45 protein-coding genes and 3 pseudogenes (1 of these 48 running past the window's edge) are annotated in these 57,671 nt (G+C 41.7%); 22 read left to right on the top strand and 26 right to left on the bottom strand.

Features of this window, described 5'->3' with window-relative positions:
- The 5 genes from H6F92_RS08260 to cobW form a co-directional block, all read right to left on the bottom strand.
- Window positions 1-839 carry the 5' portion of a sensor histidine kinase gene (locus tag H6F92_RS08260; protein WP_190357483.1) on the bottom strand. It extends 1,462 nt beyond the left edge of the window, so 839 of the gene's 2,301 nt are visible here — the first part of the coding sequence; its start codon is at window positions 837-839; its stop codon lies beyond the left edge, outside the window.
- A gap of 345 nt (window positions 840-1,184) precedes the next feature.
- Window positions 1,185-1,508, bottom strand: a complete 324-nt coding sequence (locus H6F92_RS08255; protein WP_242030056.1) for a hypothetical protein — start codon at window positions 1,506-1,508, stop codon at window positions 1,185-1,187.
- Window positions 1,509-1,589: 81 nt separating this feature from the next.
- Window positions 1,590-2,141, bottom strand: a complete 552-nt coding sequence (locus H6F92_RS08250; protein ID WP_242030055.1) for a hypothetical protein — start codon at window positions 2,139-2,141, stop codon at window positions 1,590-1,592.
- A gap of 450 nt (window positions 2,142-2,591) precedes the next feature.
- Window positions 2,592-4,643 (bottom strand): M3 family metallopeptidase, encoded by a 2,052-nt coding sequence (locus tag H6F92_RS08245; RefSeq protein WP_190357482.1) that lies wholly within the window; start codon window positions 4,641-4,643, stop codon window positions 2,592-2,594.
- A gap of 633 nt (window positions 4,644-5,276) precedes the next feature.
- Window positions 5,277-6,311: a cobalamin biosynthesis protein CobW gene (cobW, locus tag H6F92_RS08240; protein WP_190357481.1), complete on the bottom strand. Its 1,035-nt coding sequence runs from the start codon at window positions 6,309-6,311 to the stop codon at window positions 5,277-5,279.
- A 203-nt stretch (window positions 6,312-6,514) separates the two neighbouring features.
- On the opposite strand from cobW, the gene H6F92_RS08235 reads away from it, so the two are divergent.
- Window positions 6,515-6,703 carry a hypothetical protein gene (locus H6F92_RS08235; protein ID WP_190357480.1) on the top strand — a complete coding sequence of 63 codons (189 nt, stop codon included), beginning with the start codon at window positions 6,515-6,517 and terminating at the stop codon, window positions 6,701-6,703.
- Between the two features lie 333 nt (window positions 6,704-7,036).
- On the opposite strand, the gene H6F92_RS08230 is transcribed toward H6F92_RS08235, so the two are convergent.
- A complete protein-coding gene (locus tag H6F92_RS08230; protein WP_190357479.1) occupies window positions 7,037-8,941 on the bottom strand; it encodes a polysaccharide biosynthesis protein in 1,905 nt (634 codons plus the stop codon).
- A gap of 795 nt (window positions 8,942-9,736) precedes the next feature.
- On the opposite strand from H6F92_RS08230, the gene H6F92_RS08225 reads away from it, so the two are divergent.
- On the top strand, window positions 9,737-10,897 hold the full coding sequence (locus H6F92_RS08225; protein WP_190357478.1) for a 2,3-diketo-5-methylthiopentyl-1-phosphate enolase: 1,161 nt from the start codon (window positions 9,737-9,739) through the stop codon (window positions 10,895-10,897).
- 296 nt (window positions 10,898-11,193) lie between these two features.
- Here H6F92_RS08225 and serS read toward each other — a convergent pair whose 3' ends face one another.
- Entirely contained in the window at window positions 11,194-12,477 is a 1,284-nt protein-coding gene (gene serS / locus H6F92_RS08220; RefSeq protein WP_190357477.1) for a serine--tRNA ligase, read from the bottom strand.
- A 195-nt stretch (window positions 12,478-12,672) separates the two neighbouring features.
- On the opposite strand from serS, the gene H6F92_RS08215 reads away from it, so the two are divergent.
- Entirely contained in the window at window positions 12,673-13,275 is a 603-nt protein-coding gene (locus H6F92_RS08215; protein ID WP_002738195.1) for a M23 family metallopeptidase, read from the top strand.
- A 243-nt stretch (window positions 13,276-13,518) separates the two neighbouring features.
- Entirely contained in the window at window positions 13,519-14,481 is a 963-nt protein-coding gene (locus H6F92_RS08210; RefSeq protein WP_190357476.1) for a glycosyltransferase family 9 protein, read from the top strand.
- A gap of 60 nt (window positions 14,482-14,541) precedes the next feature.
- On the opposite strand, the gene H6F92_RS08205 is transcribed toward H6F92_RS08210, so the two are convergent.
- Window positions 14,542-15,051, bottom strand: a complete 510-nt coding sequence (locus H6F92_RS08205; protein WP_002795530.1) for a YceD family protein — start codon at window positions 15,049-15,051, stop codon at window positions 14,542-14,544.
- A gap of 290 nt (window positions 15,052-15,341) precedes the next feature.
- On the opposite strand from H6F92_RS08205, the gene H6F92_RS08200 reads away from it, so the two are divergent.
- The gene (locus H6F92_RS08200) at window positions 15,342-16,295 is read left to right on the top strand and encodes a tetratricopeptide repeat protein (RefSeq protein ID WP_190357475.1); all 954 of its coding nucleotides are present in this window, start codon (window positions 15,342-15,344) and stop codon (window positions 16,293-16,295) included.
- Between the two features lie 14 nt (window positions 16,296-16,309).
- Here H6F92_RS08200 and H6F92_RS08195 read toward each other — a convergent pair whose 3' ends face one another.
- On the bottom strand, window positions 16,310-19,237 hold the full coding sequence (locus tag H6F92_RS08195; protein WP_190357474.1) for a DEAD/DEAH box helicase: 2,928 nt from the start codon (window positions 19,235-19,237) through the stop codon (window positions 16,310-16,312).
- Between the two features lie 335 nt (window positions 19,238-19,572).
- On the opposite strand from H6F92_RS08195, the gene H6F92_RS08190 reads away from it, so the two are divergent.
- From H6F92_RS08190 to H6F92_RS08180, 3 genes are all read left to right on the top strand, one after another.
- Window positions 19,573-20,505, top strand: coding sequence for a GGDEF domain-containing response regulator (locus H6F92_RS08190; RefSeq protein ID WP_190357473.1), 933 nt, complete (start codon window positions 19,573-19,575; stop codon window positions 20,503-20,505).
- A complete protein-coding gene (locus H6F92_RS08185) occupies window positions 20,502-21,284 on the top strand; it encodes a transporter substrate-binding domain-containing protein (RefSeq protein WP_190357472.1) in 783 nt (260 codons plus the stop codon). The genes H6F92_RS08190 and H6F92_RS08185 overlap by 4 nt, the downstream gene beginning before the upstream one ends.
- A gap of 188 nt (window positions 21,285-21,472) precedes the next feature.
- Window positions 21,473-22,009 carry a tetratricopeptide repeat protein gene (locus tag H6F92_RS08180; RefSeq protein ID WP_190357471.1) on the top strand — a complete coding sequence of 179 codons (537 nt, stop codon included), beginning with the start codon at window positions 21,473-21,475 and terminating at the stop codon, window positions 22,007-22,009.
- A 55-nt stretch (window positions 22,010-22,064) separates the two neighbouring features.
- Here H6F92_RS08180 and H6F92_RS08175 read toward each other — a convergent pair whose 3' ends face one another.
- Window positions 22,065-23,864, bottom strand: coding sequence for an SLC13 family permease (locus H6F92_RS08175; protein WP_190357470.1), 1,800 nt, complete (start codon window positions 23,862-23,864; stop codon window positions 22,065-22,067).
- A gap of 4 nt (window positions 23,865-23,868) precedes the next feature.
- The gene (locus H6F92_RS08170) at window positions 23,869-26,649 is read right to left on the bottom strand and encodes a cation-translocating P-type ATPase (protein WP_190357469.1); all 2,781 of its coding nucleotides are present in this window, start codon (window positions 26,647-26,649) and stop codon (window positions 23,869-23,871) included.
- 498 nt (window positions 26,650-27,147) lie between these two features.
- Here H6F92_RS08170 and pds point away from each other — a divergent pair, with 498 nt between their 5' ends.
- Together pds and crtB are read left to right on the top strand one after the other, a co-directional pair.
- Window positions 27,148-28,578 carry a 15-cis-phytoene desaturase gene (gene pds, locus H6F92_RS08165; protein WP_190357468.1) on the top strand — a complete coding sequence of 477 codons (1,431 nt, stop codon included), beginning with the start codon at window positions 27,148-27,150 and terminating at the stop codon, window positions 28,576-28,578.
- Between the two features lie 105 nt (window positions 28,579-28,683).
- The gene (crtB, locus tag H6F92_RS08160) at window positions 28,684-29,616 is read left to right on the top strand and encodes a 15-cis-phytoene synthase CrtB (protein WP_190357467.1); all 933 of its coding nucleotides are present in this window, start codon (window positions 28,684-28,686) and stop codon (window positions 29,614-29,616) included.
- Between the two features lie 336 nt (window positions 29,617-29,952).
- Here crtB and H6F92_RS08155 read toward each other — a convergent pair whose 3' ends face one another.
- The gene (locus tag H6F92_RS08155; protein WP_190357536.1) at window positions 29,953-30,429 is read right to left on the bottom strand and encodes a hypothetical protein; all 477 of its coding nucleotides are present in this window, start codon (window positions 30,427-30,429) and stop codon (window positions 29,953-29,955) included.
- Window positions 30,430-30,686: 257 nt separating this feature from the next.
- On the opposite strand from H6F92_RS08155, the gene H6F92_RS08150 reads away from it, so the two are divergent.
- On the top strand, window positions 30,687-30,929 hold the full coding sequence (locus H6F92_RS08150) for a hypothetical protein (RefSeq protein ID WP_190357466.1): 243 nt from the start codon (window positions 30,687-30,689) through the stop codon (window positions 30,927-30,929).
- A gap of 60 nt (window positions 30,930-30,989) precedes the next feature.
- Here the strand turns inward: H6F92_RS08150 and H6F92_RS08145 are convergent, their stop codons facing one another.
- Window positions 30,990-31,682 carry a pirin family protein gene (locus H6F92_RS08145; RefSeq protein WP_190357465.1) on the bottom strand — a complete coding sequence of 231 codons (693 nt, stop codon included), beginning with the start codon at window positions 31,680-31,682 and terminating at the stop codon, window positions 30,990-30,992.
- Window positions 31,683-32,141: 459 nt separating this feature from the next.
- Here H6F92_RS08145 and H6F92_RS08140 point away from each other — a divergent pair, with 459 nt between their 5' ends.
- Entirely contained in the window at window positions 32,142-32,993 is an 852-nt protein-coding gene (locus H6F92_RS08140) for a hypothetical protein (RefSeq protein ID WP_190357464.1), read from the top strand.
- 216 nt (window positions 32,994-33,209) lie between these two features.
- Here H6F92_RS08140 and H6F92_RS08135 read toward each other — a convergent pair.
- Window positions 33,210-33,853: pseudogene (locus H6F92_RS08135) on the bottom strand (Uma2 family endonuclease).
- On the opposite strand from H6F92_RS08135, the gene H6F92_RS08130 reads away from it, so the two are divergent.
- The 3 genes from H6F92_RS08130 (at window position 33,852) to H6F92_RS08120 (ending at window position 41,451) form a co-directional block, all read left to right on the top strand.
- A complete protein-coding gene (locus tag H6F92_RS08130) occupies window positions 33,852-34,811 on the top strand; it encodes an enediyne biosynthesis protein UnbU (protein ID WP_190357463.1) in 960 nt (319 codons plus the stop codon). The pseudogene H6F92_RS08135 and the gene H6F92_RS08130 sit on opposite strands and share 2 nt — an antisense overlap.
- A gap of 84 nt (window positions 34,812-34,895) precedes the next feature.
- Window positions 34,896-40,835, top strand: coding sequence for a type I polyketide synthase (locus H6F92_RS08125; RefSeq protein ID WP_190357462.1), 5,940 nt, complete (start codon window positions 34,896-34,898; stop codon window positions 40,833-40,835).
- Window positions 40,836-40,884: 49 nt separating this feature from the next.
- On the top strand, window positions 40,885-41,451 hold the full coding sequence (locus tag H6F92_RS08120) for a hypothetical protein (RefSeq protein ID WP_002762574.1): 567 nt from the start codon (window positions 40,885-40,887) through the stop codon (window positions 41,449-41,451).
- A gap of 130 nt (window positions 41,452-41,581) precedes the next feature.
- On the opposite strand, the gene H6F92_RS08115 is transcribed toward H6F92_RS08120, so the two are convergent.
- Entirely contained in the window at window positions 41,582-41,827 is a 246-nt protein-coding gene (locus H6F92_RS08115; protein WP_190357461.1) for a hypothetical protein, read from the bottom strand.
- A gap of 23 nt (window positions 41,828-41,850) precedes the next feature.
- Window positions 41,851-42,792, bottom strand: coding sequence for an RpnC/YadD family protein (locus H6F92_RS08110; RefSeq protein WP_190357460.1), 942 nt, complete (start codon window positions 42,790-42,792; stop codon window positions 41,851-41,853).
- 54 nt (window positions 42,793-42,846) lie between these two features.
- On the opposite strand from H6F92_RS08110, the gene H6F92_RS08105 reads away from it, so the two are divergent.
- Entirely contained in the window at window positions 42,847-43,059 is a 213-nt protein-coding gene (locus H6F92_RS08105; protein WP_002762577.1) for a hypothetical protein, read from the top strand.
- On the top strand, window positions 43,056-43,469 hold the full coding sequence (locus tag H6F92_RS08100) for a type II toxin-antitoxin system VapC family toxin (RefSeq protein ID WP_002762578.1): 414 nt from the start codon (window positions 43,056-43,058) through the stop codon (window positions 43,467-43,469). Before H6F92_RS08105 ends, H6F92_RS08100 begins: the two co-directional genes overlap by 4 nt.
- Before the next feature lie 12 nt (window positions 43,470-43,481).
- Here H6F92_RS08100 and H6F92_RS08095 read toward each other — a convergent pair whose 3' ends face one another.
- Window positions 43,482-43,865 carry a hypothetical protein gene (locus tag H6F92_RS08095; protein ID WP_002762579.1) on the bottom strand — a complete coding sequence of 128 codons (384 nt, stop codon included), beginning with the start codon at window positions 43,863-43,865 and terminating at the stop codon, window positions 43,482-43,484.
- Between the two features lie 303 nt (window positions 43,866-44,168).
- Here H6F92_RS08095 and H6F92_RS08090 point away from each other — a divergent pair, with 303 nt between their 5' ends.
- Window positions 44,169-44,600, top strand: a complete 432-nt coding sequence (locus H6F92_RS08090; RefSeq protein WP_190357459.1) for an acyl-CoA thioesterase — start codon at window positions 44,169-44,171, stop codon at window positions 44,598-44,600.
- A gap of 194 nt (window positions 44,601-44,794) precedes the next feature.
- Here H6F92_RS08090 and devC read toward each other — a convergent pair whose 3' ends face one another.
- Both devC and H6F92_RS08080 read right to left on the bottom strand, forming a co-directional pair.
- On the bottom strand, window positions 44,795-45,958 hold the full coding sequence (gene devC, locus H6F92_RS08085) for an ABC transporter permease DevC (RefSeq protein ID WP_190357458.1): 1,164 nt from the start codon (window positions 45,956-45,958) through the stop codon (window positions 44,795-44,797).
- Between the two features lie 16 nt (window positions 45,959-45,974).
- Window positions 45,975-47,342, bottom strand: a complete 1,368-nt coding sequence (locus tag H6F92_RS08080) for an ABC exporter membrane fusion protein (protein WP_190357457.1) — start codon at window positions 47,340-47,342, stop codon at window positions 45,975-45,977.
- A 59-nt stretch (window positions 47,343-47,401) separates the two neighbouring features.
- Here H6F92_RS08080 and H6F92_RS08075 point away from each other — a divergent pair, with 59 nt between their 5' ends.
- On the top strand, window positions 47,402-48,454 hold the full coding sequence (locus H6F92_RS08075; protein ID WP_190357456.1) for a DUF1702 family protein: 1,053 nt from the start codon (window positions 47,402-47,404) through the stop codon (window positions 48,452-48,454).
- Window positions 48,455-48,505: 51 nt separating this feature from the next.
- Window positions 48,506-50,404, top strand: coding sequence for a CRTAC1 family protein (locus tag H6F92_RS08070; protein ID WP_190357455.1), 1,899 nt, complete (start codon window positions 48,506-48,508; stop codon window positions 50,402-50,404).
- Window positions 50,405-50,482: 78 nt separating this feature from the next.
- On the opposite strand, the pseudogene H6F92_RS08065 reads toward H6F92_RS08070, so the two are convergent.
- The 4 genes and pseudogenes from H6F92_RS08065 to H6F92_RS08050 all read right to left on the bottom strand — a co-directional run.
- Window positions 50,483-50,596: pseudogene (locus tag H6F92_RS08065) on the bottom strand (pirin family protein); the annotation flags it as partial.
- A gap of 260 nt (window positions 50,597-50,856) precedes the next feature.
- Window positions 50,857-51,099, bottom strand: a pseudogene (locus H6F92_RS08060) (phenylalanine--tRNA ligase subunit beta-related protein); the annotation flags it as partial.
- A 494-nt stretch (window positions 51,100-51,593) separates the two neighbouring features.
- Complete coding sequence (locus H6F92_RS08055; protein ID WP_190357454.1) at window positions 51,594-51,833, bottom strand: type II toxin-antitoxin system HicA family toxin; 240 nt, start codon at window positions 51,831-51,833, stop codon at window positions 51,594-51,596.
- A complete protein-coding gene (locus H6F92_RS08050; RefSeq protein WP_002747310.1) occupies window positions 51,830-52,039 on the bottom strand; it encodes a hypothetical protein in 210 nt (69 codons plus the stop codon). The genes H6F92_RS08055 and H6F92_RS08050 overlap by 4 nt, the downstream gene beginning before the upstream one ends.
- A gap of 919 nt (window positions 52,040-52,958) precedes the next feature.
- Between H6F92_RS08050 and H6F92_RS08045 the strand changes: the two genes are divergently transcribed.
- Both H6F92_RS08045 and H6F92_RS08040 read left to right on the top strand, forming a co-directional pair.
- Entirely contained in the window at window positions 52,959-54,242 is a 1,284-nt protein-coding gene (locus tag H6F92_RS08045) for an O-antigen ligase family protein (RefSeq protein ID WP_158200216.1), read from the top strand.
- A gap of 23 nt (window positions 54,243-54,265) precedes the next feature.
- Window positions 54,266-55,219 (top strand): glycosyltransferase family 2 protein, encoded by a 954-nt coding sequence (locus H6F92_RS08040; protein ID WP_233271379.1) that lies wholly within the window; start codon window positions 54,266-54,268, stop codon window positions 55,217-55,219.
- Between the two features lie 60 nt (window positions 55,220-55,279).
- On the opposite strand, the gene H6F92_RS08035 is transcribed toward H6F92_RS08040, so the two are convergent.
- The 3 genes from H6F92_RS08035 to H6F92_RS08025 all read right to left on the bottom strand — a co-directional run bounded on the left by H6F92_RS08035 (window position 55,280) and on the right by H6F92_RS08025 (window position 57,322).
- Window positions 55,280-55,852: a hypothetical protein gene (locus tag H6F92_RS08035; protein WP_190357453.1), complete on the bottom strand. Its 573-nt coding sequence runs from the start codon at window positions 55,850-55,852 to the stop codon at window positions 55,280-55,282.
- Entirely contained in the window at window positions 55,853-56,995 is a 1,143-nt protein-coding gene (locus H6F92_RS08030; protein ID WP_158200219.1) for an AAA family ATPase, read from the bottom strand.
- Between the two features lie 87 nt (window positions 56,996-57,082).
- On the bottom strand, window positions 57,083-57,322 hold the full coding sequence (locus H6F92_RS08025; protein ID WP_158200220.1) for a hypothetical protein: 240 nt from the start codon (window positions 57,320-57,322) through the stop codon (window positions 57,083-57,085).
- Between the last annotated feature and the right edge of the window lie 349 nt (window positions 57,323-57,671).

Below are 57,671 nucleotides of genomic sequence, written 5' to 3'. Positions count from 1 at the left end.
CGTTTATTTTCAATCAGAGAAATGCTTAGAGATGCTCCCACTCCCATGTTATGCAGATATTCTAAATGACAGGGAGAAGCACTTCTAAGACTGGACAGGGTTAAATTTAAGGGTTGTTGGGTTTCGGGATGAAGACTAGGCACTAGATCGACGGGTTCAGAGGTAGCATCGGGAATCTGTCGAATCCAATTAGCACTTAATAAATTTCGTGCTGGGAGAGGGATATCGGAAGCGGGATAACGTAAACCGAGATAGGGTTCTAGTTGCTCTATTTTGTCTTCTGCTATCACATCACCGTTATCTTCTTCGTCGAATTTGTATAACATAACTCGATCGAATCCTGTCATTTTTCGCACTTCTTTAACGATGATATTACAGAAATCTTTCAGGTTACGGGTGGCTTCAAGTTTATCGATCGAAGTTTTGGCTAGGTGATAGAATCTCAGGAAAGGAATGTTTTCATAGGAAATAGCTGGTTCTAACTCTAAAATCAGCATTTGTTCGGCGTTACGGTGGAAAATAGCATCAAAGACGGCAAAATCATCCCCTTTAACCCGCGCCCAAATTTTGGAGGGATTGATAGCATCAAAATCGTTATTTTCTATGGCTGATTTGAGAGGATCGATCTGAAAGGGATCGAAGATTTCCTCTAGGGTTTTACCGATAATTTCTCCCGGAGAAATTCCCAATAAACTGCGGCTATTACTGCTAGTTTGGCTGACTTTTAGCTCCGGTTCGCTGAGAACTAAAAGCACCCCGTGCGATTGAATTCGGTTATAGAGATGGATCGGTTCCCGTTCGATCGAAGTTGGGTTAATTGTCTCGGTTAGAACTTCCATGTGTATTGCCCCCAGAGGATTTTTGCCAAGTTGAAAACTCTTTGTTTATTAAAACTATTTCTTCTCACTTTCGGGGGGCGATCAAGAATAAATTTACTTCTCTTAATCCCAGGCCATCAAAAGTAATAAAACTTTAATCAATCAGTTATCTATCGATCGAGCAGTTCTGTTCAGTTCCCTTTATTATAATCAGTTTTTCTCTGAGAATCTAGGGTAATTTGTTAAGAATTAAGAGTTAATGTTACAAGGGACAGATAATTCTTCATAAAAATATATAGTAGGGGGTGTTAGCGAAGCGTAACACACCAAAATCTAAGATTTAAATATGATAGCAACCCTTTTTGGTTAATTACCTGGAGGCAAAACATTGAACATTTCTCCAAGCTTATAAACATTGACAGGGAGACTAATTAACGGATTAATCTTTTGTGCTTTTTCTGGAAATATTTTTGTTAAAAATTCCCATAACTTTTGGGATATATTGTTCTTAGTTTCCTTATCTTCACCTTCGACTTGATTAATTCCCACCTCGGTGAGGGTAGCCAAAATTTCCTTGCGAAGACCATTATAGCCAACGATGTAAAATTTGTTAAGAGCTTCTAGGACTTCATTTAATTTAATCAGCAGAAATTGTTTAAACTCTTGCGTAATTTTGCTATCTTCAATCATTTGAGGCTCTTCGTTACTTGTTATGGTTCGATAGGGGGGCATAAATCGACTAAATCCTTATCTGGCAAGAGACTTAATTGATTAGTTCGCTCTAGATAAAAAACAATTGACAAAAATCGCTAAATGCCTTTCTATATAAGGGTTCCATCCCTTATAATCCCCGTCCATTGCATAACACAAACCGAAGAGCCTCATTTGAATTAAACCTAAGATTTCTTCCCTTAACCTGTTCAAATCCTCTTTGCTTAAATATATTTCCTCAAAATCTTCTACACAAGAAGGAAGCCAATGTAGAGCTTGCCAGTCAGGAGAGATTTGTGGTTCTTCTGAACTTAACCAACTCCATTCAAGCTTGCGTAATAAACTAATTAATTTATCCCTAATTTCTTCCATAAGTCTTTTATAGGAAGACTGTTTTCTTGAAGGAAAATATTGTAGTTGATCTTCTATGTGATAAATAAGCTGTGGTAATTGAATCAACCCTTTCTGAACAGAATCAGGGTCATTTTTCACTTCCATGGCTCTTGATAAAACTGTTTGAACTGATTCGTTAGTTTCGTCTTGAGAACATCTTTGTAGGATAATTAATAAACGTTCGGCTGGATTATGAATCGGTAGAGTAGATGATTCCATAAATTTTATCAAAGGCTAGATTGGTGATGTATAGAACAATAGTATTGTAACTTATCATTTCTATTTTTACAGCAAGTTTGAGAGCCTATTTATGAAAAAATGTTAAGTAGTTAAGTAGGGTGCGTTAGGCAATCCCTTGTTTTTAGGGAAAAAATCAAGAGCTAAATATTGTCGTAACGCACCACAAAGAAAGGTTTCAGCAGTCAAGTAGGGTGCGTTAGGCAATCCCTTGTTTTCAGGGAAAAAATCAAGAGCTAAATATCGCCGTAACGCACCACAAAGAAAAGTTTTTGGCTACTTTTATAAGCTGATATGTTATCACAATATATTCAAGTAGGGTGCGTTAGGCAATCCCTTGTTTTCAGGGAAAAAATCAAGAGCTAAATATCGCCGTAACGCACCACAAAGAAAAGTTTTTGGTGCGTTACGCTACGCTAACACACCCTACTTTTATAAGCCGCTATGACGGAGGAGAGGCTCGGTACTAGGTTCGCGACCGCGGAAAGCTTTAAAAACATTCATAGGATGAGAACTTCCCCCCATAGCTAAAACAGTATCGCGAAAACGGCGACCGATCGCTTTCACTGCTTCTTCGTTATCTAATCCCACTTCCTCGAAAGCGGCAAAAGCATCGGCGCTGAGGACTTCTGCCCATTTATAACTATAGTAACCCGCCGCATAACCGCCGGCGAAAATATGCCCAAAAGAACACAAGAAAGCATCTTCCGGTAGGGGAGGAATTATCGTCGTCGTCGCCGCTAAACGCTGTCTAACTTGTTTAGGAGTTTCGCCGCCATTGGGTTGATAACGATGGTGTAATTCCAAATCTACTAAAGACAAATGTAGCTGACGCAGCATGGCCGAACCGCTCATATAGTTCTTAGCTAGAAGCAGTTTTTGGTAGTAATGTTCGGGGAGAGTTGCGCCGGTTTGGTAGTGTTTAGCCATACTCATTAAAGTAGGGCGATCATAACACCAATTTTCCATAAATTGACTGGGCAATTCCACCGCGTCCCACTCAACGTTATTAATACCCGCCGCGCCGGAATAGTCCACAGTGGTTAACATATGCTGTAAACCGTGGCCAAATTCGTGAAATAGGGTAGTTACCTCCTCAAAGGTCATTAAACTGGGGTTTCCGTCCACTGGAGGCGTTTGATTGCAGATTAAATAAGCCACAGGTAAACGCACCTCGGCACCGGTTTTGGCGCGACCGATACAGACATCCATCCAAGCGCCGCCGCGTTTTTCGGCGGGACGACTGTAGGCATCGAGGTAGAAATAGGCGATTTTTTCGCCCTTTTCGTCGTTAATCTGGAAATAACGCACATCAGGATGCCAGATAGGTGCTTTACCGTCGGCGGCGATAATTTCTACCCCAAAAATCCGTTTAGCGAGGCTAAATATGCCTTCTAAAACCCGTGGTAGGGGGAAATAGGGGCGTAATTCCTCGGCACTAAAGTTAAACTTGGCCTGACGCTGTTTTTCTGACCAATAGGCTATATCCCAATGCTTGAGATCGTCGGTTCCCGCAAAAGTTTTTAAGGCCTCTAAATCCTGTTTTGCCGCTTCATAGCTTACTTGGCGCAAATTGTCAAGCAATTTCTCGATTTCATCCACAGAATTGGCCATTTTCCTGGCAAGACTGACCTCGGCGTAGGTACTATAACCTAGAAGATGGGCCTGTTCCTGACGAAGTTGCAAAATGCGATCGATTAAGGGATTATTATCCAATTCTCCCAGATCGGCCCGACTAACGTAGGCTTTATAGAGTTTTTCTCGCAATTCCCGATTATCGCTGTACTTCATAAAGGGGAAATAACTGGGAAAATCGAGGGTAATCACCCAGGGGCCAGTTTCGGTGGTGGCGTTAGTTTCCCCTTGGGTGCGGGCGGTTTGGGCGGCTAAACTAAGGAGACTAGCGGGTAAACCGGCGATATCTTCTGGGGTTGTTAGTTTCAGTTGAAAAGCTTTGGTGGCATCGAGGATGTTATTAGAAAATTTCGTGGTTATTTCCGCTAATTCCAGTTGAATCGCGTTAAATCTGTCTTTTTTCTCCCCTACCAATCCCACCCCAGCCAACTGGGCATCCCGCAGGGAAGCTTCGACAATGCGCTGTTGTGCCTCGTCTAATTGCCCCCAGCTTTCCCCTTGGCGCAGGGACAAAAATGCTTCATAAATGGGTTTACTTTGGCTTAAACGGCTAATAAACTCGACTACCTGTGGTTGTACGGTTTCGTAAGCTTGACGCAATTCTGGGCTATTTTTTACCCCCATCAGATGACCGATAATCCCCCAACTCCAGCTTAAACGTTCTTCAATCCGGGTGAGGGGTTCGACTAATTTTTCCCAGGTGGGGGTAATCTGCGCTTCTAGTTCGGTTAATTCTCTGGCCAGTTCCTGCAAAAGTTGCGTCATCCCAGGGACAATCAGGCCGGGTTGGATTTGGTCAAAGGCCGGTAATCCTTGACCGGCAAGCAGCGGGTTACTGGTGTTCGTCATAATTGTTGGTCTGGAAGGGTGGGTAATCTGTATCTTTTACTACCCTAACCTAAATCCCCGACCATCTATCCGGGCGATCGAGCGCCGGAGCTTTTTCAGTGGGGTGTGGGGTGTGGGGTGTGGGGTGTAGGGTGTGGGGAAAGAAACCTCTTTCATCTGTGGGGGTGAAAATTTTTTCATTGGGACTGCCTCTGTTGATCAAAGATAAGCAAAAATTATTTATTGACTGCAAAAACTTGAGAATATTTAAATTAACATTCCGCAATATTTACAAATTCTTAAGAATTAATTGAGAAAGATTTTTATTTAACAACGATGTTACAAGGGTTACAGCGATTTGATAGAATTTCATAATGGGTTATTTTGTGCTTTTTTGGGCAGCAATAGTTGAAACCCTTGCCACACCTAGAAAGTGATCCTAATTAAGACGGTCAAATCAGTCAATTTCACCCATAACGATGATCTTTTTTTTGTGTAGTTTTATTGCAAAAAAAAAGTTTTTTTGACAAAAAGCACAAAGTATGATATTACCCAACGTATTTCTGGCTGCGAGTAATTATTGTAGAGGGGGAGAAGGGAGAATAAATAAAAATAATCTCCCTACCCCACACCCTAACCCCAGGAAAAACTTCTTCAGCAAACCCTAGTTAAGGCCTGCTCGATTCTCTGACTATCGAGGGAGCGGCCGATAAAGACCAAGCGAGTTTGCCGCGTTTCCGTGGATTGCCAGGGTCGATCAAAGAAAGAATCAAAGCGATCGCCGACTCCCTGTAACACCATACGCATCGGTTTATTGGCCACATTAACAAATCCCTTGACCCGATAGATTTCTTCTCGGGCCACCAATTCTTTGAGCCGTTGGGTCAAAATTCGGGCATCTACGGGAGAATCGAGGCAAAACTGCACAGAATTGATATCCTCATCGTGATCGTGTTCTTCCTCGTGATCATGATGACTAGGACGACTAGCTAAATTATCCTCGACGGCGGCATTAAATCCCAATAGCACATCGGGGCTAATTTGTCCATCAGCACAAGTAACTATTTTTACCGTCGATCGCAGTTGTGTTTTCAGCCAATTAATAATTTTTTCTAATTCAATTTCGCTGATTAAATCGGTTTTAGTTAAGAGTACCAGGTCAGCACAGGCTAACTGATCCTCAAATAACTCCTCAATAGGCGTTTCGTGTTCTAAATTGGGGTCTGCTTGCCTTTGTGCTGTTAAAGCGTCCAAATCCGCCACCAGACGACCCCTAGCGACAGCAAAACCATCCACCACCGTGATTACTCCGTCCACCGTCGCACCGTTGCGGATTTCCGGCCAGCGAAAAGCTTGAACCAGAGGTTTAGGTAAAGCCAATCCCGAAGTTTCGATCAGCATACAATCCAACTGTTGCCGTCGCTCTAGCAATTTCTGCATGGTGGGGAGAAATTCTTCTTGTACTGTGCAGCACAGACAACCGTTGGTCAATTCCACAATATTATCGTTAGGGTTGTCGTCGCAGGTCTGACAACTTTTCAACAAATCACCATCAATTCCCACTTCTCCGAATTCATTGACCATAACGGCCACCCGGCGGCCTTGATTATTTTGCAGTAGATGACGGATGAGGGTAGTTTTTCCCGCACCCAGAAAACCCGTGATCACAGTAACTGGAATTTTGTGCATAGATAGAGCGATCGATCATGTTCCTAGATCAATGTATCAGAGTTCCGGTCTAGGGTTGAGGGTTTCAACGCTAATTCTTTAGGATTGTCCCACCAATTGCCGGACTGTCACAAACTAGCTGAAATTTTTCTAGTTAGTCGTTATTCTGTTAGAAGTTTCAGCCGGCTAAAATAATCGCTGAAGAACTTTTGTGGGAGTGGATCATGTTACAACGTCTTTTTTTAGCCTTTACCCTCGCTTTTCCTCTTTATTTAAGCATTGCTATTCAACAAACTTCTCCTCTAGCTGATAGAGTAAATCGGCCTTCTTCTCGCGGAATCGATAAAATCGAGCAGACGGTAAAAACCATTCAAAAGCAATTAAAACAAGAGCATTCGGTTCAATTAGATTAATAAATTTTGTCAAAAAGAGGAGAGCTAAAACGGGTGCATCTCATTTTTGTAAATCTACTAATTTGGGATTTTTAAGGGGAAACTTTCTCCTAAAATTGGGCGTTACTTTCGGTTTTATCACTCAACCCTAGGGTTGAGTGATAGTAGGGTTGATTCATGAATCAACCCTACCCAAACCCCCCGTTGGGGCCCAAACCCCGGAGCGCATTAGTTTTTCGGTGGGATGCTTACACGCGATTGTTCATATTTTTGTACTAATTTAAGAGTCACTGATAATTGCTAATTGTCGGTATTTCTGCAAATGTGGGATGCACTCGCTAAAACTCCTTTCTTTCACTTTTTACTTGACAAACTACTGGCTATTTGCTGGGGAGGCCGGTATTCAGGAACTAAATCTTGTAGGGACTTAACTAAGCCCTGACGGTCATTAACTTGAATAGAATTAAGCAATTGCTGTAATTTGATTTGTAATTTTTCCCAAGCAAGAAAGTGTTCATTAGCGCAAAAAATCTTTGGGTGAGCGGTGGGACGAGCTTTATCGGTATCGATTAATAATTCTTCGTAGAGTTTTTCCCCCGGTCTTAATCCTGTGATTTCAATATCGATATCTTGCCCTAATTCCAAGCCACTTAAACGAATCATCTGTAGGGCTAAATCGTAAATTCTTACTGGTTCACCCATATCTAACAGGAATACCTCACCCCCCTTAGCCATAGCTCCTGCTTGTATAACCAAACGCACCGCCTCTGGAATAGACATAAAATAGCGAATAATATCGCGATGGGTGAGGGTAATATTCTTACGTTGGGCGATTTGTTCCCGGAAACGCGGCACCACGGAACCGCTACTATCGAGAACATTGCCAAAGCGGACGATAGCGCAACAGGTGGAAGTGTCGGGTAAAGCGGCCAAAGCTTGCACAACTAACTCAGCACAGCGTTTACTGGCCCCCATAATGTTAGTCGGTCTGACGGCCTTATCGGTGGAAATAAGAACTAAATTACTAACTGAATTCTCGATCGCAGTCTGAGCGACATTTAAACTTCCCCAAACATTAGTGTAAACCCCCTGACTAGCATTGGCTTCCACCAGGGGAACGTGCTTATAGGCGGCCGTGTGATAAATTGTCTCAATCTGGTGTTGTTGGATGACTCGGGCCAGATGATTGCGGTCAAGAACATTGCCTAGATAGGCATACCTGCGTAAATCAGTATAATTTTCGCCCAAATCGAGATCGATTTTGTAGAGGGAAAACTCGTTTAATTCGTAGATTACCAGGCATTTTGGCTTGAGGAAGGCGATTTGTCGGCATAATTCCGAACCGATGGAACCACCACCCCCAGTGACTAACACCGCTTTACCCGTGACATTTTTTCCCAAAAGTTCGGGATGAGGTAGAATTTCTTCCCGTCCTAATAATTCCGAGACATCGACACTGCGAATCTGATTGATGGTCGCTTCTCCCGATAAAATTTTTGAGAGGGGAGGGACGGTTTTGATGACGATGGGTAAAGTTTCTAGACTTTCGATGATTTGCCGCTTTCTGGCCTTGTCTAGGTTCGGAATAGCGAGAACAACCCAGTCAAAGGCCCGTTTTTGGTGCAGTATTGTCAATTGAGAAGGGGGATAAACCCTAATGCCTTGGATCACTCGCTGCTGCAAATCGGGATTATCATCAACAAAGGCCAATAAACGATAGTGGGGGTCATTTTGTAGGGAACGTGCTAATTGACAACCCACAACCCCCGCACCGTAGATAACAATTGTCGGTTCCCTATCGACACTACTGACGTAAATATTCAGACGGTGAAAGACAGAACGAATCAACAATCTCATCCCAATAACCAATACTAGGGTTAACAATGCGTCGATAATCAGGACTGAACGCGGCAAAAAGGCATCCCTTTGAAAGTAGGCCAGACTGATTAAAACCCCTGAACTATAGAGAACCGCTTGCAGTACGGAGGAAAGAAACTCTAATCCTGTATAACGTACTACGGGACGGTAAATACCTTTGAGATAGAAAACTAGAATTTTAATAGCAATTAAGCTGAGTATTTCCCCGAAAAAAGGTCTAATTTGCTGATATTCGAGGTTAAGATTAAACCTGAGAGAGAAGGCTAGATAGATGGTCAGACAAAAAATAAGGCAATCGGTGACAATTAGAAGAGATCGCTTCGATGATCTAGATAGGCAATTAGCTAATTTAAGGATTTTGTTCGCCAGTTTTCTATACATTATCCAATTGATTAATTAATCTTAAGGTAAATTACTTGGCTCCTCTCGACTTTGTCTGGTAATCAGTGCTTATTATTCGGACGAGTTTTGCTAGGCAAGGCTTTGAAGAATATATTTCTGGAAAATTACCCCTATTCTTCTCCCTTCCATACAGAAACAAGAAGAGCCGAGCCAATATTCTTTATAACAGTAGCGCTGCCTGTCTTTCCGCAAGATGATATCACCCAAATCCAATTAGGGCTGGCTGAATAATGGTAAAACCCTTTGAAAATAAGGCTTTTGACCTGTTAAAATCCGATGTTCATGCTGCGAAAATAGGATTGAGACCTTCAAAAACCTTGCATTATCCTTCTTTTAGTACATAATTGGTACAAAAAAAGGAGGGCAACAAAGCCTGAAACTCCTGCCTCCTGCCCGCTGCCGACCGCCTGACCCCACCAACAAACTTTTTCAGCCAACCCCAATTATATCAAGCGGCGCGATTTGTCAAGACTTTTGGCTCTTCTAGAGTAGTTATGATATATTAGCAGAAAATAATCCACGCAAGCCTTGCCAAAAGGCTCACCAGAATTAAAAAAAGCAATTTTAATCAAAAAAGCTTTTGGCTTTGTTGGATTCCAGGCTATTTAAGGGGTTAGGCTCATTTAAACTACTAATTTGCTATAACCAGTCTAGGAGAGCCGACACAATTAACTCCTTGGTTAGGATAAGCAAGAGGCAGCTTTTTCTGCCTATCTCCCCACCTCCCAATTCATAATTCATAATTCATAATTCCCACTCCCTTTTTTATCTTTTATGACTATCATTGTCGATTATCGCTTTCCTCCCGCTATTAATGCCGAAAAACAGGCAAAAACGATCGCTATCGGTCAAACCGCCGGCACTTGGAGCGATCGCCACAGTCATCGTCAAGAGCAGCTGCAACAACACCTAGGGGAAGTGGTGGGGATCAGGGAGGAAGCCGACGGTTATAAGGTGGCTAGGGTGCGTTTTCCCCAGATAAACGTTGAAAATGACATCGCCAGTCTTTTAACCATGATTTTCGGCAAATATTCCATGGCTGGAGCCGGAAAAGTGGTGGGGGTGTATCTCCCCGAAAGCTACGGCACAAAAGCCAAGGTGGGAATCACCGGAATTAGGCAACGTTTGGGGGTTTATGATCGACCTCTAGTCATGGCAATTTTTAAACCCGCTTTAGGACTATCGGCGCAAGATCACGCCGATATCCTGCGAGAAGTGGCTTTTGCTGGCTTAGACGTGATTAAAGATGATGAAATCATGGCGGATCTTCCCGTGGCTCCCACCCACGAGCGCCTAGATTGTTGTCGCCGGGTTTTGGAGGAAGTGCGGCAGCAAACCGGTAGAAATGTTCTCTATGCGGTCAATGTCACTGGAAAAGCGGACGAATTGCAGAGAAAAGCCCGTTTATTAGTGAAACATGGGGCTAATGCCCTGTTATTAAACGTTCTTACCTACGGGTTTTCCGTTTTAGAAGCTTTAGCCAGTGATCCAGCGATCGATGTTCCTATTTTCGCCCATCCTGCCTTTGCTGGAGCGCTCTGTGCCGGTAGCGATACGGGATTAGCCTATTCTGTGGTTTTGGGGACGATGATGGCCCACGCAGGAGCCGATGCGGTGCTATATCCCGCCGCTTATGGTAGTTTACCCTTCGATCCCCAGGAGGAGGGCAAAATTCGCGATATTTTGCGCGATAGAAACGTTTTTCCGGTTCCCTCGGCCGGCATTCGTCCAGGTATTGTTCCCCAGGTCCTTCGGGATTACGGACGTAATGTTATCCTCAATGCGGGAACCGGAATTATGGACCACCCATCGGGACCGGCCAGTGGTGTGAGGGCTTTTTTTGAAGCTTTAGCCAGAATAGAAGCGGGTGATTCTTTTGATCCCGCCAATTTGCCAGAAGGAGCCTTAAAACAGGCAATTCTAGAGTGGGGTTAAGCTCAATTCTTTCAATGCACTATATAGGGTTTGCGGCAAAAAGTTTTTCTTGGGGGCAGGGTGTGGCCCCCCCAACCCCCCCGACATCGGGGGGGCAGGTCGGGTGTAGGGTTTTACCGATTTTCAGGTGGTCAACTACCTAATTTTCAGGGAAAAAGTACCTGAATTTTCCCCCTGATCACTCCCATATCCGGTACTTTTTGATTGACAAAAGGTCTAAAAGTCTTACCCAACAAGGTTTTTAGATTTATTCAGCAAACCCTATATAGACATTTTGTCAAGCATTTTTAGAAAAATTAACAAATAACTTGCCGTTTTAGATAGGGTTGCAGCACTTCCGGCACTTTTACCGTCCCGTCCGGCTGTTGATAATTTTCTAGGACAGCGGCCATAGTACGACCGATCGCTAATCCCGAACCGTTGAGGGTGTGGACAAAATTAGTGCCTTTTTGCCCTTTTTCTTTAAAGCGAATATTTGCCCGTCGTGCCTGGAAGTCTCTAAAATTAGAACAACTGGAAATTTCCCGATAGGTATTAGCCGAAGGTAGCCACACTTCTAAGTCATAACATTTGGCCGCCGCAAAACCCAAGTCACCGGTACACAATTCAATCACCCGATAGGGCAACTGTAAAGCTTGCAGGATTGCCTCTGCATTAGCGACTAAACTTTCATGTTCCTGAGCAGAAGCGTCAGGATGGACGATTTTGACCATTTCCACCTTATTAAATTGATGCAAACGGATCAAGCCCCTCGTATCCTTGCCATAGCTGCCCGCTTCTCGACGAAAACAAGGGGTATAGGCACAGTGTTTGATCGGTAATTGCTCCGATGAGAGGATTTCATCGCGATAGAGGTTAGTTACAGGTACTTCTGCCGTTGGTGCTAACCAAAGCTCATCATCTCGACATTTAAAGCTTTCTTCCGCGAATTTTGGCAGTTGTCCCGTCCCGCGCAGGGAGTCACTATTAATCAGAATTGGCGGTAAAACTTCTGTATAACCGGCGACAATATGGCGATCGAGCATAAAATTAATTAAAGCTCTTTCTAGGGCTGCCCCAACAGCGATAAGATTAACAAAACGACTCTGGGCGATCTTTACTGCCCGTTCAAAGTCTAAAATGCCCAATTTTTCCCCAATTTCCCAGTGAGGCAAAATATTCGGGTTGGTGGGTTTATATTCTTCTCCCCAGCGTCTGACTTCGACATTTTCCCGTTCATCCTTACCGATGGGAGTGGTTTCACTGGGTAAATTGGGTAAATCTAAGATTTTTTGGTCAATGGCCGCTTTAATCTCTTTTTCCTGCGGTTCTAATTGAGCTAGTTTACTTTTAATCTCGTTTCCTTCTGTTTTCATTGCCAAAATTTCGGGACTGTTGACATCGCTGCCACTTTTCACTTTTTGTCCCACCAGTTTACCGATTTCGTTACCCCGGGCCTGTAAACTGCTGCGTTCCAACTCTAAAGCCTTCTGTTGTTGATTTAACTGGAGAATAGGGGCAATATCATAACTACCTCCCCGACTATCTAAGCGTTTCTGTACTTCCTCTGGATTTTCTCTAATTTGCTTTAGGTCTAACATGGTACGAGTCAGTAAAAAGTAAAAATTAAGTGGGGGAGTCGGAGAATCGGCAGCCCGAGGGGAAATGTTGTCAATCCCTAACCAATGCTCAATAATAACTCAAAACTTAACTAAAATATCGGTTAAAAGCCGCCGGTAAAATTAGCAACAGCAGAAACTGGGGTATATTTAATTGTGGTGTCTGGAGTAAGTCTCATGCTCAAATATCTGCCTGTTAAATTCCTGCGTTTTTTAGCGATTAGCTGTCTTGTCACGTTAATTTCTCTAGGATTTGACCGTTTACACCCCGTTAAAGCTAATCCCACCCTCATAGCTCAAAATGCTTGGGCCGGGGCCTCCTTCCCCGTGGAAAACTTTCAAACCTACACCTCCGGTTTCGGTTATCGTTTCTCTCCCATGGATGGCAGTCAACAATTTCATGCCGGGTTAGATCTGGCCGCACCCTTGGGCAGTTATATTCGCAATTGGTGGACCGGCAGAATCGTCGAATTATCCGATCATACAGGCTGTGGCACCATGATTAAGATGCAATCCGGTCAATGGACGCATATTTATTGTCATCTCATGGGTTCGGTTCAATCCGATAGCCGTGGTACTTTTTTGATTGATAGGTCAGGGGGAATCGTCCTTACTCTCGGTCAGGATATACCGGCAGGGGCCCGCATGGCTAGAGTGGGAATGACCGGACGCACCACCGGACCACACCTGCACTGGGGACTGATGTACGGCAATCAATACGTTGACCCCGCTTTGGTTTTAAATGCTATGTACGGTTCTAATCCTTCAGGTAATAGTTAATATCTCCTGCAAAAATCAAAAATCTTCCCTGAGTGAGGAGACTCCGAGGCGGTCGAGGAGACAGAGGAGTAGAAAAAAGACAATAGACAAGTATTATATCAATAAAGCCCACAATTCTGACTACTGGCTACTGGCTACTGACTCCTAACTCTCAGGACAATTTGTGATTTTCACAAGAGGTCCAATGAATAACGAGGGACACTGCTAAAATTAAGCTGATCGATTCAGGTATATCCAGATAAAATGCGAATATTAACCCTTGTACCGGGAGGAATTAGCAATCAACTGCTGTTTTTTCCCACTCTAGAAACCCTCCGGCAAACTTACCTCCAAGGTACCATCGATGTTTTGGTCGAACCTAGGGCAAAGGCTGCCTATCGTCTCTGTCCCCAGGTTAGGGAAGTGCTTTTATTTGACTATCGAGATCAGTACGGATTAGCGGATTATTTAAATATTTTGGGAGTAATTCGAGACCGGGAGTACGAAATCGCCATTAGTCTCACCAATCGTCCTGCTATCAATCTTTTACTCTGGTTAAATGGTGTTCCCAACCGTATAGGCTATGAAAATAATGGCAGCTGGTTCTTATCGCAACAAGTACCCCAGCCAACGGAAGGCTATCTAGCGGATAATTATCACGCACTGGTCAAAGGGTTAAAGATTGCCGCACCCTGTCCACCTTTAAAACTAACCTTGAATCGCGATGATATCGATTGGGCCCAAATGGAGCAGCAACGCCTCAATATCAAGGATAGCGGCTATATTCTCCTCTACGCCGGCGGTAGCGATCTGAGCATCAGCCAAGGACTGGAAACGCTTTATCCCCTGGAGAGTTGGCTAGAAATTATCCAAGGCATTCGCCATCAACAACCGGATTTACCAATTGTCGCGATCCAGGGAGAATTGGATGAAGCTTGGGTTTTAGCCCTCAAAGCCATGGATAATAACTTAAAAGTGTCCAGAACGGGCGATATCGGTAAAATGGCGGCTATGATCGCTGGGGCCAATTTATTGTTAGCTACCGAAAGTGTCCCTTTACAGTTAGCCGTGGCCGTGGGAACCTATACCCTCTCTCTGCTGGTTCCTTCGTTGTCTAAGAGAGTTTTACCGAGTGGGGGAGAGCTACATCGATATATTGAGGCTAATACGGGAAAAGTCGCCGATATTACCCCCGAAACTGTCCTGAAAAAGATTTGGGGCCAGTAAAAAATCGGGTTTCGATCGCTTTTCTCGTGGCTCGAAACCCTAAAAAATCGGCATCAAAGCTCAATTTTGCGATTGAGATAACTGACTTTTCAACGATTCTAGGGAGGCCCAACGACCATCGATGGCAGTATTTTCTGGAAGAAAAAAATCGGGTGGTTGACAATTGGCTCCGCAGAGTTGACGGGGAGGTAAAGTTAGACATAACTGCTCGTATAACCACATTTGCGGGTCAAAATCCCCGTTAGGATCGAGGGTTTCCGAGAGGTCTTCGTAGGCTATTTCTCGCTCTAGAGGATAGGAGTGATCGTAGTCTTTATTTTTGTCTAGCCAGATTAATTCGGAAGTGTTTAATTGCAGACGATGATTATATTGTTGTAAACAGCGATCGCAGGTTAAGGTGACGATGGTTTCTGCTTTCACCGATACTTCCAAAAAATTGCCCCCATGTCTAACCAGCAAGGTTCCCCGCACCGGTGTCAAGGTTTCTAGACCGGGGATAAAATTATCGATGATGATCACTCTTTGTCGATCAGGAGATTTGAGGAGGTGGGGGATAAAAATAGTTTCCATGGATAACTCCTGTATCATTTATCGGGTGTCAACTGCGTTAGCGAGTAACGCCACCATAATTGCTCGGTGACAATCTTTCCTTTATCAGCTTATCGCAGCCCCGACCTCTACAGACATAGACCGGTTCTAGGTTGTGGGAAGTGAGGTGTATTTTCAGTGAACAGTGAACAGTAAACAGTAATCAGTGAACTGAAAACTCACATCTGATAACTGATAACTGATAACTGATAACTGCATTTGACAGGCTGTCTGTTGATCGATCGAGAAAGTTTCCTCAGAATTGGGAGTATATGCACAAAGGTACTCCTATGTCAACGGTTTTGAAAAATTTTCTTCCTCGCCTCGGTGGATTGGTTATTGTTGCACTGCTCTGCTCGCTTGTGCTGGGGGGATGGCCTCGGCTGGGAAAAGCGGCTCAATCAGTACATTTATCCTACTGGTTGCGATCGGGAATTGAACAACTAGAGGCGGGTAATTATCAGCAAGCTTTGCAGGATTTCAATCAGTCGCTGGAACAGGAAAATAACTTGGCCCTAGCCTACAGTAATCGCTGTTTAACTGAGATTTATTTACAGGATTATCTGCACGCTTGGCAGGACTGCACGCGCTCTTTACAACAGCAATCTGATAATTATCTAGCCTATTTCCATCGGGGTTTAGCTTTTTATCGTTTGGGAGATTATCCACAGGCGCTGACCGATTATAACCAGACTATCCGGTTAAAACCCACCTATTATCAAGCCTACTATAATCGGGGGTTAGTTCAGGCAGCCATGAAAAATTATCCCCTTGCCCTAGCAGATTTTAATCAATCCTTGCGTCAAATTACTAACTGGCAACCCGACACTTTAGCCACTATTTATAATGATCGAGGTTTATCTCATTTAGCCCTCCACAATTTTACCTCAGCCAAAGCGGATTTTAATCAAGCTCTCCGGTTAAATAAAAATAACGCCTCAGCCTACTATAATCTAGCTTGTACCGCTCACCAATTAGGTGAATACGAACGCTCGATCGCCCATTTAAATCGAGCGATTGCCATTGATCCTTTTTATGCCGATGCTTATATTAGAAGGGGATTACTGCGGCATCAATTGGGTTATTATCAATCAGCTTTAGCGGATTTAAATCAAGGAGCAAATCACCTCTATCATCAGGGATTGCACCACAATTATCAGCAAATTTTAGCCCTAATCGAGCAGATCCACCAACAGTTACTTTCCCTACCATCTCCCATTGTTTAAAAGAGCGATCAATATTACAAAGGAAAGCGCTTCATGGCTGTGACGGCGAGACGGGCATTATCTTTAAGGACTTGAGAAACCCGGGGAATTTGGGGAATTTGCCAGAGAACATCGACGGTGCGCCGTAATAATCGCACTAGATCTCCCTCATCAAGGCTAGTGTTTTCGCACAATTCTGGCCAGGATGTCCCCTGGGCCCAACGGGAGGCAATCCCCATCAGTTGGGTTTCTAACCAGACAGGAATAGTGATATCGTAGCGAGATTGAGCTTGATAGAGTAAACGGCGAACTTCTCGCAAACCGGGGGAATTTCCCTCTCCTTGTCGCAAAATATCGATAACTTCTGGCACAGGCGGGTAATTGCACCAAGTATCGGGGCGAGGGGGTTCCGTAATCATAGCGCTGATGGCGGCGGCTAGTTGGCTAGGAGTCAATCGGTCCAAATCTCCGGACATCATCGCTAATCCTAACCAGAGTTCATTTTCCCCGCGAATAGTGGCCGCCGCTTCTCCGAGGGGAGTGGGCAAATAACCTTCTAATGCTTGGAATTCCCGCAAAATCTCGATTAGATTCAGAAATTCTTCCCAGTAGTAGGATTTACGCGATTGTTGTTTTTGGTATTTAATCTGGGTCTTGTGTAACTTATCGCGAGCAATTTCTCGATCGTAGTATAGTTTCATCAATCGCCCCGGATTTTTGCGTTTTTGCAGGGGATGAGCGGCAATTTGACTATTGACAATTTCAATTTTTTGTGATTGTGTTGCCAGTTCCGCCACCGGTGGGATGCCCTGCACTTGTTGGGGGATTAAATCAGCGATCGCCTGAGTATTTTCCTCACCCTTGCGCCACCCTCCTAGGGAGACTGCTTCTAGGGAAGGGGGTATCAGTTCGCCTAATGCCGCAGGAGGGAGAAAACCGCGATCGATCTCGCTAATATCGGCATAGGCGGCTAAATACCAGCGATTATCACTGCCTAAACAAACAAGGGTTCGCACTTGACCGGCTCCGTGCAGGGTATTGACAAAGATAGCGGGGACGGGGACGGGAACCTTAATATGTTTGCCCTTGAGATGGAGGATGGTTCCGACGGGAATATTAGGCAATTTTAGATGTATTTCCTGTCTTTTCTGTGCCTCTGACTGACTAGCGAGGATTTTATACAGTCTTTCTTCTTCCCGCAGTCTTTCCCGGAGCTTTTCGTAACTGAAGACCTGCTCCCGTTCGATCCCGGCTAATTCCATATCCAACTTAGCTAATTCGGTGGTTAAGGCGGTAATCTGTTGTCGTTCGGGGCTTAACTTTAAACGAGCAAGATATTCGGCGAAACTGCGCTCTAAGAGGTCTTTTGTCTCCTCTAGACTGTGTTTTTGCAGGAGATTTAAGACCATGCCGTAACTGGGCGCAAAACAGCTTTGCAGGGGTTCCGGTTGAGCGATGGCCAGAAAAGCCGCTTCTTTTGCCCCTTCAAAGGGCGTTTGTACTGTCACCACATGGCCCACCGCGTCCATTCCCCGGCGACCGGCCCGGCCGGCAATCTGGACAAATTCCGAGGGAGTCAGCATACTGTGGCCATCATCGGTGCGTTTGGAGAGGGCCGAGATAACGGTGGTGCGAGCGGGCATATTAATCCCGGCTGAGAGGGTAGCGGTGGCAAAAACCACCTTAATTAAACCGGCTTCAAAGAGTTGTTCGACTAATTCTTTCCAGAGGGGTAAAATCCCGGCATGGTGAACACCACAGCCCCGGATGAGGGGTTCCACCTGGTCGGCGCGCACCAATTGGGAAGCACTGGCCAGGAATTCAAACAGTTGGTTTTTCGTCTCGGGGTCGGCGGTTAAGAGGCTGAGGAGTTGATCTTCAGACTGGGGGTTATTAGCGAAAAAAGCCAGTAATTTCTGGTGTAGAGGCGGATTTTCGACGGCAAAGAAGGAAAGGGCGAGTTCTTGCAGATTGGGATTATCTTCCAGAAAGAAAATGAGTAAACGGTAGTAAATGGCTCTAGCTTCTTCTGGATTAACGAGATTGAGGTTTTTTAGCTCTCGAATCGCCTGATCGCAACCTTTACGGCTGAAAATGACGTAAATAGCGGGGAGCATATCCTTGTCCCGCAGCGTGGTGACAATCGAGGCGATGGTGGGACAATCTTCTCGCTTTAAGCGTCGGGGTTTGCCGTGGCCGACTTTTGAGTGTAGTTTCGGGTTAACTTTGCTCTGTTTTGGGTCGAGCAGCGGGAATAATCCCTCTTTATTGGCGAAATAAAAGCGCAGGGGGACGGGGCGAAAATCGGAGTTAATTAGCTCGCAGCTGGAAGTCTGTTTATTGTCGCCGGATTGACGCAATTGCCGCACCCAGTTAATCCAGTCGGTCAGTTCCCCGGGGTTGCCGATGGTGGCGGAGAGGGCGACTAATTGGATACTAGGGGGACAGTAGATAATTGATTCTTCCCAAACGGTGCCGCGACCTCGATCGCTGATATAGTGACATTCATCGAGAACTAGGGTTTCCACGTTTTCTAGGGAAGTGCCTACCTCACCGATTGGGGTTTGGTAGAGCATATTGCGAAAAATTTCTGTAGTCATGACTACAATTAATGCGGAGGGATTGATCACCACATCGCCGGTAATTAATCCCACTTCCGCAAACAGCAGCGGGGAATCCTCATCGCCATCGGTGGGGGTGCGACCGAATTTTTCTTGAAAATCCCGGAATTTTTGGTTAGAAAGAGCTTTCAGGGGAGTGGTGTAGAAAACTCGTTTGCCCCTTTCGAGGGCGCGATAGATAGCGTATTCTCCGATTAAGGTTTTGCCGGAACCGGTGGGAGCGCAGACAACCACTGATTTACCGGCAGCGAGGGCAGCGATCGCCGATTGCTGGAAGTCGTCGAGTTTAAAGGGAAAAATGGTTTTGAAATCCAAAGAAGTGGGGTTGAGGGACTCTTTCACGTCAAGTCTAAGAGGAGAAATTTTTTAAATTGTGGCTATTCTGGCTGGCTTTTTTTATTCTAGTCGAAAAAAGCGGACTTCTAGAAACTATGGATAAACTTAAGTAGGTAGGTGGAATTAAATATAAGATGAACGTAGGTTGGGTTGAAGCATGAAACCCAACCCCCGCATGGGTTACGCTACCGCTAACCCATCCTACAAATAATTGTGCCTCCCTACTTAACCTTTGGGGGCGATGCCCAATCCCATCATACTTCATCTGTATAAGAAATGCTGTATCACTAATAATTGTATCTCTATTTTGTCCTTAGCTTGATTAATTATACCTACTGATCATGATTAAATTTCGTCCTGAAGACTGTTTAGTTTTAGTGGTTGATGATGTCAGTAAAAATCTCCAATTAGCTGTGAAGATTCTTGATTCTGCTGGTTATGCCACTATTTGTGCTAGTAGTGTTAAACAGGCAATAGAACGAGTAAAAACTGCTAATCCTGACCTAATTCTTCTTGACTTAATGATGCCAGAGATGGGGGGAATAGAACTTTGTCTAAGACTCAAAAGTGATACTTTGTACGCTCATATACCGATTACTTTTGTAACAGATAGTAAGGAAAAAGAAGATATTATCAATGCTTTTAATTCTGGGGCTGTGGACTATGTAAATAAACCCTTTCATAATTGGGAACTGTTAGCCAGAGTTAAAATTCATTTAGAACTGAAAAAAACGCAAGAAGAACTGAAAAATATCAATTCTCAACTAGAAAAGCTAGTCATAACTGATAGCCTAACTGGGGTAAATAATCGTCGAGAGATTCTCGCCTTGGGCGAGAAAGAATTGCAACGATGTCGTCGTTATCATCGTTATTTTTCGGTTCTAGTCATCGATATCGACCATTTTAAACATATTAACGATACCTTTGGTCATATACTAGGAGATAAAACTTTAATTACTGTCGCTGGGGCAATTAAAAACTGTCTGCGTCAAGTGGATAGTTTTGGGCGCTTCGGGGGCGAGGAATTTGTCGCTATTCTCCCAGAAACTAATCTTCAAGATGCTACTACCACAGCCCAGCGCATTTGTCAAGTAACTAACGAGCTAAATATTGAAATTGATCGACAAAAAGTGCGAGGTACTGCTAGTATTGGTTTCGCAACATTTAGCCCTGAAGATAATAATCTAGAAGCGGTGATCGAGCGGGCTGATCATGCCATGTTCGCCGCTAAAAATCAAGGTAGGAATCGAGTTAGTTTAGGTAAAACAGTATGAAAAATTTGTTATTGATTCTTGGTTTTTTGCTCTTAGGTGTAGCCCCAAGTTTGAGCGCCGATCTCGATACAATTATACGCCGGGGAAAATTAATTGTCGCTGTCAAAAATAATCTCCCTCCCCTCGCTTTCCTTGATTCTCAGGGTAATCTGCAAGGATTGGAAATCGACATCGCTAAACGTCTAGCGTCAGAAATTCTCGGTTCTGACAGTGCTATTATTCTCAAACCCGTTAGTAATCAAGAGCGTTTACAGGTGGTTATTGATGATCGGGTGGATTTGGCGATCGCTCGTGTGGCGATTACTCCCGCACGTCAGCGTCTCGTGGATTTTAGCCCCTTTTATTACCTCGATAGCAGCGGTTTTGTGACAAAAAACCCGCAATTGCAGCGTTTAGAAGACTTAGCTAACTCCAGAATCGCCGTACTCAACGGATCGACGACAATCGCCCTTGTGCGTTCCCATTTACCTAACGCTACCCTGCGCGGGGTTGCTTCCTATCAAGAAGCTTTTAATTTACTGGAAACGGGGGAAATAGACGCTTTTGCGGCTGATAATAGCCTTTTAACCGGTTGGGTGCAGCAATTCCCCAATTATCGTCAATTACCGATCGAGTTAGGGGCGATCGCTCTAGGAGTCGTTCTCCCTAAAGGTTTACAGTACCAAAGTCTCCGAGAACGCGTCAACCAAGCGATCGAGCGGCTAGAATCCACCGGCTGGTTAGCAGAACGGGTGAACTATTGGGGTTTACCCCTGAGAATTCGGGAAATGGGGAGATAGGGAGAGGGGTGTGGGGTGTGGGGAGATGGGAGTTTTTTGCTGTGAGCAATGAACAGTAATCAGTGAACTGAAAACTCAAATCTGATCACTGATAACTGATCACTGATAACTGATCACTGATCACTGACTAAATCCTGCTATAATTTGAGGGAATAAGTATAAAAATATTAATTGCTCGATCGCTAATTATGGAAGATACCCTGCCGCTTATTTACGTTTCTGGATTGCTAATTTTCGTGATTGGTTTAGGAATTTTTGTCATCGTGCAAATCTTTAAAACCCGTCGAGTGGAAGGAACCTTTAACAAGCTACAAAAGAAATTGCAAAAAGAAAAAGGTACAGCTAAAGAATACTATGAATTAGGGAGTCTGTATCTCGATAAAAAACTCTATGTTCAAGCTTTGAGTTTACTACAAAAGGCTTTAAAAATCTCTGAAGAAGAAAGCATCGAATCAGAAAATCAAGCCCTAATCTACAATGCGATCGGTTTTTCCTATTTTGCCCAAGAACAATTAGAATTAGCGATTCGTAACTACAAAGAGGCAATTAAACTTTATCCTCAATACTCGATCGCTCTTAATAATCTTGGCAATGTTTACGAAAAGAAACAAATGGCAAAAAAAGCTCTCGAAACCTACGAAGAAACTCTCAAATTTGATCCTAATAATACCGTGGCGAAAAAGCGCACCGAATCCCTGCGTAAACGCTTTGCTGAATCGAAATAGTTTTGACTACTGATCAAATTCTTTTTAGAGATCGAAGAATCTTCGATCTCTTTGTTTATTTCAAGCCATAAAACAAGACAATTAAACTAGGGGTTAAAATCGTCAAAATTAAATTTAGGGGCGCACCCAAACGGGTAAAATCGAGGAATTTATAGCCCCCCGGTGCATAAACCATGGTGTTAGTTTGATAGCCAATCGGTGTTAGATAACTATTAGAAGCAGCAAAGGTGACAGCATACATAAAAGCCAAAGGATTTAAACCCAAAGTTTTCGCCACTGCCACGGCGACGGGAATCATTAACACCACGGCAGCATTATTAGAGAGGATTTCAGTTAAAACTGAGGTAATTAGATAGAAGAAAACTAAGATCCAAAACCCCGAAAGATGTCCGCCGATAGCCACTAAATTATCTGCTAACCATTTAGTCGTTCCTGAGTTATCCATGGCAGTACCTAGAGGAATTAAACCCGCTAATAAAAAGATAATATCCCAACGAATGGAACCATAGACTTCCCCCGGTTTTAGACAGCCAGTAATTACCATTAAAACCACCCCGACTAAACTGGTGACGAGAATCGGTTGAATATCAAAAGCGGCAATAATAATCACTAACAAAGTAATCATTAAAGCAATAATGCCTTTATCCTGTCGCAATGATTCAATCTCTTTTTCTTCTAAAACTAATAATTCTCTTGTCGTTTGTAACCCCACAAAACTCTGTTTTGGTCCTTGAACCAAGAGCAAATCGCCAAACTTTAAAGGAATTTTTCCTAATCTTCCTTGCAGTAATTCCGAACCACGGCGAATCGCTAGAACCGTTGCGTTATAACGCTGACGGAATTTCAAATCTTTTAAAGTTGTCCCAATTAAACGGGAATTAGAGAGAATCAAAACCTCAGCTAATTTTTCCTCACCTGTAGTAATTACCGATTCAATATCTCCTTGGTGAAATTTGACATCGGCAAAGATTTCTAAGCCTCTTTCATCTTTAATTTTTAATAGTTCTTCCCGACTACTGTGAACGATTAAAATATCGCCAGCATTGAGAACTTTATCGGCCAAAGGTTGAGGTAAATGTACCTTATTTCTGATTAATTCCAACACATCAAAATCAAACTTTCTTTGTAGTCCACTTTGGGATAAAGTTTGACCAATAAGATTAGAACGAGGGCTAATAATTACCTCACTCAGATATACTTTAGAACCATAATCATCCTCTAAAAATTCCCCGGTGGAAGATTTGCGATCGGGTAGTAATTTCGGAGCAAAAATTGTTAAATAAATCAAACCTGCTAAAAAAGTTACTACTCCTAAAGCAGTGAACTGAAATAAGCTAAATTCCCCATAACCCAGCTTGGCAGAAATACCACTAGCGAGAATGTTAGTAGAAGTTCCCACCACGGTAATCATCCCCGCTAAAACCGTAGCGTAGGAAAGGGGAATTAATAACTTAGAAGGAGAAATTTTTTGTTTTTTACACCAATCTTCAACGATGGGTAAAAAGATCGCCACTACTGCCGTGTTATTAATAAAAGCACTAATTGGCCCCACTAATGCCCCTAAGACAAATACCTGTTGGTGGGGATTTTTGCCCCCCCAAACCAGCAAGCGATCGCGAATTACTTGAATCACTCCCGTGCGGGTAATTCCGGCACTAAGCACAAACATCGCCATCACTGTCACCGTGGCAGAATTACTAAATCCGGCGATACCTTCTTCGGGAGTAACTAAACCCAAAAGAATCAGGACAATCGCCACGCATAAAGCGGTTAAATCTACCGGTAGCCATTCCGCCACGAAAGCGACTAAAGCAACGACTAAAACCGTTAAAGTCAGAATAATTGGTGTTGGCATTGATTTATTTTTTCGTCATGAACCAGCGAATAAATAACTTCTCCAACTCAATCCAAACAAACATTAAGGCACTAAATCCAAAACAGATTAATAATTCTGTGCCACTAATCCATTGAGTACCGAAGAAGCTTTGTAGGGGAGGAGCATAAATTAACAACAATTGTAGGATCGTTGTCAAGCCCACGGCAGCAATAATGTAAGGATTAGAGAAGGGATTCATTTGCACAGCTAACTGGGTATGGGAACGCACCGCCAAAGCATGACCCATTTGTGCTAAACAGAGGGTAGTAAATACCATGGTTTTCCAACGTCCGGGATCTCCGATTTCGGGGGTTGCTTGAGTATATCGGTAAGCCCAGTACATCATAATAATGGTGAGAATGGCAAAGACGATGCCGATGCGAATCATATACCAACCCAAACCGCGAGCGAAAATGCTTTCCCGGGGGCTAAAAGGTGGACGTTTCATCACATTAGGTTCGGCGGGTTCCATTGCCAGAGCCAGAGCCGGTAAACCGTCGGTGACAAGGTTCATCCAGAGGATTTGCAAGGGAGAAAGGGGTACACCGCCTAAACCGAGCAGCGGAGCCGCCGCAATCGTTAAAACCTCGCCAATATTACTGCCGAGAATGTATTTAATAAAGCGCCGAATGTTGCTGTAAACCACGCGCCCTTCTTCGGTGGCGGCGACGATGGTGGCAAAATTATCATCCAGCAAAATCATATCACTGGCTTCTTTGCTGACATCGGTTCCCGTAATCCCCATGGCGATGCCGATATCCGCTTGTTTTAGTGCCGGAGCATCATTGACTCCATCCCCCGTCATGGCGACGAATTTGCCCCGTTTTTGCAAAGCTTGGACGATTCTCAGCTTATGTTCGGGAGAAACACGAGCATAGACGCTAACACCATCTACCTCTCCCTCTAGGTCATTCTGAGACATTTTTTCTAATTCTTTCCCCGTGATTACTCGCTCCCCGGGGGCAGCAATGCCCAATTCAATGGCGATCGCCTTGGCCGTTAATTGGTGATCTCCGGTAATCATAATCGGACGAATTCCCGCTTGACGACAGAGGGCAACCGCTTCTTTAACTTCTTTGCGGGGTGCATCGAGCATTCCCACCAATCCCAACCAAACCAGGGATTGTTCCTCACTATCTTCTCTTTCCGCTTCTGGCACTTCTGTCATCGGTTTATAGGAAAAACCTAAAACTCGTAGGCCATTACCCGCCATTTCGTCATTTTGTGCCAAAATACGGCTTCTTTGTTCAGGTGTTAAGGGTTGACTTTCCGCCCCAACTTGGATCAGAGAACAACGTTCGAGAATTAATTCCGGCGAGCCTTTGGTAAACATTAAATAGGCAGAATCCCCCAAACCTAACTGGGCATTCTCACAGATTACTGACATTCTCTTTCTTTCGGAAGAAAAGGGAAATTCCCCTAAACGAGGGCTTTTGGGTGCTAATGCTTCCCGATATAGTCCTCCTTTACCCGCTAACGTCAGTAAAGCTCCCTCGGTGGGATCGCCTAAAATTAACCATTCTTGAGCTTGATTCTGCAAAAGTGCATCATTACACAGCACACAAGCCGTTAAAATTGCCTGTAGTTCGGGATCACTTTCACTAGCACCACTAAACTCACCGATGGGCGCGTAACCTTCCCCCGTGACAGTAATTGTCTGCTCGGAAGTATTAACTTTCTGCACCACCATTTTATTTTGAGTTAAAGTTCCGGTTTTATCGGAGCAAATCGTCGTTACCGAGCCTAAAGTTTCCACTGCCGGCAATTTACGGATTAAAGCTTGTCTTCTCACCATTCTTTGGGTTCCAATTGCCAAAGTCACCGTTACCACTGCCGGTAAACCTTCGGGAACAACGGCCACAGCCATACTGAGGGAAGTTTCGAGGAATGATTCAAAAAACTGCCAACCAAAGCGAATTACACCCCCAAGCACGACTACAGCCACTAAAGCCAGGGAACTACTCACTAAAACGTTACCTAACTGCGACATTCGCTGCTGTAGGGGAGTTGGTTCACTTTCTACTCCTTGCAATAAAGCGGCGATTTTACCGATTTCCGTATCCATTCCCGTCTTGGTAATCGCCACTTTCCCCCGCCCTTGTACTACTTCCGTACCCTGATAGACGAGGTTAATGCGATCGCCTAAAGAGGCATCTTCCGGTAAAACCTTCTGTGCTTGTTTATTCACCGATTCCGCTTCCCCCGTCAGGGCAGCTTCGCGGATTTGCAGGTTTTGTGCTTCTAATAATCTGCCATCGGCGGCAATTTGTACCCCCGCTTCTAGTAACATGATATCCCCGGGGACAAGTTCCTTGGCTGTCACTTCAAAGGTGCTACCATTACGAATAACTCTAACTTTGGGCGAGGATAACTGCTTAAGGGCTGCTAATGCCTTTTCTGCCCGACTTTCCTGTAAATATCCTAAAATACCGTTTAAAATAACAATTGTAAAAATAGCGATCGCGTCTTTGGGAAATTCCCCTTTTTTCAGGTCCAAAACTGCTGAAACCACCGCCACGGCAATCAGCATCACTAACATAATGTTAGTAAACTGTTCCCAGAGAATCATTAACGGGCTACGTCCCCCCGTTTCTTTTAGTTCATTTAAACCGAAAATATCCTTTCTTTTAACAATTTCCGCCTCGATTAAGCCAGTTTCCCCATTGGTTCTCAGTATTTCTAGGGTTTGTTCGCCAGTTAAATTATGCCAAGCACGATTATTCTCTATCTCAGAGAATTGAGGTGACGTAGTGGGAAAAGTCATAGCGATCGATTGAAGAGGGTGTACGCGTGAACTAAAAAGGTAAGCGAATTAAGCTAATTACATATCACAATATCAGTTATCAGTTATCAGTGACCAGTAATCAGTTATCAGTGACCAGTAATCAGTTATCAGTGACCAGTAAGCAGTTATCAGTGACCAGTAAGCAGTTATCAGTGACCAGTAATCAGTTATCAGTGACCAGTAATCAGTTATCAGTGACCAGTAATCAGTTATCAGTGACCAGTAATCAGTTATCAGTGACCAGTAATCAGTTATCAGTGACCAGTAATCAGTTATCAGTGACCAGTAATCAGTTATCAGTGACCAGTAATCAGTTATCAGTGACCAGTAATCAGTTATCAAGGAAGTGCGGTGTGGGGAGAACAAAGCAGCCCCCTGCCGACCGCCTTGTCGATAATCTGAAAAAAAATGTAACGAAATGTGAAGTATAATAGCGAATGTGATAAAGACAAGACATTAGAGAGTAGATAAGAAACGATGCGAGTTGCGATCGCTGGTGCGGGACTAGCCGGATTATCTTGTGCGAAATACCTTGTCGATGCGGGACATACGCCCATCGTACTGGAACGTCGCGATGTATTAGGGGGAAAAATTGCCGCTTGGAAAGATGCCGATGGGGACTGGTACGAAACCGGTTTACATATCTTCTTTGGCGCTTATCCCAATATGCTGCAATTATTCCAAGAATTAGGCATAGAAGATCGTTTACAGTGGAAAGAACACTCGATGATCTTCAATCAGCCGGAAAAACCAGGGACTTATTCGCGGTTTGACTTCCCGGATATTCCCGCCCCAATTAACGGTATTGTTGCCATTCTCCGCAATAATGATATGTTAACTTGGGAGGAAAAAATTAAATTTGGACTCGGTTTACTCCCTGCCATTGTTAAAGGCCAAAGTTACGTCGAGGAGATGGATAAATATTCTTGGTCGGAATGGTTAGAGAAACAAAACATCCCCCCTAGGGTAGAAAAAGAAGTGTTTATCGCTATGTCGAAAGCACTAAACTTTATCGATCCTAACGAGATTTCCGCCACGATTCTACTAACAGCATTAAACCGCTTTTTACAGGAGAAAAACGGCTCAAAAATGGCCTTTCTCGACGGTTCACCCACGGAAAGACTTTGCCAACCTTTAGTCGATTACATCACCGCCAGAGGTGGCGAAGTGTGCTTAAATGCCCCCTTAAAAGAGATTCTCTTAAATGAAGATGGCACAGTTAAAGCCTTCTTAATGCGCGGTTTAGACGGTGCGAAAGATTATCTTTTTGAAGCGGATCTTTATGTTTCTGCGATGCCTGTAGATCCCTTAAAAGTTTTACTGCCTAAACCTTGGCAAGAAGATAAATTCTTTCAAAAATTAGAAGGATTAGAAGGAGTTCCTGTTATTAATTTACACCTTTGGTTTGATCGCAAACTAACCGACATCGATCATTTATTATTCTCCCGTTCGCCTTTACTCAGTGTTTATGCTGACATGAGCAACACCTGTAAAGAATACGCTAACCCCGATCGCTCGATGTTAGAATTAGTTCTCGCTCCTGCTCAGGATTGGATTACTAAATCCGATGAAGAAATTATCGCCGCCACGATGAAAGAATTAGAAAAACTCTTTCCTCAACATTTTACTGGCGATAATCCCAGTCAATTGTTAAAATATCATCTGGTGAAAACTCCCCGATCGGTTTATAAAGCCACCCCCGGCCGACAAGCTTATCGACCTTCTCAAAAAACTCCGATCGAGAATTTTTATCTCGCCGGTGACTATACCATGCAAAAATATTTAGGAAGCATGGAAGGAGCCGTTTTATCGGGGAAATTAGCGGCAGCAGTGATCAGCAAAGATCACCCCGCGGCACCGCTAAACCCGAATAAAACCCAATCCACACCAGTGTCCAGCGCTCGTTAATTCTCTGGCTAGGGACTAATGACGAAAATGGCCTTGAGTGAGACAATGCTATATCATTAGCCACAGTTCGCCGTTAATCTAAGTCAATCATTCCGCCCCAGCAGAATGCTCCAATTGCCAAAACCGACCCACCCCACCAAACCCCTCGTCTCCCTTGCGGAGTCCTACGAACTCTGTCGCCGGATTACAGAGAAGTATTCCAAAACGTTTTATCTCGGTACTCTCCTGATGCCGAAAGCAAAACGTCAAGCGATCTGGGCAATTTATGTCTGGTGTCGTCGTACCGATGAACTGGTCGATGGACCCCAAGCCCGGTTAACTACCCCTGAAACCCTTGATTTATGGGAAAAACAGCTAGAAACTGTCTTTTCTGGGGTTGCCCTTGAGGATGCCGATGTCGCTCTCGTGGATACTCTAGAAAAGTTCCCCATGGATATCCAACCCTTTCGGGATATGATCGCTGGGCAACAGATGGATCTCTATCGCAGTCGTTATCAAACCTTTGATGAACTAAAACTGTACTGCTATCGGGTGGCGGGAACGGTGGGGTTAATGTCCAGCGCGGTCTTAGGATTGGAACATGGCGATCGCTCGGCTCCTTGGCGACGCAATCAAAACGTCTATATCCCTCAAGAAGAAGCGATCGATCTCGGTATTGCCAATCAATTAACCAATATTTTGCGGGATGTGGGGGAAGATGTCCATCGTGGCCGGATTTATCTACCTTTAGAGGATTTAGAGCGTTTTAACTACAGCGAAGACGATTTACTCAAAGGGGTTAATGATCACCGTTGGCAGGCGTTAATGCGCTTCCAAATTGAGCGGGCCCGTTATTACTACGATTCCGCCGAAAGGGGTATCCGCGCCCTTAATCCCGATTCCCGTTGGCCGGTTTGGGCGGCTTTACTGCTTTATCAGGGCATTTTAGACGTAATTGAAGCAAATAATTACGATGTCTTCGCCCGTCGTGCCTTCGTGCCTTTACCTAAGAAAATGCTCTATTTACCCGTGGCTTGGTTGCGATCGCAAGCCCTATAAAAATGCGACGGGTTTTGTCGCTTACCGACTCCACCCGTCGAGTCTTAACTAGGGTTTGCGGCAAAAAGTTTTTCGTGGGGGCAGGGTGTGGCCCCCCCCAACCCCCCCGACATCGGGGGGGCAGGTGGGGTGTAGGGTTTTACCCATTTTCATCTGGTAAACTACCTAATTTTCAGGGAAAAAGTCCCTGAATTCTCCCCCTGATCACTACCATATCTGGTACTTTTTGACCTACCCAAAGTCTAAAAGTCTTACCCAACAAGGTTTTTAGATTTATTCAGCCAACCCTAACTATTAAGTTTTCCCAATTCAGCTGCTGAACTTGGGTTAGGTTTTTCAGCGCGATTTAGGAGTCACCAACCAGAAAGGTCCAGTTTCCGTGCAGGGAACATCTCGATCGGTTTCGTAAACCACAAGACCATCTTGCCGATCCAAAACCAGGGCTTCTCCTAGACGGACGTAGGATATAAATGGGCCGAGATAGCGGACAATAGGCTCATCGCTACAGGCTGGCAATACCCGATCGTTAAAATACTCGTACCCCACATCCTCGACGCTTTCATAGTAGCGGATGCTGAGATCATCGATCACTTTCCCCGGAAAGCGGTCTTGGATAGCTGACCGGAGAAATTCTGGCAGCGGTCGATCGGGCGATAATAATGTGGCAGATTTCATGGCTTTTCCCCCTAAAACTAAAGGAAGCGGGAAACTCTGACAAATGCCGTCCCGATCGGAACTATTGGCTTCCGCTCTCCACCTGGCCAATTTTTTACTAGGGATGGGATCTGGCTCAGGGAGTCCCCTTGTCTTTATTGTAACAAATTTCCCCAGAAGGGTTCGGGGCGATACCGTGAGAACAGTTTTTCTTGATTTTTCGTTACAAAGATTGACAAATTTATCCTTTTATTTTAGCGATAATAATAATTACCCGGCGACAAGCCCGAAAAAATAATGGAAATAGGGAAAGACGGACGAGGCTGGGACTAACTAACTGGCAATAATGATAGCGAGAAAAGAAGTAGTTTAGTAGTGCCGAATTCTCGTTCCCGATCATTTAGGAGGTAGGAAAGATGACAATTTATGTCACCCGCGAGGGATATAAACTGGTGGCCGATTCCCCACTGGAATTGGTGGAAAAATTACAACAATGTCAGGGGATAATGACGGAAACAAGACAGGATTTCATGACTCGGATGGCTGCACAGATGGTGGCCAGCCAAGGCGTTACCGTTCCTATCACCGATCCGGAGAATTTTATCGCCGAGCTAATCCATAACGATTTTCTCAGCGTGGTGGACAGTATTGATGGCTGAAAGTCGGCCGGGGAATTGGCGGCAAAACTTGGCCCCTAGGGTTCCTAACACTCAAACCCACTACCCTAGGTCAAAAAGCAAAATTTCCGAGTCTTCTAGAGATTGAATAGCCAAAGAAGTTTCCTCGCTAATTGCCGCTCCATCCCCCGTTCGTAAATGCACGCCATTCACGGTTATTTGCCCTCTAGCCACCTGTAACCAGCCATAACGACCTCCATCTAAGGAATGGGTGAGGGACTGGCCTAGGGGCAAAATTCCAGCGTAGAGATTAACGTCTTGATGGACTTTAACCGCATTACCCGCACCGGTGGGAGAGGCGATTAACTGTAAGGTATGGGGAGAAAATGCGATCGCTTTTTGTTCGTAGCTGGGTTCTAGATTTTTTTGGTCGGGAATAATCCAAATTTGCAGAAGATGGAGGGGATTAGTGGCAGAATGATTAAATTCACTGTGTTTTATTCCTGTTCCTGCGCTCATCCGTTGAATTTCACCGTGTCGAATCACGGAACCTGTGCCGAGACTGTCTTGGTGTTCTAGTTCTCCCTCCAAAACATAGGTTAAAATCTCCATATCCTGGTGTCCGTGGGTGTGAAATCCTTTTCCTCCAAGGACTTTGTCCTCGTTGATAACTCTGAGACTCCTAAAATTAATCTGTTGGGGATCATAATATTGGGCAAAAGAAAAAGTATGATGGGTATCTAACCAACCATAGTTAGCGTGGCCTCTTTCCTCCGCTTTGCGTATAGTAATCATCAGTTTTCCTCTTTTTTATCTCTATTATATTCTCAAGGCTTTTTGCTAGATCAATAAGGATAGCTAATGGGTTGTGTTAGGAAGCGTAGATAGTCAGGGTAAGCGTATTTTAACAATCCTTGACAAAATAAACCTAGAGGGCGATTTGGGTATATTTGGGTAGAATTTGCCCTCTCAATTGTTAGGCAAAAATCGACCAAATAGGTCAAGTTATTAACTATTCTGATTGACTGCTATCCTTTGAAATGCCCACACAGCAAGCGGATAAAAAAATTAGCCAATTATCAACAGCGTTTGAGATGTGCTTACCCGGGTAAATCGTGTAATAAAAATTAATAAATTATCCTGATTATAGATTACTGATGTTCTTGATTCTCTTCCTTTCGGATGACTTGACAGGAAAAATTCTTGTTGTACAATTCGGGAAAGAATGTAGTTACTCGAAGGAGTTTCAGTCAAATGATTAATACTCGGTTAAAACCCGTCACTACGGGTCTCATTGGGGCTGTAGGTTTGGGAATCGGTCTTCTTGTTGTTAGTAGTAAGCCGTTACAAGCAGCTACCGTTGTTATTGAAGACGGGTGGGATTTGTTTACAACTGTTGACTTTCCAGTATCTTTTTATACAAAAAAAGTAGATATACCAGGAGTTGGTCAACAAGAAGTAAGAATTGAGTTTGAGCGCAATGTTTTTGTACCAGGGACAAATATTGATACTAAACTTCGACGTATAGGTACTTGTACGCTCCTTGATCCTGCTCTTAATCCTACAACCTGTGAAGAAGGGCCTAATGCTGTGAAGGTTCAAATGGCTGGTTTATCTTTTAAGAGTCGCACACCAGTCACTATTAACGCTAATCAATATGATGTTGATATTGTTAGTGGTGATTTGTTAGGCAAACCAGCAAACCTATTTGTTCCTGTTACAATCACTCGTACAACTGATATGGGGGGCGAAATTTTCATTCCTAACCTACAATTTGACGTGATGGTGACTTTTACTAACATTAATAATGATAATGATGTAATAATGCAAACTCACCCGATTAGTTTTGACCCTTGGACGGGTGTTTGGTCAGTCAAACCCGGCCCACTGGATCCACATACTGATGATGTGCCGTCTGGTGGCTTTTATGCAGGGATTGATCCATTAACTGGTCAGAAGGCTATTCTCCCTCCTCATATACAACCAGGTGAAGCACATTATTTTCAAACAGCTCATAAGACTCCCGAACCCTCATCCATATTAGGCTTAATTGCGGTAGGTTTAAGCTCAATAGTCGGATTTAAAGGCAAAAAAGAGCCAAAATAAGCCTTCGATCGCTTCTTTTTTACCAAAAAAAAGCCCCCCATTGGGGGCTGAGGAAGAATGTAGTTACTTGTTGGAGTATAGCAAATCATGTCGAGAACTGGCAAATATAGCTCGATTTTTGTTTATTATCGCGGTAAAAACGCCTAACTGTAGCATTTGGGCAGATTACTTCATAAGTTGCAGTTCAGCTTGCTTGAGCGAGATTTCAGGGCAAACTTAAGCCAAATCTCGCCAATCTATCCCTAAATCTTGTAACTTCTGAGCCATCTTTTCTGCCACTTCTTCAGGGGTGGGAACAAGTTTACCTTCAGGGGTAAAAAAGCGTAATTGGCTGTCATGAACCCCTAAAAAAATTCTAACTGTTGACTCCATAACCAGCCCTGTTCATTCGCTGCAATTTCTTCGTATTTTCCTACCATCAACTGAAAACCCTTAAATTCTAAACTATTGGGATCAAACCAAAAATAGTTAGGAGTCCGGAAAGTTTCCTGATAAATTTCTTTCTTGAGACCTCGATCAGTTTCTGCCGTTAAATCAGACAAAATCTCGATGATGACATGGGGATATTTCCCCTCTTCTTCCCACACTAACCAACTTTTACGCGGTTTTCTTGCTACTCCCAAAACCACAAAAAAATCAGGACCCCTAAAATATTCTGATTTTCGTTGATTAGGGCTGTAATAAATAGTCAGATTACCAAAAGCATAGAAATCTTGGCGGTCTTTCCATAATAACTCTAGTGATTGGATCAAAAGCATCAATTGACGCAGATGTAACTCTGTTTCTATAGGGGGTTCATCACTCAGTAAATCACTTTTGGGAAAGATAATTTCCTTTAACTCATCTTCAACAATAACCATGACGACCACTCAATTATTTAATCTTCCCTATTTTAGCTCTTCAGTAGATCGTTCTACGGTTTCCTATCAACCCAACCGTTTAGCAGGATTACGACGCTTTGCCATAGCGATTACCTTTCTCAATATTTTAGGTCATACTGTCCTCGGATTTGAACAATCTTGGGCGCAACCTCTGGTGGCTTTAGCAACAGGTTACAGCGTAGAATTATTATTAGAAAGCGTTGATGCTGGGGTAAATGGCTTTAAACCTAGATATTTAGGAAGTATCGGTCAGTTTGTCGATTTTCTGCTTTCTGCCCATATTACCTCATTAGCGATCGCTATGTTACTCTATGCTAATGAGCGTTTATTTCCGATTATGTTTGCAGTAGCGGTGGCTATCGGATCTAAAGCAATTTTTCGGTTACAAGTGGCAGATAAAACCCGTCATTTTCTCAATCCTTCTAATTTTGGTATTAGCGTTACCTTACTCTTATTTCCTTGGATTGGCATCGCGCCCCCCTATCAGTTTACCGAGAATTTAAGCGGTTGGGCAGATTGGATTTTACCCGTCTTAATTGTTTGTACGGGAACGTTTTTAAATGCCCGTTTTACTCGTAAACTGCCTTTAATTGCGGGATGGTTAGGGGCTTTTATCTTACAAGCAATCCTTAGAAGTGCTATCTTTCAGACACCGTTAATCCCCGCCCTATTACCCATGACAGGGGTGGCTTTTGTCCTCTTTACTTTCTATATGGTAACGGATCCGGGAACAACACCGATTAACCCCCGTGAGCAGATAATTTTCGGGGCATCTGTAGCCGTTGCTTATGGCATTTTGATGTCCTTTCATCTTGTTTTTGGGATGTTTTTCGGATTGACACTGGTGTGTTGTTTCAGAGGGTTGATATTAGCGGTTGAACCCTTAAAAGCAAAATTACCCCTAGTACAGGCTTCCGGCATTTTATCAACTCCTTAACAAGCAGTAGGCTTGTACTAGCAAAAAACTCGTGGGTGCAAGTTTCTGGCACTCCCTACAGTAACATTCTCCTGGTCACTGACTATGAAAGCTTCTCCTCAAATTGCTATTGTTGGCATGGCTTGTCTTTATCCTGATGCCGATTCTCCACAGGAATTATGGGAAAATGTCCTGTCTCAGCGTCGCGCATTTCGTCGCTTTCCCTCAGAGCGATTATCGTTAAGTGACTACTATTCTCCCGATAAAAGCGCCCCCGATGTTATTTATTCGACTCAAGCTGCCGTTATTGAGGGCTATGAATTCGATCGCATTGCTTATAAAGTGGTGGGGAGTACCTTTCGTTCGGCCGATTTAACCCACTGGTTAGCGTTAGATATTGCGTCTCAGGCGTTGAATGATGCCGGATTTCCCGACGGAAAGGGGTTAAATAAAGAAACAACTGGGGTTTTACTGGGAAATACCCTCACAGGCGAGTTATCGCGGGCTAATACCCTAAGATTGCGTTGGCCCTATGTGCGTCATAGGGTAGAAGAACAATTATTAAAACAAGGATTATCGGACAAAGAACGGCAAATTTTCTTAAATGAATTAGAAAATCGCTTTAAAGAACCCTTTGAACCGATTGGAGAGGAATCTTTAGCGGGAAATCTCGCGAATACGATAGCGGGGAGAATTTGTAATTATTTTGACTTAAAAGGGGGCGGATATATCGTCGATGGGGCTTGTAGTTCCTCTTTACTGGCAGTAGCGAATGGTTGTTCGGCTTTAGTCGCTGAAGATTTAGATATCGCTTTAGTCGGGGGTGTGGATATTAGTATGGACCCTTTTGAGTTGGTGGGTTTTGCCAAAACGGGGGCCTTAGCCTCTGGGGAGATGAAAGTGTATGATCAAGGGTCTAATGGGTTTATTCCGGGGGAAGGATGCGGTTTTCTGGTGTTAATGCGTCATGAGGATGCCCTAGCCCAAAATAAACGGATTTATGCTGTTATTCAGGGTTGGGGGATTTCTTCCGATGGCAAAGGGGGAATTACTCGCCCAGAAGTGGAAGGACAGTTATTGGCTTTAAATCGCGCCTATAAACGGGCTGAATTTACGGGGGATACTATAGCTTATTTTGAAGGCCATGGTACGGGAACGGCGGTGGGTGATGGAACCGAATTAGAAGTCTTATCTCGTATTCATCCAGATACGGTAAATAAAGCCGTTATTGGTTCAATTAAAGCGAATATTGGCCATACTAAGGCGGCGGCAGGGATAGCAGGGTTAATTAAGGCGACTATGGCGGTTCATCGTCAAATTTTACCACCAGTGACGGGATGCGATCGCCCTCAGGCTCGGTTAACCGAAGACAAGGCAAGATTACAGGTATTAAAAGAGGGGCAAATCTGGCCAAATTCCTTACCTTTACGGGCAGGAGTGAGTGCCATGGGTTTTGGGGGCATTAATAGTCATATTATCATAGAGGGATTAAGTCAGATTCGTCGTCACACTTTAACGCCACAGGAACAAAAATTAATCCATTCTCCCCAAGATGCGGAGTTATTCCTATTGAGTGCAAATAGTCAAGAAGACTTACAAGCACAGGTTAATCGGTTATTAAATATTGTTCCTCGCATATCCCAGTCAGAAATGACGGATCTTGCCGTTGAATTAGCGAAAAAGGTCAATCCTCATTTACCCTATCGTCTGGCCATTATTGCATCTTCCCCCGATAGCTTAACCAATCACCTTGTAGGGGCCCAAGGCTTGCACTCGTTGATCCCCCCCGGTCAAAATTTAGATAATATCTTTACCAATCACGAAAAACAGGTCAATAAAATAGGTTTTCTCTTTCCGGGGCAATCCGCACCAGTTTATCTTCATGGGGGACTCTGGGAAAGACGTTTTCCTGTGATTAAACAATTATATAACAAGGCTCAGTTAGCCAAGGGTAAGGATAACACGGTGACGAATATTGCTCAACCGGCGATCATTACGGCTTGCCTAGGGGGGTTACAACTCTTAGAAAACTTAAATATTAAAGCAGATTTAGCCATAGGACACAGTTTAGGGGAATTATGCGCTTTATTTTGGGCAAATGCCTATGATAAGACTCAATTAATTAATCTAGCTAAAATTCGCGGTCAAGCAATGGCACAACTGGGCCACCCAACAGGTAGAATGGCCAGCATTAACGCCGATGCAGAAACGGTTAAAAGTTTATTAAATGGACGTATCGTTGAGATTGCGGGATTAAATTCACCCTATCAGACAATAATCTCAGGAGAGGCATTAGGGATTAAAGATGTTGTTGAAAAAGCCCAAAATAAAGGTATTAAAACCGTTTATTTGCCTGTCTCCCACGCTTTCCATTCTCCCCTAGTGGCCCGGGCTGTGCAACCCTTAGAAGATTATTTACAAACTTATCCCTTAAATTCCCTGGAAAAAACGGTTATTTCTACCGTAACGGGCGAAAAATTGCCATTAAATACCGACTGGCGCTCGCTTTTGTTAGAACAAATCACCTCACCGGTGCGCTTCATCGATGCAGTCAAGTCAGCAGAGAAAGAGGTTGATTTATTCATTGAAGTGGGTTCCGGTTCGATATTAAGCCGTTTAGTGGCAGATATAACGGATATTCCCGTAATTTCTCTCGATAGCAGCAGTGAGTCTTTACAAGGGTTATTGAAAACGGTTGCAGTGATGTTTGTTAATGGTGTCAAGGTTAACTATCAAGGGTTATTTGAAGATAGATTTAGTCGTCCCTTTAATTTAGACTATCAACCCCATTTTATTGCCAATCCATGTGAGATCAAGGTAAAGGGCAAAAGTCAACAGGCAAAAGTAGAGAATATTGCTCTTTTATTGCCTAATCATAGCCAAAACCTCAAACCTGAAACCTCAAAAATTGAAGTTATTCGTCAATTAGTCGCACAAAAAACAGAATTACCCCTAGAAACCATTGAAAATCATCATCGCTTGTTGGCGGATCTGCACCTTAATTCTATCAGTGTCAGTCAATTAGTGATCGAAGCAGCGCGTCAGTTAGACTTATCTCCTCCCCATTCACCGACAGATTATGCCAATGCAACTATTCAGGATCTAGCAGCAGCTTTAGAAGAATTAGGCAAAAATAATCCTCAAATTCCTCAAGAATCAATCCCTATGGGTGTTGATAATTGGGTGCGTGCGTTTACGGTTGAATTAATCGAAAAACCGTTAATTAAATCAGATAAAAAGCAAATAAATCGAGAAAAAGCGGGAAATTGGCATATTATCGCCCATGCCGATCATCCTTTATTGCCTAACTTATCTGTTTTACAACCCACCTTAAAGCATGAGCAGGAAAAAGGGATCATTATTTGTTTAAAACCCCATCCTGATGAATCAGAAATTGATTTGCTTTTAAAAGGAGCAAAATTATCTATAAAAGAGAAAAAACCCTTGATTTTGATTCAACAAGGTGGAGGATATGCGTCCTTTGCGAGAACTTTTTATCTAGAAAATCGTCAAATTCCTACCTGTGTCATTGATATTCCTTTTCATCATCCCAATGCAGTTAATATCATTCTCTCAGAAATCACTGCAACTGATAGCTATACAGAAGTTTATTATGATGAAAACGGAAAACGGTTTCTTCGTCAATTAAACTTGTTAGGGTTAGAAAAAGATACCGATAACCCTAAGCAGAAAAAAGCCCTAAAAAGTTCAAATAAAAGCAAAATCAAGGAACTTCTTTTGGTGACGGGGGGAGGGAGAGGTATTGCCTCAGAATGTGCCTTATCCTTAGCTAAAGAAAATAAAGCCACCTTAGCGATTTTAGGACGTTCTCAACCTGAAGATAACCGAGAATTAGCCGAAAATTTAGCAAGAATGAAGTCTGCAAACATCCAAGTCCATTATTATTCTTGTGATGTCAGTGATGCTGAGTCAGTTCAGCAAACTATCGCCGAAATTAAGACAAATTTAGGAGAAATTACGGGAATTTTACACGGTGCGGGGGTTAATACACCGAAATTAATTCAACATCTCGAACCAGAAGATTTCCTAGCAACTTTAGCCCCAAAAGTCAAGGGTTTGCAACATATCTTAACGGAAATTAACCCCGATTCTCTCAACTATTTAATCAGCTTCGGTTCAATTATTGCCGAGACTGGATTGAAAGGAGAAGCAGACTATGGGTTAGCCAATGAATGGTTAGGGGATATTGTAGGGGAATTTAGTCGAAAATACCCTAATTGTCGCTGTTTAAACCTAGAATGGTCGGTTTGGTCCGGTATTGGCATGGGAGAACGTTTAGGAACAGTTGAAAAGCTAAGAAATGAAGGTATTACCCCTATTTCTCCCGATATTGGCATTAAATACTTACATTTACTTTTAAATCAATCCCTACCCACTGCCTCTGTCATCATCGCCGGGCGTTTTGGTGAACCGCCGACTTTAAGCTTAAAACCGCAAGAATTGTCTTTTTTACGCTTTTTAGAGACAAAGAAAGTTCATTACACGGGAATTGAACTGATTACTGAAGCAGAATTATCCTTAGACAATGATCCTTATTTACAAGATCATGTTTATCAAGGAGAATACATTTTCCCCGGTGTCCTGGGGTTAGAAGCGATCGCACAAGTGGCCACTGCATTACTCCCCACCTTAGCAAGGAAGGAGGATCAAACTCTTAACAAGGGGGAAAACCAAGATACCCCTTCCGTCCCCCTTAACAAGGGGGAAACTGGAGGATTAACGTTTGAATCGGTTAAATTTAACCGTCCGATCGTGGTTTCTGCCGATCAACCCTTAAAGATACAAATTGCTACCTTAATCACCGATTCTGGAAAGGTTAAAGCCGTTATTCGCTGTGCCAATACAGGGTTTAGTATCGATCATTTTGAAGCCATCATCAGCCATTCTTCTGTGGGGGTGCCAGACTGTCGCCCATTGATTCCCCCTGTCCCCCTTAAAGAAGGAAAAAATAACCCTCAAATTAATCCAGATACGGACTTATATGGTCATTTACTGTTCCATAAAGCAAGATTTCAACGAATTAAGGGTTATTCTCATCTCAAAGCAACCGAATGTATTGCAGAAATTAAGATTGAGCAAAAAACTGCTTGGTTTAGTCGTTATTTACCTCAATCCCTGATTTTAGGCGATGCAGGGGCAAGAGATGCCGTTATCCATGCTTTACAAGCTTGTGTTCCCCATGCCACTATTCTACCCACTGGCATAGAACGCTTAACGGTATATTCTGTCAATTTAGGCGAAAATCAGTTTGTTTCAGCCAAAGAAAGACTGCATCAAGGAGATACCTTTGTCTATGATCTTGAGGTATTGGATGACGATGGCAATCTCTTAGAAGTGTGGCAAGGATTGGAATTAAAGGTGATTAAACACAGAAATCCTCAAGATCCCTGGATTCCAGCCCTTTTACCCTGTTATTTAGAACGAAAGATCAAGGAGATGATGCCTAATGTCGATTTAACTTTAATTCTCGATCGGGATGCAACGGTAGAAAGACGAGTCAGAAGCGATCGCAGTTTAGGGATGTTAACCTCATCCCCTAGTGTAATTCAGCGTCGGGGGGATGGCAAGCCCGAATTAAGCGATAACGAGGCGGTTTCGGTATCTCATGCCGAAGATTTAACCCTTGTGCTTAAGGGTGCGTCAGGATGCGATCTGGAACCGATTATCCCCCGTGATGTGCAGATGTGGCGCGATTTATTGGGGGAAAATTCCTTTAATTTAGCGGAGGTAATTAGTCAAGAGAATCATGAGGATTTTAATATGGCAGCGACTCGCATTTGGTCTGCTAAAGAAAGTATTAAGAAAGCGGGTTTGAGTCTCGATATCCCGTTAACTTTATCATCTTTCTCTCAACAATTAACCCCTTTATCCCCTATTTTGTGGTTATCTTCAGGAAAGGATTTAATCATCACTTTACCTGTTTCTTTCCGAGAAATCAAGACAGCTTTCATCTTGGCAATATTTGTCCAAACAGTTCAGAAAAAATCGGACTTACTTCAGACAGAACCATTAAAGGTTTTCTGATAAAAATTATCCAGTTTTACCCTTTTTTAAACCACAGGAGAACCAAATCATGACTACAGTTCGACAAATTCCCAACCAAAGAAACCCTATTCAACTGATTTCAAATATCATCCGTTCTTTCGTTTATGCGATGAATGGACGCTGGCATAAATTGGGGATGCAAATCTTTATGATAGTGACTATTGCCCACATCTCAGAACATATTATTCAAGCTTATCAATTGTGGGGTTTAGGATGGCCGAGACCAGAATGTTTAGGGTTATTAGGACTCTGGAAACCTTGGTTAATGCGCTCGGAATGGCTACACTATGGACACGCTCTTTTTATGTTATTAGGGTTAGCTATTTTTCGTCCTTCTTTTCATGGAAAAGCTCGTCTTTGGTGGGATTTGGCTTTAGGATTACAATTCTATCATCATTTTGAACACGCTTTACTCTTAGGACAGGCAATTATTGGTCAAAACTTATGGGATTCTCGCGTTCCTATTAGTATTGGACAAATTTGGTTTCCTCGGTTAGAACTGCATCTTTTCTATAACTTAATGGTTCTAATTCCCATGATGATTGCCATGTATTATCATCGTTTTCCACCTATGAATGAGGGGAGATTAGTTTAAATTTCAGCCAAAGTTAAAGAAAGTATTAAGAAAATGGGGGTAAATGAGTATTTACCCTATTCTTCTAGTTAATTGTGCTGAAAAGTTGTCTCTAGTTCTTAAAAAAAGCATGATTGCTCTCCTTCTCATATTATGATAAAGAGTCATTAACTAGCTGTTGAAATTCCCCCAATGAATTAATAGTAATACTGGGGACAAAAAGACTCTCTAAGACAGACACATCCTCAATTTGGTTAATCGTTTCAATCAGGGAATTAGGAATCTCCCCAAAACGACTTTGTAAAGCTAAAATGATATGTTTTTGGTTAGTTAATTTAGCTCCTGATTTAGCTCCTTCTTCGAGAGCCATTTCTTCTATGGTACTTAAAAAAGGCATGATTACGCTCCTTCTCATATTAATTAAGATAAAGAGTCATTAACTAAATGTTGAAAATCCTCCAATGAATTAATAGTAATACTGGGGACAAAAAGACTCTCTAAGACAGACACATCCTCAATTTGGTTAATCGTTTCAATCAGGGAATTAGGAATCTCCCCAAAACGACTTTGTAAAGCTAAAATAATATACTTTTGGCTAGTTAATTTAGCTCCTTCTTCGAGAGCCATTTCTTCTATGGTACTTAAAAAAGGCATTTTGTTTTCCTCCTCGTATTGACTGAGTTTTGTTTTAAAGTTAAGTTGAAGTTGCGGGGGTAAGGTCATCATTTTATCAATGAATTTCCCTAGATTGATAATCTCAAACTTGGTTAATCCCCTTTGATATAAACCTCTGACTAAGTTCCACTTCCATTGTTCACGCTCCCTGAGATTATTAGTCGTAGCCTTAGTTTTTAGGTGTGCCATGACTATTATAGCCCAAATATTCTCACTTTGTTCTAAGTCTTCCCATTGATAATCCAATAATTTGACCATTAAAAAATCGACTTTCACTTGACTTCCCCCTAACCCATATTGATAAAAATCAGGTCGCCAAGACCTACTTTCATCCCCTAAAATAGCTAAACTAATAACAGGTTTATGGTACAAATCAAAGGCTCGATAATTATAAATAAACATTCGTTGAGGGAATTTTAGATCATATTGACTTTGGACTTCAATATGAATTAAAAGCCAGATTTCCTGATTATCTAATAACCAAACTTTCAATAATTTATCAGCATAGCGTTGCTCAGTTTCCGCAGCTGCCGTAATTTGTTCTAATTCTTTATCAAGGGAAATAGGGGTTTGATTCCAGTCAATTTCTTGATAAATATTGGGATAAAAGAAGTTTAAGAACTCTGCCAAATAAGTGCTAATCGCTTCTTTCCATGTTTTGTCGTAATTAGCTGTCACCTCAGCCATGCCTTTCCCACCTAATTGCTATATAATAAATAATATCCTAATCTTTCAAAAACAATGGACAATTCTAACCCTACTCCTATCCCCTGCGAAAATAGTGATACTTCTTCCTTAGAAACCGCTAACCACAAACCCTTTTGGAAAGCCATTGTGGAAATTGGTGAAAAAGTTCCCATTGAAGAGTGGAACAAATTACCTAAAGATTTTGCTCGCAATTTTGAACATTATATGTATGGCGCACCCAGAGACGAGGATTACGAAGACGAATGAGAAAGATTTTTTTAGATACTGCTTATCTTCAAGCACTGGTTGACACTCGTGATAGTTTACATCAATCTTCTGTAGCTATTACCGACGAATTAGATATATTTCTATCTGTTACTAGCGAAATGGTGTTAACTGAATTACTCAATGCCTTATCTGGAAGGGGTGGGTATTTAAGGGATGCTGCCCTAGATATTGTAGATAAATTACACCAAGACTCATCAGTAGAAATTATCCCTCAAACCTCTCAGTTATTTACCGAAGCATTGCTATTTTATCGCCAAAGACGAGATAAAAGCTATAGCTTAACAGATTGTGCTTCGATGTTGATTATGAGACAACAAAATATCTCCGATGTTTTAACTTTTGATCGCCATTTTCAACAAGAAGGATTTAATGCACTACTGAGAAATTAGGAGGTAAAATAACTAATTGACTTTTTGAGCTACTTCTGCTAGACAATCAAAGTGACGACCATATTTAACAATAATCGTCATCGATCCTCGATAATCAATTAACCCTGTCATTACCGCTTTAACTGCACCAATTTCTTGATTAACAAATCGTTCCCAATTTTCTCTAGTTGCTGAAAAAATCGGTAAAGATTCATCCATTTCTTCAATCAGTTCTAAACTAACAATCTGACCCTGATCATCCCATTCTGAACAAACAGAAACCCCCTGATGATCACTAAACCAAAGAATTACTTTTCCCAATTTAGTGAACTTTTTACCTAAGTTTTCTTGTTCGTTCCATGTCGTTTGATAGGCAGACCACCATTCTTGAGAAAAACGAGTTAACGGTTGATTCATGAGGTATAATCAGAAAATAAAAAACTTGTGTTTAGTTTACCATTATCAGGATAACCTATGATCATCTTAAAATTCCTACTTTATGCCCCTCAGGGTAAGCGCATCTTAACAATCCTTGACAAAATGAACTTTATATGGGTTGCCTACCCAGAGCGCGGTTTAGACATATTTGAGTAGAATTTGCCATCGCAGTTGTTAAGCAACAATCGACCAAATAAGAGGACAAGCAGCTGACAAAATTGGTCAATTGTCAATAGCGTTCTTTTAAAACCGTTGTTAATCTCGAAAAATCGCTAAATAATCATGATGAAAGCCTACGAATATCATCACATTGTCAGTTTTCAAGAAACCAATTTAGTCGGTAATGTTTATTATGCCAATTATGTGCAATGGCAAGGTCGTTGTCGAGAAATGTTTCTCAAAGATAATGCCCCAGATATTATCACAGAATTATCCCAAGGATTGGCTTTAGTAACGGTTCGAGTATCCTGTGAGTATCTGTCCGAATTATTTGCCTTTGATCATGTTATTATTCGGATGCGTTTAGGAGAGATTAAACAAAACCGAATTACCATGTTATTTGAATATTGGCGAGTGACTGATGAAGGTGAAGAATTAGTGGCAAAAGGAGAACAACAAACGGCCTGTATGCGACGAGAGGATAGTGAAACCAGACCCACTCCAATTCCCGCTCAACTGCAATTAGCTTTAGAGAAATATCAGATCCCAATCTAAAGGATAACCCGAGGAATGTGAGATAAAAATAACCGATAAAAAATGACTCTCCTAAACTGGTTATAGCCAATTAGTGGTTTAAATGAGCTTAACCCGAAACTTCCGCCGCTTTCATTTATCCCGGTATGAGCCGACTCTTGTTGAGGCGGCTTGCCTAGATGACTACGCTACCCCTAACCCTTTTCAAACATACTCTAAAAAATATCGGCAGGATCGGCGTATTGGAGCTTATTAATAGCCGTGGCTCCAGCAATCAAGGACATGAGCAAGGTTAAGCCAAAGACGAATATTGCTCTAGTAGGGGTCATTTCAATGGGAAGTAAGGTGTATTTTTGGGTAAAATAATACTGAATCATCCCTAATAAAAAGCCAGGAATATAACCCAATACTGCAATAATCAGAGCTTGCTGAAAGACGAGCCACAGAAGATAACGATTGTGATATCCCATTGCTTTTAGAGTTGCATATTCTGCTAAGTGTTCTGCAACATTGGTATAAAGAATTTGATAAACAACCACAATCCCGACCACTAATCCTAAAAATACCCCCAAATTAAAAATAAAACCAATAGCTGTACTGGTTGCCCAATAATTTTTTTCAAAGTTAATAAACTCTTGCTTGCTTAATATTTTGACATCTTTCGGCAAATATTTCTTTAACTTTTTGAGTAAGGATTGCCGATCAATATCTGGTTGAAACTTAATTAAGCCAATATCAATGAACCGAGATGAACGATTCTGAAATATTCTTAAAAAGTTAGAGTAGCTCATTAATAAGTTACCATCTGAACCAAAAGATGTCCCTAATTCAAAGAGACCAACCACTTCTATTTTTCGATTATTACCAGAATTTCCCACCTCAGTAATAATAGTTTTACCCTTCTGGAAATCTTCAGCAATATTTCCAAACTCCCTCCGAGAATTTTGGTCAAATAAGGTGGTATATTTTATCTTTAATTTTTGCCAATTTTCTTTGATTCCCACAGCCTTAAATGCTTGATATCTTAAGTCAATTCCAATTACAAAAATATTACGCCAATAGTTTTTTGTATCGGGATTTTTCCATTGAGCATAGCCTACATAGATTGGACTGACTAATTCCACTTCATTAAAGGATAAGACTTGTAATAGTCTTCGCTCACTAAAACTTTCCATGGCAATTAAGGATGTAGAACGAGGACTAATCAGGAAAGCATCACCTTCCAAACTATTATGTAAATGAACAGCACTCTCAAATAAAGCATCTCGAATTCCCAACTGCATAAAAATAATCACAGTGGAAAAAATAATACCAGACAGTGCAACAATTAAACGAGTTTTTTTATGAGCTAATTGTAACCAAGCAGTGGGAATATTCATCTTCTGAATGAGTTATTTAGTTAGGGTGAATGATCACATTAACCTTTAAGTTAGTTAACCGATTAACTTTAGCACTAGAGCGATGATCTAAGCTAACTTTTACCTCGACAACTCTAGCATCTGTATCGACAACAGGATCGGTTCCTAAAACATCTTGTCGTCCCACTTTCCAACCTATTTCTTCCACGGTTCCCTCTAAATCTCCGAGCATTTTATCAGTTTTTATCGTTACAGATTGACCTAATTTAACTCGACTAATATCGGTTTCATACACTTCTGCTGTCACATACATTTTTTGAATGTTTCCCAAATCTAAAATTCCTTCATTTTTCACTAATTCTCCGGGAAAAGTATGAATTTTTAAAATTCTTCCTGCATGGGGCGCACGCACATAGGATAATTCTAATTCCGCCTGAGCGCGTTCTACATTAGCCTTAGCTGTCATTACTTCATCTTGAGCAATTTGAAGATCAACAGGACGAATTTCCGTAACTGCACTTAACATAGCTTGGTTTTCTTGAATTTGTTGTTCTAAAGTATTAAGAGTTCGTTGTAGATTGGCTCTGGCTTCCTGAATTTTTTGTTCTAAGGTAGTTGTAATGCGTTGCAAGTTAGCCTCAGCTTCTTGGAGTCTTTTTTGTGTAGTTGTCGCCTCTAAACAAAATCGCTCTTTTTCCCCTTGAGAAACCGCACCATTACGGTATAAAGATTGATAACGTTGACAATCTGTGAGAGCATTATTCAATTCTGCTTTAATTCTTTCAACGGTAGCTTTTTGTCCTAGTTTTTCCCCTTCAAGTTCCGATTCCAAACTAGAGATCGCTGCTTTTTGCCTCATTATTTGTCCCTCTAATTCCGCTTTGCTTTGACGCCTACGGGAATCTTGAGCCATAATTTCGCCTTTTTTTGCCCCTTCTCTCACTTTTTCGAGTTTAGATACTGCTAAACCCAGATTTGCTTGAGCTTGTTTCAGGGCTGCTCGCAAACGGGCATTATTATCTAAAATAGCCATTATTTCGCCTTTTTCAACTGTTTCTCCCTGTTTTACCAGTATTTTATCTACTCTACTTCCTTCCAAAAAGGCAGTAGCTGATATTTGAGTAATTCCACCTTGGGGTTCAAGATAACCAAGGGCGGCAACAGCTTCGGGAGTATCAGGAGAAACCGTCGGGGAAATCGATAACTGGGAAGCTTTCAAGGATGATTCTGGTCTAAAATAGAAGATAATAACGGTTGTTCCCAGGCTAAATCCCATAAAAGCTCCTAAAAGACCCCAAAACCAATATTTTAAAGAATGGGAATTTTGAAGGCGAAAGTTAGCCATTGTTGTTAACAGGGATAAGGATTCATCAAATAAACTTTGTTTAAGGTAACATGAGGTCATATCTTAGACCTCCCATCAAGGGTTGTCAACTTTGTCAACTTTGTCAACTTTTTTTAACAATGGCATCTAATTTCTCAGGCACACCCTTCGAGCATCCTGCTGTCAATTTTGATCACAAATTTTCTCCTAGGCAGGTAAATCGTTTTCCACAACGATTGTTGCTCCTTTCACCCCAAGCGGCAACCTTTAATCAGCGTGGATTCATCTGTGATCCGCAAAGCGGCGGCCTGGCTGTTCAGCCTCAAAAACAGATATATTTGGAAACGATCGGGCAAACTTTTATCTATGGCTATAATGCAGCAATTATGGCTCATTCTCTCGCGGACTTGTTTCCTCTTCTTGAAGGTGTCACCCTCAATCTGAGAGGATTTGCTTATGAAGGGGCGGCGATGGCTTTATCTTTGCTAGATTGTTTAACCCTGAGGAAGCGCAATCGCTTTGAGCATTTTTTAGCAAACGAGGGGAAAAAGCATATTTACATGGCCTATGTAGGGAAAGGATGGCAATTAGCCCGTATTCCCTTTTCTTTGCGCTTTTATATCCAAAAATTAGCAGATTCTGCCCAACATTTTCCAGATTCTCTATTAGGGTGGTTAGCCCTTGACGGCTATGGATTTCATCAGGGATACTTTGCCTGGCCTAAGTATATCCGAGAGAGAAAGTCTCCTCAAGAATTATCGGGTTATGCGCGTCTTGTCTTTGCCCAAGGGTTAGGGCGCAGTCTTTGGTTTGTGAAAGGGGCAAATATTGCCGAAATTGCCGATCAGATCCAAAAATTCGACCCGCTGCTTCAACCCCATTTATGGAGTGGGATCGGCTTGGCTTGCACTTACGCGGGGGGAGTGTCTCCCGAAGAAATTCAACATTTAAAACAGCTGGCTGAACCTTATAGAGCCGAATTAGCCCAGGGAGCAGCTTTTGCGGCAAAAGCACGTTTACTAGCTGAAAACTGCACAGAAAATACCGAAATAGCCTGTCAAATTTTGTGTGGAATGGCTATGACTGAAACAGCCAAGATCACTGATGATACCCTCATCGGCTTAGATTACCACGACCAAATCCCTGCCTATGAACAATGGCGACAAGCCATCCAAAGTCATTTTCGCACCTAATCCCCTCAACTGTCTTAAGCTTAGATTGAATGTAGTTACTTCTTTGAAACCATGAATCGTTTGGAAAAATTCATCCGACGCTATAGCAAGTCTATCTTGGCATTGGGGCTAATTTTAGTCTTATTCTTTGTTTCCCGTCTCCCCGCCCTATCAATGGCCGAAAGAGATGCGATCGCTTCTCGCTTTGCCTTTACTCGTTTTCCCTTACCCGAATTAGAAAATCAACCCTATCAAGTAGAAAGACCGACAAATCCCAGTTTAAGCCGTCATTCGGGCTGGATTTCGGCAGTTGGGGCGGCAGTTGCCCTGGGGGATCTCGATGGAGATGGCTGGGATAATGATCTCTGTCATGTAGAAACCCAAAGCAATCAGGTGATTATCTCCCCTGTTCCGGGTACGGGCAATCGTTATCAGCCCTTCACCCTCAATGTCACCGATTTTGACTATAACGACCAAACCATGGCCCCGATGGGATGTATTCCTAGTGATCTCAATGAGGATGGACTCAGGGATCTATTGGTGTATTATTGGGGACGAACACCGATCGCTTTTATCAAGCAAGATCAAGGTTATCTTCAGCAGCAAATCAGCCAAAAAAGGGAAAAATGGTACACCAATGCGGCAACCTTCTCGGATTTAGATGGGGACGGACACCCAGACTTAATCATTGGCAATTACTTCCAAGATAATGCCGAGATTTTGGATGTCAATTCCCAGAAAATCGAAAAAATGCAAGATTCGATGACCCGTGCTTATAATGGCGGTAAAAATCGAGTTTTCTTGTGGTCCGATGCCTCTACCACTGGAGTGACTTATCAAGAAGTCCAAGATGCTTTTGAGGAGAAAATTGCTCATGGTTGGACATTGGCCGTCGGAACAGCCGATTTAGACGGGGATTTATTGCCAGAGATTTATTTTGCCAATGATTTCGGACCCGATCGCCTCTTACATAATCGTTCTACTAGAGGACATCTCCAATTTGCCTTACTGGAAGGGCAAAAAGGGTTAACGACACCTAATTCTAAGGTATTGGGCCATGATGGCTTTAAGGGAATGGGGGTAGATTTCGGGGATATTAACCATGATGGACTCTTAGACATCTATGTGAGTAATATTGCTTCGGAATACGCCCTAGAGGAAAGTCATTTTCTCTTTACCAGTACGGGAGAAACGGAGAAAATGTCCCGAGGAATCGCCCCTTATGTCGATAAAAGCGAACCCTTGGGAGTCTCTCGTAGTGGCTGGAGTTGGGAAACAAAATTCGGCGATTTTGATAATGATGGGGAGTTAGAAGCGTTGCAAGCTACAGGATTTCGTAAAGGTGACATCAATCGTTGGCCAGAATTACATGAGTTAGCCATGAGTAATGATCAAGTCCTGAAAATCCCCAATAGTTGGTTTCATTTCCAAGATGGAGACGATTTAAGTGGTCATCAACATAATCCCTTTTTTGTGCGGGGTAAAGATGGACGTTACTATGATTTGGCATCGCAATTAAGCTTAGATGATCCCTCTGTCACCAGAGGAATTGCCACCGCCGATGTGGATGGAGATGGGGATTTAGACTTTGTAGTGGCAAATCAGTGGGAAACCTCTTATTTTTATCGCAATGATAGTCCAAATATCGGTCAATCTCTGGAATTAGAGCTTTTAAACCCTGCGCTCTCCCCTAATCCCTCTTCAGAAAAGGGGAAAATGGCTATCCCCGCAATTGGGGCAGCGGTTAAGGTGTCTCTACCTGAGGGCAGTCAGCTGGTGGCGCAGGTAGATGGGGGCAATGGTCATTCTGGCGTGAGAAGTCCAGTGCTACACTTTGGTTTAGGCAAAATTGACCCTAATACCGCTTTACCCGTTGACATTCAATGGCGTAACCACAAGGGAGAAATTAAGCAAACCCAGTTATTATTAACGTCGGGTAAACAGACAATTTTGCTAGAGGAATCTGTTTAAGACCATTCTGTAAAGGGCGTAAGGTTTGCGCCCTTTATCGTTTGTTTAGATTAGTCCTTTTCAAATTTGCAAACACCCTCTAAAATTAATCTGTTGGGGATCATAATATTGGGCAAAAGAAAAAGTATGATAGGTATCTAACCAACCATAGTTAGCGTCGCCTCTTTCCTCCGCTTTGCCTATAGTAATCATCAGATTTTCTCTTTTTTATCTCAAATGTCGGGGTGAAGACCGTTCGGACCTCGGCGTGAGCTTTTGTCGAACGCAAAAGCTCACGGCCGAAGCCCACACCCTACCCCCACGAAAAACTTTTTGCCGCAAACCCTATCTAATAAGTGTTCGTTGTCGATACGATGCACAATTACTATTCATATCTTGATTCAGCAACGCCGACTTTTAGTCTTGAGATAACATAAGGTCGATGTCTGATAACTGTTAACTGATCGCTGAATTTAACTTCTTAAAGAAACTTGGAACTGTTTAACTAAAGCTTCTCGCACTTTTGTCATTAAGGGTTCCACCTCTTCATCGGTTAAAGTTCGATCGCTGGCACGATAGACTAAACTAAAGGCCAAACTACAATGATTTTCCGGCACATTCTGCCCCTGATAGCGATCAAATAATTCGACTTTTTCTAAGAGATTACCTCCAGCATTTTTGATAGTTTTTGTCAATCTATCTACGGGTATATCTGTTCCCCATTTTTACGGAAAAAATGATAATATAAAACTCAAATTTGAACTATTGTTGTGGAAAGATAGTAAGATGACAAAGTTATAATTAACTCAATCGGAAATTGAAAGCCTTACTTCTGATGAATTTTTGTATTTAAGAAATTGGATCAATAAGTTAGACGATCAACAATGGGAAAAACAAATCAAATTTTAGCAAGAAGGAATTTTGAGCTTTTAAAAAGTGACTTAAACCATCCTTCTTTGTCTTTTAAAAAAGTTGGAGAATTTTGATCGGCAAGATTTGGTATTAATTATAGATCTTTAGCTTTTAAAGATGGTGAAGATTATATTTGGGGGTGGATAGGAAGTCATGAAAAATAGGAAAGATTATTAAAATAAAAGCGTTCGCCTCTTTATTGCCAAAATGTAGTTAAACAAAGTGCAACCCAACACCAACCAAATAAATTAATAATTGATCATCTTGGATCGCACTCAATCTAAAGGTTATCGCCATTTTAAAACAGTCTTTTCAATAGTTCATCTTTAGTTAAATTAAAATGTAGAGCGACATCACGCAAAATATTATTTAAAGTGCCTATTTTGACAGGATTATGAGCAGGAATAGTAATCTGATGTGTACCATTTTCAGAAGTAGTTAGTCTAATATGGCTACCCGTTTGACGACTCACTTCATAACCTAACTCAGACAATTTTTTGATTAAGTCATCACTGGATAAATCTCTGGGTAGCTTCATACCGCAAATACCTCATCCCTAACAATATGTAAACGAATAATTTTAGGGCGATTTTCCCTATCATCATAATGACAATTAACGGCATCTTTTACCATTTCTCGTAAAGATTGTAAATCATCGGCTTCGGTAAAAATAGACTCGCCTAATGCCCTTGCTGTATATCCCCCTTCCGGTGCATCTTCCACTAAAAAAACTATTTCTGTCATATTTCCTTCTTTACTCTCTAAATTTTTGCAGTAATTTTAATTATAGTTTGTTTAGTTTTTTATATAGCACTTTTTAAAGCTTACAAGATTAGCGTTCGCCGTTTATCAACCCTAATCGCCTCTTTATTGCCAAAATGTAGTTAAACAAAGTGCAACCCAACACCAACCAAATAAATTAATAGTTGATCATGTTGGGTTTCGTGCCTCAACCCAACCTACAAGATCGGCGATCGCACCCGATCAGAAAAGCGATCGCACTTCATCAATTCACTCCGAGTTCGCCTTTTGAATTCCTCAATTCTTTTCTCTATCACTCTAGGGTTCGGGTTTTCCCAGTCATCTAGAGAATTATAAAGAATTGCTGGAATTAATACTTTTCTCTTTTTGTCAAATTTTATGTTAAGAAATATGTGACTATAGGATCGAGAAAACGGGTTTCTTAAAGAAACCCGTTTTCTCGACTCTGAGTCAAGTTAATCAGGTGGCTGGTAGGAGAAATCAAGGTTTAACCGCACCGAATTTAATTTGATTTTCTCTGATTCATGAATAAACCTGATGAAAAAAAAAAAAAAAAAATAAGCATATTTTATATCCTATTGACGGTAGAAAAAAACGGTCTTAGGATGATGGAAACCATTAATTGATGATTTGATAGTTTTTAAGCTTAACCAGCACTGCGGGTTAAATAGTTGGGGAGGTTTTGGGGACGGCGAACGGTGTATATTCCAGCAGTAAGCTCAGACGCATTTAAATTTAGATTGTCGATGCTTGAAGCCTTTGGCTGACATCGATTACTCGATCAACTTAAACGTCGAAAAGCTTAACAGCATGGCAACACCATGATGAGTTGATATACTCTAAGGATAGCATCTTGAAATATTGAGTCAATGCAAGTTATTTAAGTAATAGATGACACATTATGTTTTTAACAAAACATCCCGATCTGAAGCTAAACATTCCTTGGTATTTAACTCAAATTAGTTTTTTGCTGTTGCCTATCAACCCCTTATGGGGAATGTTAGTTATTTGTACAGCGATTATAATAATTTTTAGATTAAAATATAGAGTCATTATTTCTCAATATATTAATTGGGGATTTGCTATCTTAGGTGGCTCATTAATAATGACCAGCCTTTTTGCCTTTGATCGGGTTTCTGCCATCTCTGGATTGATAAATTTTTTCCCTTACTTCATTATTTTTGCTGGACTCAGCCAACTACTTTACTCAGTGAGTACATTAGAACAATTAGCAAGGATAATATACTTTGGTTCAGTTCCTATAACCGTGTTAGGCTTTGGACAAATTTGGTGGGGATTACAAGGAGAAATACAAAATATATTGATCCCTGGATGGTATTTAAGAGCAATGGGCAATCCTTCTGGTAGGATGTCATCTTTATTTTATCATGCTAATTTTCTAGCAAGTTTTCTAACTATTATTTGGGTGTTGGGACTGGGCTTAATAATTCTAGAGTTAAGAAAATCGAATACTGATAAAAAAATTTTTTATCTTAGTCTGCTTTTGGTCATCAATTCCCTAACATTTATTGCTCTAATTTTAACTCATTCTCGTAATGGTTGGATGACTACATTAGTAACTTGTCTTGCTTTTGCTATTTATTTAGGCTGGCGATGGATTTTGCTAACAGTAGCAATCGTGAGCGGGGCGATTATTATCGCTGCTTTTGGCAATCCTCCAGTAAGAGATTGGTTTAGATTAATTGTTCCAATGTTTATTTGGGCTCGAATAAACGATCAATTTTATCCTAATCGAGATGTAGAAACTCTCCGAATAACTCTGTGGAAATTCTCCTGGCATTTAGCCCTTAAGTCACCTTGGAAAGGATGGGGTTTAGGAAGTTTTAAACATCTCTATCAGCCTCAATCTCAGATAGTAATAGGACATTCACACAACTTAACACTGATGCTTCTGTCTGAAGTGGGGATTCCCTGGACAGTTTTTTTCTATTTTTTAGTTGGCTGGATATTGGCAAAAGGGATTATACTTTTAACCAAAATAAATCTGGATAACTCAGAAGAAAAATTGATTATATTTACTTATTTAACAGCTTTTTTTGCTTGTATATTATTTCATGTCTTTGATGTTACTATTTTTGATGAAAGAGTCAATCTTATATCCTGGTCGATTTTGTCAGCGATTCATGGCTTAACAAATAATAAAAAAAGAAAATATTTTACCTAAACTAAATATTCTTGTAAATGCTCATGAAATTCAGTATTGTTATAACAACATATAATCGCTTACCATTTTTAAAATGGTCATTAGAATCGGCAATCAATCAAACTATAAACTGTGAAATTATTGTTGTAGATGATGCTTCTTCTGATCAAACTGAAGAATATATCAAGCAGTTAGGTGATCGAGTTATATATCATCGCAACTCGATAAATTTAGGACATTCAGAAAGTGTTAATATTGGAGTCAAAATTGCCAAAGGAGAATGGATTAAGCTGATTGATGATGATGATTATATTATGCCTGAATGTATCGAAATTATCGGCAAATCTCTCGTTTATTTTCCTGATGCTGTTATTTGCTCTTGTCAGGCAAAAAAAATTGATATAATAGGCAACATTATCGATGATAAACATCAAGTTCAATTTAATAATTTAGCTCTTTGTATTCGGCAAGAAGACATACACTACGGTATGCTTTTGGATATCTGTCCTTTGGGAACACCTGTTCAAGTTGCTTTTCAAAAAAAAGCATTTTTGCGATCGGGAGGCTGGGATAAAGACTTTGACGGTAATTATGATGATATTAACTCATGGATAGAAATTGTCAAGTACGGCGATGCTGTATTTGTCGGTAAGTGTCTATGTTTTAAAAGAGTATGGTCGGGATGTTGCAATAGAAATATATCAATAAAAGAGCGATACAAAAAAAATATTTTAATCAAACAAAAAATTTATGATATGGTACATCCTAAACATCGGGAAAAGTTACCAGAATTGTCAGTTATAGAAGGTTATATTTGCCTGCATTGGCTTTTGATTTATATTAAAAAATTAAACATAAAAATTGTCCTAGAATTGATCCGCTATGATGCAATTAATTGGGATGCTTTAAAATTGATGTTTAAAATAATATGTATAAAAAGATTTAGGCTTTTATTTAAAAAAAATTTACCAGAATTACAGCAAATTGATATTAAATAATGGTACAGCCAATACCCGACTAGATGCCGAAATACTAATGTGTTTCTCTTTGTCTAGGATTTAAGAGATTTTCTGTTGCTTTTCAATAGCACGGGCAATGAGAGGAGCTTTTTTTGCTAATCCCTCTAGGGTGATTTCACCTTGTTCATACATTCTTAACCATTCTTCCCGTTGGCGTAGTATTCTTTCATCGTAATTTAAGCCTAGACGTTGCAGAGTAAATTCAGCTTTTTGGCGTTGATTATCAGGGACGCTATCGGTTAACACTAATTGTAACGATGGTAACAAAATTTCAAACCAATTATCTTCGACTTCAAAGGGATCAAGTAAGCGATCATCTAGGTTTTGTTTGCTACTATTAATCCAATTTGCTACATAGCGATAATTAGACCATTCATAGCTTAAATGACGGTAATTATGAAAAGATAAAAAGTGATCAACAGTGGCGGTAGGGTCATACATAACGGAATAGCCACATAAGTTATTAAATCCTTTTGCTAAATCTGCCCTAAAAGGAGACCAGTAATCTCTGGGGCGTTTTGCAGCAGGATTTTCGGCTAACCAAGTATTTCCTTTTTGACGACATTTTTGATCAAACTCGGTGGGTTCAGGAATCGGAATAAATTTCTGCATTTAATCATCAGCCTCCATTCTCACTATCCAACGGGGGAAAAAGGGATCATGACCCGGTAAGAGTTTAAGTAATTGTTGATGAATTTTTTCTTTGGTTCTTAAGTTTTCTGGAAATTGGTTCATATCGTCTTTTCTCATCCAAGCTTGGGCGGCTTCTATTGCTTGTTCTGCTTCTTGAGAACGGGCTTGTTTAAGTCCAAAAACCTCTGAAGTTAACCAACCAATCACATCACCTTGTTTTGCCCAGGTAATTTCATTTAAGGTTACTTGATTGTCATTAAGTTCAAATAGAAATAATTTATCTTTTTCTTGATCAAATAAGGGTTCAACTGAAGCCAAAACCAGGGGAGAATGGGTAGTAATAAAGAGTTGAATATCAATAATCAGTTCTAATTCTTTTAAGACAGTCAAAATTGCGGGTAGGATTGATCGTTGCCAACGAGGGTGTAAATGCGCTTCGGTTTCATCCATTAAAAAAATCAGTTGACGGGCTGGACTTCTTCCAAATAGTTGAGCAGTAATTAAATTTTCTGACTGCATCCAAACTAACATATAAGCTAGGCTTAGAATCCGTTGAATTCCCGCCGATGCTTCAGTAACAGGAATTGTTTCATAAGGAAGTTCTATCGTTGGAATACCTCGAATATCATCTAAAGACATTCGTGTGGGTTCACCAATTTTTATCTGCTCATTTTTTGCAGAAAGTTTTTGAATAATTTCAGCTAATAATTTAATATTTGATTGGTTGGGTTGATTTTGCCACTTAATCCAATCTTCAAGCAAACCATAGGAAATAATTTTATTTTTGACTTTTCGACCATACCAAACTTCTGTTGAAGAAAGTTTAAAAGCTTTTTCTTTGTAGGGTACATAGATAGAAAAGCCACCATCAACACGACAATAAATATTTAAACTATTGTTTCTGTCTGAAATATGAGGTTCTATTTCTATTGTTCGATTTCTTTTGTGATAACTACTAACAGGGTTTTGTCCTTGTTTATTGTTAATACACCACCAAATAATATCCAGCAAAAAAGTTTTACCGAGGCCGTTGTCTCCTGTTAATATATTAAGTCGAGAGGCACAGTCTAGATCAATCTCTGAGGCAGGGCTAACATTTTTAAGATGGATTTCTTGAAGCATTTTCAGTTATTTATAATTTTTCGTTTCCTGCCTTTTTTTTACTGGTAGAGAGTAAAGGAGAAGAATTAAAAACAATTTTCATAGAGATTAACAATTTTTTTCTCTATCTATGTCTTCCCTAATAAGATAAGAAAAATCGATTCCGATTAATTCTAAAATTTTCAAGAATATTTCTGGAGCCATTTCTATGACTTCTGCGGCTTTATGAAGACTGATGATACGAGAAACCAAAGCACCCACTACAAAAATAAATTGTTCTTTTTGTTCAAAATTATCAAATAATTGAATTTCGGCGGCGATTTCTTGAAAAGTGGTCGAAGTATTCATTGTCTTGTTAAGTTTTATTAATTAAGACACACCTGACCCGATTTTAACATAAAACCAACCCAACCAACTCCCCTGACCTAAATTTTTGGTTCTTCGTTACTTGGTATGATTCGATCAGGGGGCATAAATTGACTAAATCCTTATCTGGCAAAAGACTTAATTGATTAGTTCGCTCTAGATCAAAAACAATTGACAAAAATCGCTAAATGCCTTTCTATACAAATAAGGGTTCCATCCAGAAGTGTTGAACGTTGAGAAAAGTCAGAAAAAAATGCTATTATAGATAGAATCTAGACAACTTATTCCCCTCACAATAGGGAGTTTGCCCTGATGACGAATTTTTCAAAAC

Origin of the sequence: Microcystis wesenbergii FACHB-1317, from assembly GCF_014696875.1 — a bacterium.
In the GTDB taxonomy this organism is placed as follows: Bacteria; Cyanobacteriota; Cyanobacteriia; order Cyanobacteriales; family Microcystaceae; genus Microcystis; species Microcystis wesenbergii_A.
The sequence above is the reverse complement of the archived record's forward strand: the minus strand, read 5'-3'. Positions and strand labels throughout refer to the sequence as shown.

What these genes read in the sequence shown, in the direction of transcription:
- H6F92_RS08255 (WP_242030056.1), bottom strand. Translation starts at nt 1,508, where the DNA reads ATGATTGAAGATAGCAAAATTACGCAAGAGTTTAAACAATTTCTGCTG.
- H6F92_RS08250 (WP_242030055.1), bottom strand. Translation starts at nt 2,141, where the DNA reads ATGGAATCATCTACTCTACCGATTCATAATCCAGCCGAACGTTTATTA.
- H6F92_RS08245 (WP_190357482.1), bottom strand. Translation starts at nt 4,643, where the DNA reads ATGACGAACACCAGTAACCCGCTGCTTGCCGGTCAAGGATTACCGGCC.
- cobW (WP_190357481.1), bottom strand. Translation starts at nt 6,311, where the DNA reads ATGCACAAAATTCCAGTTACTGTGATCACGGGTTTTCTGGGTGCGGGA.
- H6F92_RS08235 (WP_190357480.1), top strand. Translation starts at nt 6,515, where the DNA reads ATGTTACAACGTCTTTTTTTAGCCTTTACCCTCGCTTTTCCTCTTTAT.
- H6F92_RS08230 (WP_190357479.1), bottom strand. Translation starts at nt 8,941, where the DNA reads ATGTATAGAAAACTGGCGAACAAAATCCTTAAATTAGCTAATTGCCTA.
- H6F92_RS08225 (WP_190357478.1), top strand. Translation starts at nt 9,737, where the DNA reads ATGACTATCATTGTCGATTATCGCTTTCCTCCCGCTATTAATGCCGAA.
- serS (WP_190357477.1), bottom strand. Translation starts at nt 12,477, where the DNA reads ATGTTAGACCTAAAGCAAATTAGAGAAAATCCAGAGGAAGTACAGAAA.
- H6F92_RS08215 (WP_002738195.1), top strand. Translation starts at nt 12,673, where the DNA reads ATGCTCAAATATCTGCCTGTTAAATTCCTGCGTTTTTTAGCGATTAGC.
- H6F92_RS08210 (WP_190357476.1), top strand. Translation starts at nt 13,519, where the DNA reads ATGCGAATATTAACCCTTGTACCGGGAGGAATTAGCAATCAACTGCTG.
- H6F92_RS08205 (WP_002795530.1), bottom strand. Translation starts at nt 15,051, where the DNA reads ATGGAAACTATTTTTATCCCCCACCTCCTCAAATCTCCTGATCGACAA.
- H6F92_RS08200 (WP_190357475.1), top strand. Translation starts at nt 15,342, where the DNA reads ATGCACAAAGGTACTCCTATGTCAACGGTTTTGAAAAATTTTCTTCCT.
- H6F92_RS08190 (WP_190357473.1), top strand. Translation starts at nt 19,573, where the DNA reads ATGATTAAATTTCGTCCTGAAGACTGTTTAGTTTTAGTGGTTGATGAT.
- H6F92_RS08185 (WP_190357472.1), top strand. Translation starts at nt 20,502, where the DNA reads ATGAAAAATTTGTTATTGATTCTTGGTTTTTTGCTCTTAGGTGTAGCC.
- H6F92_RS08180 (WP_190357471.1), top strand. Translation starts at nt 21,473, where the DNA reads ATGGAAGATACCCTGCCGCTTATTTACGTTTCTGGATTGCTAATTTTC.
- H6F92_RS08175 (WP_190357470.1), bottom strand. Translation starts at nt 23,864, where the DNA reads ATGCCAACACCAATTATTCTGACTTTAACGGTTTTAGTCGTTGCTTTA.
- H6F92_RS08170 (WP_190357469.1), bottom strand. Translation starts at nt 26,649, where the DNA reads ATGACTTTTCCCACTACGTCACCTCAATTCTCTGAGATAGAGAATAAT.
- pds (WP_190357468.1), top strand. Translation starts at nt 27,148, where the DNA reads ATGCGAGTTGCGATCGCTGGTGCGGGACTAGCCGGATTATCTTGTGCG.
- crtB (WP_190357467.1), top strand. Translation starts at nt 28,684, where the DNA reads ATGCTCCAATTGCCAAAACCGACCCACCCCACCAAACCCCTCGTCTCC.
- H6F92_RS08150 (WP_190357466.1), top strand. Translation starts at nt 30,687, where the DNA reads ATGACAATTTATGTCACCCGCGAGGGATATAAACTGGTGGCCGATTCC.
- H6F92_RS08145 (WP_190357465.1), bottom strand. Translation starts at nt 31,682, where the DNA reads ATGATTACTATACGCAAAGCGGAGGAAAGAGGCCACGCTAACTATGGT.
- H6F92_RS08140 (WP_190357464.1), top strand. Translation starts at nt 32,142, where the DNA reads ATGATTAATACTCGGTTAAAACCCGTCACTACGGGTCTCATTGGGGCT.
- H6F92_RS08130 (WP_190357463.1), top strand. Translation starts at nt 33,852, where the DNA reads ATGACGACCACTCAATTATTTAATCTTCCCTATTTTAGCTCTTCAGTA.
- H6F92_RS08125 (WP_190357462.1), top strand. Translation starts at nt 34,896, where the DNA reads ATGAAAGCTTCTCCTCAAATTGCTATTGTTGGCATGGCTTGTCTTTAT.
- H6F92_RS08120 (WP_002762574.1), top strand. Translation starts at nt 40,885, where the DNA reads ATGACTACAGTTCGACAAATTCCCAACCAAAGAAACCCTATTCAACTG.
- H6F92_RS08115 (WP_190357461.1), bottom strand. Translation starts at nt 41,827, where the DNA reads ATGCCTTTTTTAAGTACCATAGAAGAAATGGCTCTCGAAGAAGGAGCT.
- H6F92_RS08110 (WP_190357460.1), bottom strand. Translation starts at nt 42,792, where the DNA reads ATGGCTGAGGTGACAGCTAATTACGACAAAACATGGAAAGAAGCGATT.
- H6F92_RS08105 (WP_002762577.1), top strand. Translation starts at nt 42,847, where the DNA reads ATGGACAATTCTAACCCTACTCCTATCCCCTGCGAAAATAGTGATACT.
- H6F92_RS08100 (WP_002762578.1), top strand. Translation starts at nt 43,056, where the DNA reads ATGAGAAAGATTTTTTTAGATACTGCTTATCTTCAAGCACTGGTTGAC.
- H6F92_RS08095 (WP_002762579.1), bottom strand. Translation starts at nt 43,865, where the DNA reads ATGAATCAACCGTTAACTCGTTTTTCTCAAGAATGGTGGTCTGCCTAT.
- H6F92_RS08090 (WP_190357459.1), top strand. Translation starts at nt 44,169, where the DNA reads ATGATGAAAGCCTACGAATATCATCACATTGTCAGTTTTCAAGAAACC.
- devC (WP_190357458.1), bottom strand. Translation starts at nt 45,958, where the DNA reads ATGAATATTCCCACTGCTTGGTTACAATTAGCTCATAAAAAAACTCGT.
- H6F92_RS08080 (WP_190357457.1), bottom strand. Translation starts at nt 47,342, where the DNA reads ATGACCTCATGTTACCTTAAACAAAGTTTATTTGATGAATCCTTATCC.
- H6F92_RS08075 (WP_190357456.1), top strand. Translation starts at nt 47,402, where the DNA reads ATGGCATCTAATTTCTCAGGCACACCCTTCGAGCATCCTGCTGTCAAT.
- H6F92_RS08070 (WP_190357455.1), top strand. Translation starts at nt 48,506, where the DNA reads ATGAATCGTTTGGAAAAATTCATCCGACGCTATAGCAAGTCTATCTTG.
- H6F92_RS08055 (WP_190357454.1), bottom strand. Translation starts at nt 51,833, where the DNA reads ATGAAGCTACCCAGAGATTTATCCAGTGATGACTTAATCAAAAAATTG.
- H6F92_RS08050 (WP_002747310.1), bottom strand. Translation starts at nt 52,039, where the DNA reads ATGACAGAAATAGTTTTTTTAGTGGAAGATGCACCGGAAGGGGGATAT.
- H6F92_RS08045 (WP_158200216.1), top strand. Translation starts at nt 52,959, where the DNA reads ATGTTTTTAACAAAACATCCCGATCTGAAGCTAAACATTCCTTGGTAT.
- H6F92_RS08040 (WP_233271379.1), top strand. Translation starts at nt 54,266, where the DNA reads ATGAAATTCAGTATTGTTATAACAACATATAATCGCTTACCATTTTTA.
- H6F92_RS08035 (WP_190357453.1), bottom strand. Translation starts at nt 55,852, where the DNA reads ATGCAGAAATTTATTCCGATTCCTGAACCCACCGAGTTTGATCAAAAA.
- H6F92_RS08030 (WP_158200219.1), bottom strand. Translation starts at nt 56,995, where the DNA reads ATGCTTCAAGAAATCCATCTTAAAAATGTTAGCCCTGCCTCAGAGATT.
- H6F92_RS08025 (WP_158200220.1), bottom strand. Translation starts at nt 57,322, where the DNA reads ATGAATACTTCGACCACTTTTCAAGAAATCGCCGCCGAAATTCAATTA.